The organism is uncultured Tessaracoccus sp., assembly GCF_947286155.1.
Classification (GTDB): domain Bacteria; phylum Actinomycetota; class Actinomycetes; order Propionibacteriales; family Propionibacteriaceae; genus Arachnia.
Genome location: NZ_CAMYPD010000009.1, coordinates 1 through 54,249, shown reverse-complemented (window position 1 = coordinate 54,249; position 54,249 = coordinate 1). Strand labels below are relative to the sequence as shown.

Annotated in this window: 59 protein-coding genes, 1 tRNA gene and 1 pseudogene (1 of these 61 only partly in view); 36 read left to right on the top strand and 25 right to left on the bottom strand. The window is 66.0% G+C overall.

What is annotated here, in order from left to right:
- The 9 genes from mfd to Q0X68_RS03835 form a co-directional block, all read left to right on the top strand.
- A protein-coding gene (gene mfd, locus Q0X68_RS03875; protein ID WP_297747844.1) for a transcription-repair coupling factor crosses the window boundary here: on the top strand, positions 1-1,684 show its end. It extends 1,781 nt beyond the left edge of the window; only the last 1,684 of its 3,465 coding nucleotides appear in the window; its start codon lies beyond the left edge, outside the window; it ends in the stop codon at positions 1,682-1,684.
- A gap of 53 nt (positions 1,685-1,737) precedes the next feature.
- Positions 1,738-2,244 (top strand): hypothetical protein, encoded by a 507-nt coding sequence (locus Q0X68_RS03870; RefSeq protein ID WP_297747842.1) that lies wholly within the window; start codon positions 1,738-1,740, stop codon positions 2,242-2,244.
- A 39-nt stretch (positions 2,245-2,283) separates the two neighbouring features.
- Positions 2,284-2,901, top strand: a complete 618-nt coding sequence (locus Q0X68_RS03865; RefSeq protein ID WP_297747875.1) for a MazG family protein — start codon at positions 2,284-2,286, stop codon at positions 2,899-2,901.
- 108 nt (positions 2,902-3,009) lie between these two features.
- On the top strand, positions 3,010-4,287 hold the full coding sequence (gene eno, locus Q0X68_RS03860) for a phosphopyruvate hydratase (protein WP_108870636.1): 1,278 nt from the start codon (positions 3,010-3,012) through the stop codon (positions 4,285-4,287).
- A gap of 30 nt (positions 4,288-4,317) precedes the next feature.
- Positions 4,318-4,959 carry a septum formation initiator family protein gene (locus tag Q0X68_RS03855; RefSeq protein ID WP_297747837.1) on the top strand — a complete coding sequence of 214 codons (642 nt, stop codon included), beginning with the start codon at positions 4,318-4,320 and terminating at the stop codon, positions 4,957-4,959.
- Positions 4,960-5,000: 41 nt separating this feature from the next.
- Positions 5,001-5,465 (top strand): DUF501 domain-containing protein, encoded by a 465-nt coding sequence (locus tag Q0X68_RS03850; protein WP_297747872.1) that lies wholly within the window; start codon positions 5,001-5,003, stop codon positions 5,463-5,465.
- Positions 5,462-6,376, top strand: coding sequence for a Ppx/GppA phosphatase family protein (locus tag Q0X68_RS03845; RefSeq protein WP_297747834.1), 915 nt, complete (start codon positions 5,462-5,464; stop codon positions 6,374-6,376). Before Q0X68_RS03850 ends, Q0X68_RS03845 begins: the two co-directional genes overlap by 4 nt.
- A 6-nt stretch (positions 6,377-6,382) precedes the next feature.
- Positions 6,383-6,456: transfer RNA gene (locus tag Q0X68_RS03840), tRNA-Leu, on the top strand.
- Between the two features lie 98 nt (positions 6,457-6,554).
- Positions 6,555-7,445 carry a Bax inhibitor-1/YccA family protein gene (locus Q0X68_RS03835; protein WP_297747830.1) on the top strand — a complete coding sequence of 297 codons (891 nt, stop codon included), beginning with the start codon at positions 6,555-6,557 and terminating at the stop codon, positions 7,443-7,445.
- Positions 7,446-7,515: 70 nt separating this feature from the next.
- On the opposite strand, the gene Q0X68_RS03830 is transcribed toward Q0X68_RS03835, so the two are convergent.
- A complete protein-coding gene (locus Q0X68_RS03830; RefSeq protein WP_297747827.1) occupies positions 7,516-8,202 on the bottom strand; it encodes an NUDIX hydrolase in 687 nt (228 codons plus the stop codon).
- A 103-nt stretch (positions 8,203-8,305) separates the two neighbouring features.
- Between Q0X68_RS03830 and Q0X68_RS03825 the strand changes: the two genes are divergently transcribed.
- A complete protein-coding gene (locus Q0X68_RS03825) occupies positions 8,306-9,196 on the top strand; it encodes a neutral zinc metallopeptidase (RefSeq protein ID WP_297747824.1) in 891 nt (296 codons plus the stop codon).
- Between the two features lie 44 nt (positions 9,197-9,240).
- Here the strand turns inward: Q0X68_RS03825 and Q0X68_RS03820 are convergent, their stop codons facing one another.
- Positions 9,241-10,182, bottom strand: coding sequence for a hypothetical protein (locus Q0X68_RS03820; RefSeq protein WP_297747821.1), 942 nt, complete (start codon positions 10,180-10,182; stop codon positions 9,241-9,243).
- Between the two features lie 7 nt (positions 10,183-10,189).
- Positions 10,190-10,594, bottom strand: coding sequence for an RNA-binding S4 domain-containing protein (locus Q0X68_RS03815; RefSeq protein ID WP_297747819.1), 405 nt, complete (start codon positions 10,592-10,594; stop codon positions 10,190-10,192).
- 91 nt (positions 10,595-10,685) lie between these two features.
- On the opposite strand from Q0X68_RS03815, the gene Q0X68_RS03810 reads away from it, so the two are divergent.
- From Q0X68_RS03810 to Q0X68_RS03795, 4 genes are all read left to right on the top strand, one after another.
- A complete protein-coding gene (locus tag Q0X68_RS03810; protein WP_297747816.1) occupies positions 10,686-12,524 on the top strand; it encodes a DUF2207 domain-containing protein in 1,839 nt (612 codons plus the stop codon).
- A gap of 71 nt (positions 12,525-12,595) precedes the next feature.
- On the top strand, positions 12,596-13,642 hold the full coding sequence (gene cobT, locus Q0X68_RS03805; protein ID WP_297747813.1) for a nicotinate-nucleotide--dimethylbenzimidazole phosphoribosyltransferase: 1,047 nt from the start codon (positions 12,596-12,598) through the stop codon (positions 13,640-13,642).
- Complete coding sequence (cobU, locus tag Q0X68_RS03800) at positions 13,642-14,268, top strand: bifunctional adenosylcobinamide kinase/adenosylcobinamide-phosphate guanylyltransferase (RefSeq protein WP_297747810.1); 627 nt, start codon at positions 13,642-13,644, stop codon at positions 14,266-14,268. The genes cobT and cobU overlap by 1 nt, the downstream gene beginning before the upstream one ends.
- Positions 14,265-15,038: an adenosylcobinamide-GDP ribazoletransferase gene (locus tag Q0X68_RS03795; RefSeq protein ID WP_297747807.1), complete on the top strand. Its 774-nt coding sequence runs from the start codon at positions 14,265-14,267 to the stop codon at positions 15,036-15,038. Before cobU ends, Q0X68_RS03795 begins: the two co-directional genes overlap by 4 nt.
- Here the strand turns inward: Q0X68_RS03795 and Q0X68_RS03790 are convergent.
- On the bottom strand, positions 15,023-15,601 hold the full coding sequence (locus Q0X68_RS03790; RefSeq protein WP_297747804.1) for a 2'-5' RNA ligase family protein: 579 nt from the start codon (positions 15,599-15,601) through the stop codon (positions 15,023-15,025). The genes Q0X68_RS03795 and Q0X68_RS03790 overlap by 16 nt on opposite strands.
- 125 nt (positions 15,602-15,726) lie before the next feature.
- Here Q0X68_RS03790 and Q0X68_RS03785 point away from each other — a divergent pair, with 125 nt between their 5' ends.
- Positions 15,727-17,154 (top strand): NAD(P)/FAD-dependent oxidoreductase, encoded by a 1,428-nt coding sequence (locus Q0X68_RS03785; protein WP_297747801.1) that lies wholly within the window; start codon positions 15,727-15,729, stop codon positions 17,152-17,154.
- Here Q0X68_RS03785 and Q0X68_RS03780 read toward each other — a convergent pair.
- Positions 17,138-18,094 carry a polysaccharide deacetylase family protein gene (locus Q0X68_RS03780; RefSeq protein WP_297747798.1) on the bottom strand — a complete coding sequence of 319 codons (957 nt, stop codon included), beginning with the start codon at positions 18,092-18,094 and terminating at the stop codon, positions 17,138-17,140. The two genes, Q0X68_RS03785 and Q0X68_RS03780, sit on opposite strands and share 17 nt — an antisense overlap.
- Before the next feature lie 151 nt (positions 18,095-18,245).
- Here Q0X68_RS03780 and Q0X68_RS03775 point away from each other — a divergent pair, with 151 nt between their 5' ends.
- The gene (locus tag Q0X68_RS03775; RefSeq protein ID WP_297747795.1) at positions 18,246-18,650 is read left to right on the top strand and encodes a rhodanese-like domain-containing protein; all 405 of its coding nucleotides are present in this window, start codon (positions 18,246-18,248) and stop codon (positions 18,648-18,650) included.
- Positions 18,651-18,659: 9 nt separating this feature from the next.
- On the opposite strand, the gene Q0X68_RS03770 is transcribed toward Q0X68_RS03775, so the two are convergent.
- Together Q0X68_RS03770 and Q0X68_RS03765 are read right to left on the bottom strand one after the other, a co-directional pair.
- Entirely contained in the window at positions 18,660-19,445 is a 786-nt protein-coding gene (locus Q0X68_RS03770; protein ID WP_297747793.1) for an amino acid ABC transporter ATP-binding protein, read from the bottom strand.
- A complete protein-coding gene (locus Q0X68_RS03765; RefSeq protein WP_297747790.1) occupies positions 19,442-20,899 on the bottom strand; it encodes an ABC transporter substrate-binding protein/permease in 1,458 nt (485 codons plus the stop codon). The genes Q0X68_RS03770 and Q0X68_RS03765 overlap by 4 nt, the downstream gene beginning before the upstream one ends.
- Before the next feature lie 449 nt (positions 20,900-21,348).
- Here Q0X68_RS03765 and Q0X68_RS03760 point away from each other — a divergent pair, with 449 nt between their 5' ends.
- The 5 genes from Q0X68_RS03760 (at position 21,349) to Q0X68_RS03740 (ending at position 24,246) form a co-directional block, all read left to right on the top strand.
- Positions 21,349-21,909 (top strand): GNAT family N-acetyltransferase, encoded by a 561-nt coding sequence (locus tag Q0X68_RS03760; RefSeq protein WP_297747787.1) that lies wholly within the window; start codon positions 21,349-21,351, stop codon positions 21,907-21,909.
- A gap of 175 nt (positions 21,910-22,084) precedes the next feature.
- On the top strand, positions 22,085-23,302 hold the full coding sequence (gene trpB / locus Q0X68_RS03755; protein ID WP_297747784.1) for a tryptophan synthase subunit beta: 1,218 nt from the start codon (positions 22,085-22,087) through the stop codon (positions 23,300-23,302).
- Positions 23,303-23,359: 57 nt separating this feature from the next.
- Entirely contained in the window at positions 23,360-23,608 is a 249-nt protein-coding gene (locus Q0X68_RS03750; RefSeq protein WP_297747781.1) for a hypothetical protein, read from the top strand.
- A gap of 19 nt (positions 23,609-23,627) precedes the next feature.
- Positions 23,628-24,101 (top strand): GNAT family N-acetyltransferase, encoded by a 474-nt coding sequence (locus Q0X68_RS03745; RefSeq protein WP_297747778.1) that lies wholly within the window; start codon positions 23,628-23,630, stop codon positions 24,099-24,101.
- Positions 24,082-24,246, top strand: coding sequence for a hypothetical protein (locus Q0X68_RS03740; protein WP_297747775.1), 165 nt, complete (start codon positions 24,082-24,084; stop codon positions 24,244-24,246). Before Q0X68_RS03745 ends, Q0X68_RS03740 begins: the two co-directional genes overlap by 20 nt.
- A 172-nt stretch (positions 24,247-24,418) precedes the next feature.
- Here the strand turns inward: Q0X68_RS03740 and Q0X68_RS03735 are convergent, their stop codons facing one another.
- Complete coding sequence (locus Q0X68_RS03735; protein WP_297747772.1) at positions 24,419-25,750, bottom strand: hypothetical protein; 1,332 nt, start codon at positions 25,748-25,750, stop codon at positions 24,419-24,421.
- Positions 25,751-26,044: 294 nt separating this feature from the next.
- Between Q0X68_RS03735 and Q0X68_RS03730 the strand changes: the two genes are divergently transcribed.
- Positions 26,045-27,445, top strand: coding sequence for an MATE family efflux transporter (locus tag Q0X68_RS03730; protein ID WP_297747769.1), 1,401 nt, complete (start codon positions 26,045-26,047; stop codon positions 27,443-27,445).
- A 97-nt stretch (positions 27,446-27,542) separates the two neighbouring features.
- Here Q0X68_RS03730 and Q0X68_RS03725 read toward each other — a convergent pair whose 3' ends face one another.
- On the bottom strand, positions 27,543-28,043 hold the full coding sequence (locus Q0X68_RS03725) for an NUDIX hydrolase (protein WP_297747767.1): 501 nt from the start codon (positions 28,041-28,043) through the stop codon (positions 27,543-27,545).
- A 46-nt stretch (positions 28,044-28,089) separates the two neighbouring features.
- Here Q0X68_RS03725 and Q0X68_RS03720 point away from each other — a divergent pair, with 46 nt between their 5' ends.
- The 6 genes from Q0X68_RS03720 (at position 28,090) to Q0X68_RS03695 (ending at position 30,849) form a co-directional block, all read left to right on the top strand.
- Positions 28,090-28,806, top strand: a complete 717-nt coding sequence (locus Q0X68_RS03720; protein WP_297747764.1) for a peptidase E — start codon at positions 28,090-28,092, stop codon at positions 28,804-28,806.
- A gap of 35 nt (positions 28,807-28,841) precedes the next feature.
- Positions 28,842-29,060, top strand: a complete 219-nt coding sequence (locus tag Q0X68_RS03715; protein ID WP_297747761.1) for an MATE family efflux transporter — start codon at positions 28,842-28,844, stop codon at positions 29,058-29,060.
- Between the two features lie 30 nt (positions 29,061-29,090).
- Positions 29,091-29,333 carry a hypothetical protein gene (locus tag Q0X68_RS03710; protein WP_297747758.1) on the top strand — a complete coding sequence of 81 codons (243 nt, stop codon included), beginning with the start codon at positions 29,091-29,093 and terminating at the stop codon, positions 29,331-29,333.
- Between the two features lie 49 nt (positions 29,334-29,382).
- On the top strand, positions 29,383-29,874 hold the full coding sequence (locus Q0X68_RS03705; RefSeq protein ID WP_297747755.1) for a GNAT family N-acetyltransferase: 492 nt from the start codon (positions 29,383-29,385) through the stop codon (positions 29,872-29,874).
- 307 nt (positions 29,875-30,181) lie between these two features.
- Entirely contained in the window at positions 30,182-30,490 is a 309-nt protein-coding gene (locus Q0X68_RS03700; RefSeq protein WP_297747752.1) for a nucleotidyltransferase family protein, read from the top strand.
- Positions 30,487-30,849, top strand: a complete 363-nt coding sequence (locus tag Q0X68_RS03695) for a DUF86 domain-containing protein (protein ID WP_297747749.1) — start codon at positions 30,487-30,489, stop codon at positions 30,847-30,849. The genes Q0X68_RS03700 and Q0X68_RS03695 overlap by 4 nt, the downstream gene beginning before the upstream one ends.
- Before the next feature lie 65 nt (positions 30,850-30,914).
- Here Q0X68_RS03695 and Q0X68_RS03690 read toward each other — a convergent pair whose 3' ends face one another.
- The 3 genes from Q0X68_RS03690 to Q0X68_RS03675 all read right to left on the bottom strand — a co-directional run bounded on the left by Q0X68_RS03690 (position 30,915) and on the right by Q0X68_RS03675 (position 33,538).
- Positions 30,915-31,214, bottom strand: coding sequence for a hypothetical protein (locus Q0X68_RS03690; RefSeq protein WP_297747745.1), 300 nt, complete (start codon positions 31,212-31,214; stop codon positions 30,915-30,917).
- A gap of 856 nt (positions 31,215-32,070) precedes the next feature.
- Positions 32,071-32,736, bottom strand: coding sequence for a peptide-methionine (S)-S-oxide reductase MsrA (msrA, locus tag Q0X68_RS03680; RefSeq protein WP_297747742.1), 666 nt, complete (start codon positions 32,734-32,736; stop codon positions 32,071-32,073).
- A 124-nt stretch (positions 32,737-32,860) separates the two neighbouring features.
- Positions 32,861-33,538 (bottom strand): uracil-DNA glycosylase, encoded by a 678-nt coding sequence (locus tag Q0X68_RS03675; protein WP_297747739.1) that lies wholly within the window; start codon positions 33,536-33,538, stop codon positions 32,861-32,863.
- 85 nt (positions 33,539-33,623) lie between these two features.
- Here Q0X68_RS03675 and Q0X68_RS03670 point away from each other — a divergent pair, with 85 nt between their 5' ends.
- Both Q0X68_RS03670 and Q0X68_RS03665 read left to right on the top strand, forming a co-directional pair.
- The gene (locus Q0X68_RS03670; RefSeq protein WP_297747736.1) at positions 33,624-34,424 is read left to right on the top strand and encodes a hypothetical protein; all 801 of its coding nucleotides are present in this window, start codon (positions 33,624-33,626) and stop codon (positions 34,422-34,424) included.
- Positions 34,425-34,426: 2 nt separating this feature from the next.
- Positions 34,427-34,873: a DUF2089 domain-containing protein gene (locus tag Q0X68_RS03665; protein WP_297747733.1), complete on the top strand. Its 447-nt coding sequence runs from the start codon at positions 34,427-34,429 to the stop codon at positions 34,871-34,873.
- A 156-nt stretch (positions 34,874-35,029) separates the two neighbouring features.
- Here the strand turns inward: Q0X68_RS03665 and greA are convergent, their stop codons facing one another.
- Genes greA through Q0X68_RS03650 form a run of 3 tightly spaced genes read right to left on the bottom strand, consistent with a single transcriptional unit; the run spans position 35,030 to position 36,501 of the window.
- Entirely contained in the window at positions 35,030-35,545 is a 516-nt protein-coding gene (gene greA, locus Q0X68_RS03660) for a transcription elongation factor GreA (RefSeq protein ID WP_297747730.1), read from the bottom strand.
- Positions 35,546-35,569: 24 nt separating this feature from the next.
- Positions 35,570-35,971, bottom strand: coding sequence for a DUF4307 domain-containing protein (locus tag Q0X68_RS03655; protein WP_297747728.1), 402 nt, complete (start codon positions 35,969-35,971; stop codon positions 35,570-35,572).
- Complete coding sequence (locus Q0X68_RS03650; protein ID WP_366127674.1) at positions 35,968-36,501, bottom strand: rhomboid family intramembrane serine protease; 534 nt, start codon at positions 36,499-36,501, stop codon at positions 35,968-35,970. The genes Q0X68_RS03655 and Q0X68_RS03650 overlap by 4 nt, the downstream gene beginning before the upstream one ends.
- A 124-nt stretch (positions 36,502-36,625) precedes the next feature.
- On the opposite strand from Q0X68_RS03650, the gene Q0X68_RS03645 reads away from it, so the two are divergent.
- Positions 36,626-38,635, top strand: a complete 2,010-nt coding sequence (locus Q0X68_RS03645) for a thioredoxin domain-containing protein (protein ID WP_297747722.1) — start codon at positions 36,626-36,628, stop codon at positions 38,633-38,635.
- 50 nt (positions 38,636-38,685) lie between these two features.
- Here Q0X68_RS03645 and Q0X68_RS03640 read toward each other — a convergent pair whose 3' ends face one another.
- The 3 genes from Q0X68_RS03640 to Q0X68_RS03630 form a co-directional block, all read right to left on the bottom strand.
- Positions 38,686-40,665 (bottom strand): BCCT family transporter, encoded by a 1,980-nt coding sequence (locus Q0X68_RS03640; protein WP_297747719.1) that lies wholly within the window; start codon positions 40,663-40,665, stop codon positions 38,686-38,688.
- A 97-nt stretch (positions 40,666-40,762) separates the two neighbouring features.
- Complete coding sequence (locus tag Q0X68_RS03635; RefSeq protein WP_297747716.1) at positions 40,763-42,097, bottom strand: PhoH family protein; 1,335 nt, start codon at positions 42,095-42,097, stop codon at positions 40,763-40,765.
- 315 nt (positions 42,098-42,412) lie between these two features.
- Entirely contained in the window at positions 42,413-43,096 is a 684-nt protein-coding gene (locus tag Q0X68_RS03630) for a hemolysin III family protein (RefSeq protein ID WP_297747713.1), read from the bottom strand.
- 98 nt (positions 43,097-43,194) lie between these two features.
- On the opposite strand from Q0X68_RS03630, the gene Q0X68_RS03625 reads away from it, so the two are divergent.
- Positions 43,195-43,995 carry an isoprenyl transferase gene (locus tag Q0X68_RS03625; protein ID WP_297747710.1) on the top strand — a complete coding sequence of 267 codons (801 nt, stop codon included), beginning with the start codon at positions 43,195-43,197 and terminating at the stop codon, positions 43,993-43,995.
- A gap of 25 nt (positions 43,996-44,020) precedes the next feature.
- On the top strand, positions 44,021-44,578 hold the full coding sequence (locus tag Q0X68_RS03620; protein ID WP_297747707.1) for a DUF4245 domain-containing protein: 558 nt from the start codon (positions 44,021-44,023) through the stop codon (positions 44,576-44,578).
- A 164-nt stretch (positions 44,579-44,742) separates the two neighbouring features.
- Here Q0X68_RS03620 and Q0X68_RS03615 read toward each other — a convergent pair whose 3' ends face one another.
- Genes Q0X68_RS03615 through Q0X68_RS03605 form a run of 3 tightly spaced genes read right to left on the bottom strand, consistent with a single transcriptional unit; the run spans position 44,743 to position 46,909 of the window.
- The gene (locus Q0X68_RS03615) at positions 44,743-44,955 is read right to left on the bottom strand and encodes an exodeoxyribonuclease VII small subunit (RefSeq protein ID WP_297747704.1); all 213 of its coding nucleotides are present in this window, start codon (positions 44,953-44,955) and stop codon (positions 44,743-44,745) included.
- Positions 44,948-46,171 carry an exodeoxyribonuclease VII large subunit gene (gene xseA / locus Q0X68_RS03610; RefSeq protein ID WP_297747701.1) on the bottom strand — a complete coding sequence of 408 codons (1,224 nt, stop codon included), beginning with the start codon at positions 46,169-46,171 and terminating at the stop codon, positions 44,948-44,950. The genes Q0X68_RS03615 and xseA overlap by 8 nt, the downstream gene beginning before the upstream one ends.
- Entirely contained in the window at positions 46,172-46,909 is a 738-nt protein-coding gene (locus Q0X68_RS03605; protein ID WP_297747696.1) for a hypothetical protein, read from the bottom strand. It lies immediately after the preceding gene.
- Positions 46,910-46,963: 54 nt separating this feature from the next.
- Between Q0X68_RS03605 and Q0X68_RS03600 the strand changes: the two genes are divergently transcribed.
- Positions 46,964-47,929 carry a 4-hydroxy-3-methylbut-2-enyl diphosphate reductase gene (locus tag Q0X68_RS03600; protein WP_297747693.1) on the top strand — a complete coding sequence of 322 codons (966 nt, stop codon included), beginning with the start codon at positions 46,964-46,966 and terminating at the stop codon, positions 47,927-47,929.
- Between the two features lies 1 nt (position 47,930).
- On the opposite strand, the gene Q0X68_RS03595 is transcribed toward Q0X68_RS03600, so the two are convergent.
- Both Q0X68_RS03595 and Q0X68_RS03590 read right to left on the bottom strand, forming a co-directional pair.
- A complete protein-coding gene (locus Q0X68_RS03595; protein ID WP_297747691.1) occupies positions 47,931-48,317 on the bottom strand; it encodes a PIN domain-containing protein in 387 nt (128 codons plus the stop codon).
- Positions 48,314-48,571, bottom strand: a complete 258-nt coding sequence (locus Q0X68_RS03590; RefSeq protein ID WP_297747688.1) for a hypothetical protein — start codon at positions 48,569-48,571, stop codon at positions 48,314-48,316. The genes Q0X68_RS03595 and Q0X68_RS03590 overlap by 4 nt, the downstream gene beginning before the upstream one ends.
- A 238-nt stretch (positions 48,572-48,809) precedes the next feature.
- Between Q0X68_RS03590 and Q0X68_RS03585 the strand changes: the two genes are divergently transcribed.
- Entirely contained in the window at positions 48,810-49,982 is a 1,173-nt protein-coding gene (locus tag Q0X68_RS03585) for a hypothetical protein (protein ID WP_297747685.1), read from the top strand.
- A 25-nt stretch (positions 49,983-50,007) separates the two neighbouring features.
- On the opposite strand, the gene ilvA is transcribed toward Q0X68_RS03585, so the two are convergent.
- Together ilvA and Q0X68_RS03575 are read right to left on the bottom strand one after the other, a co-directional pair.
- On the bottom strand, positions 50,008-51,276 hold the full coding sequence (gene ilvA / locus Q0X68_RS03580; protein ID WP_297747683.1) for a threonine ammonia-lyase IlvA: 1,269 nt from the start codon (positions 51,274-51,276) through the stop codon (positions 50,008-50,010).
- Between the two features lie 34 nt (positions 51,277-51,310).
- Positions 51,311-52,627: a DNA recombination protein RmuC gene (locus Q0X68_RS03575; RefSeq protein WP_297747680.1), complete on the bottom strand. Its 1,317-nt coding sequence runs from the start codon at positions 52,625-52,627 to the stop codon at positions 51,311-51,313.
- Between the two features lie 1,302 nt (positions 52,628-53,929).
- On the opposite strand from Q0X68_RS03575, the pseudogene Q0X68_RS03570 reads away from it, so the two are divergent.
- A pseudogene (locus Q0X68_RS03570) lies at positions 53,930-54,249 on the top strand (transposase); the annotation flags it as partial.

Genomic DNA, 54,249 nt, shown 5'->3' with positions numbered 1-54,249 from the left:
GTACGCGGCGAGGCAGGCCACGAAGGGGCACGCCTTCGCTCCCGACAACGATTGGCAGCGCGAACTCGAGGACGCCTTCTCCTTCGTCGAAACCCCCGACCAGCTGTCGGCCATCGAAGAAGTGAAGCACGACATGGAATCCGTCGTGCCGATGGACCGCCTGATCTGCGGCGACGTCGGCTACGGCAAGACGGAAATCGCGGTACGCGCCGCATTCAAGGCGGTGCAAGACGGCAAACAGGTGGCGGTGCTCGTGCCGACGACGCTGCTTGTCGGACAGCACTACGAGACGTTCGCGTCGCGCTTCGCAGGGTTCCCCGTCCGGGTGGCGCAGCTGTCGCGATTCCAAACCGACGCGCAGGCCAAGCGCACCCTGGAAGACCTGGCGAAGGGCAAAGTCGACGTCATCATCGGCACCCATCGCCTGCTCAGCAAAGAGGTTGAGTTCAAAGATTTGGGCCTCGTCATCATCGACGAGGAACAGCGCTTCGGCGTCGAACATAAGGAGCGCCTGAAGTCGATGCGACTGAACGTCGACGTGCTCACCATGTCGGCGACCCCCATCCCGCGCACGCTCGAAACCTCCATCACCGGCATCCGCGAGATGTCCGTCATCGCCACCCCGCCGGAAGAACGCCACCCGGTGCTCACCTTCGCCGGCCCCTACGACGACGCGCAGGTGCGGGCGGCGATTCGTCGCGAACTCGCCCGCGAAGGCCAGGTGTTCTACGTGCACAACCGCGTGAGCACCATCGAGAAAACCGCCGCCCACCTGCGCGAGATCGTCCCCGAGGCCCGCATCGTCACCGCCCACGGGCAGATGAACGAGAAGCGCCTCGAGCAGGTGATGCTCGACTTCATGGAGCGCCGCGCCGACGTGCTGCTCGCGACGACCATTGTCGAGGCCGGTCTGAACATCCAGACCGCCAACACGCTCATCATCGACCGCGCCGACAACCTCGGCCTCTCCCAGATGCACCAGCTGCGCGGGCGCGTCGGGCGATCCAGGGAGCGCGGCTACGCGTACTTCCTGTACCCGACGGACCGCCCGCTGAGCGAGACCGCGCACGAGCGGCTCGCGACGATGGCGGCGAACACCGACCTCGGCGCCGGCATGTCCATCGCCATGCGCGACCTCGAACTGCGCGGCGCCGGCAACCTGCTGGGCGAAGACCAGTCGGGCCACATCGAGGGCGTCGGGTTCGACCTCTACCTGCGCATGGTCGGCGAAGCCGTGCAGGCCTACCGCGGCGAAATGCCCGAGGCTGAGCCGCAGATGCGCATCGACATCCCCGTCGACGCGAACATCCCCGACGACTACATCAGCTCCGAGCGCCTGCGCCTCGAAATGTACAAGCAGGTGGCAGAAATCCGTTCCGACGAGGACATCGACGCCGCGCGCGCCGAGATCACCGACCGCTACGGGCCACTGCCTGCACAGGTGGAGAATCTGCTGGGCGTCGCGCACCTGCGCAACCTCGCGCGCAAGGCCGGGGTCGAGGAGATCGCGCCGGCGGGGAAAGTGGTGCGCTTCGCCCCCGTCGAGCTGCCCGAGTCACGCAAGCTGCGTCTCGAACGGCTATATCCGGGATCGAGGATCAAGCCTGGTTTCATCATGGTGCCGAAACCCGACGGCGACTACCTCCCCTGGGCGACGACGCTCGTCGAGCAAATCTTCGGCTGACCCAGGCGGCGGGAGTGAATCCCAGTTGCCCTGCGGCTGGTAGGGTACGGCACGTGAAGAAGTCTGCTTGGAAACCGCTGGTTGGTGTCGCTGCCGCGAGCCTGTTGCTCGCTGGGTGTGCACACTCCCCGAACAACGCGGCCGTGGTTGGCAACGAAGTGGTGAAGGCGGATGCCGTCACCGACGTGATGGAGCAGTGCGGCGACTACGTCGCGCAGGCGCCGGAGAGCACCATCGCCGTGTACTCGGCCTTCGGCAAGCTACTGGACCACGACGTGTTCAAGAACTCGGCTCCTCCGCGCGGCCAGATTGAACAGACCATCCAGCAGCAGCTCCCGCAATACGCATCGAACAAGGTCTGCCACGACTTCATCGTCGGCCAGATGTCGTTCGACGCCGCACTCGCCCAGCTGCAGCAGACGGTCTCACCCGACGAATTCACCGCCGCGCTGCAGACCCTCGTCGACGAGGTTGAGCTCAACCCGCGGTACGGCGATCTGAAGCTGCAAGACGGACAGATGACCATCGACAGCGGCTCGCTGTCTGTACCCGCCAAGTAAGTAGTGCCTGACGACCAGCTGCAGCGGCTGCGCCAGATCATGGAGCAGCTTCGCACGGGCTGCCCCTGGGACGCGGAGCAGACCCACGAGTCGCTGCTGAACCACCTCATCGAGGAAGCCTGCGAGGTGGTGGACGCCGTCGAGGACGGCACCGACGATGACCTGCGCGAGGAGCTCGGCGACGTGCTCCTGCAAGTGTTCTTCCACTCCCGCATCGCTGAGGAGGAAGGTCGCTTCTCCATCGACGACGTGGCTCGCGGCATCGCTGACAAGCTCGTTCGCAGGCATCCGCACGTCTTTTCCGATACCCCTGTGCCCGACGACATGTGGGCCAACTGGGAACAACGCAAGGCCCAGGAGAAGGGGCGCAAGTCGGCGCTCGACGGCATCGCCCACTCGATGAGTGCGATTGCCCGCGCGCACAAGGTGATTTCCCGCTCGCGTTCGCACGGCGTCGAGATTGCACTCCCAGCTGCTCCGATCACCGAGGACGAGGTGGGGGAGCAAATCGTCGCGCTCGTGGCGAGGGCGCAGGCTAGCGGCATCGACGCCGACGCGGCCACGCGCAAGGCGCTGCGGCGTCTCGAAGCAGACGTGCACCAGGCGGAAACTGCAAAACTCGCCAACAGTGCCGTCGAACCCGGCGAAAACGCCTAGTTTGCTCCAACTGTTGGCGAGTTTTGCAGTTTCGCTGGCCGGCTCTGGTGCCCTAGAAGAAGGGCACTAGACTGGCAGTGTTCAACGCCAACATCCGAAGGGACTTTCATGGCTTACATCGAGTTCATCCAGGCTCGCGAAATTCTCGACTCCCGCGGCAACCCCACCATCGAGGTGGAGGTTGAGCTTGACTCCGGCGCACTCGGCCGCGCGGCCGTGCCGTCGGGCGCATCTACTGGCGCCTTCGAGGCCGTCGAGCTTCGCGACGGCGACAAGGGCCGTTACCTCGGCAAGGGTGTGCAGACCGCCGTTTCCAACGTCGGCGTGATCGCCGAAGAAATCGAAGACTTCGACGCCAACGATCAGCGCGCCATCGACAACGCAATGCTTGAGCTCGACGGCACCGACAACAAGGGCAAGCTCGGCGCCAACGCCATCCTCGGCGTGTCGCTCGCCGTCGCCAAGGCTGCTGCCGACGAGGCCGGCCTGCCGCTGTACAAGTACATCGGTGGCCCCACCGCGAACGTGCTCCCCGTGCCGATGATGAACATCCTCAACGGTGGTTCGCACGCCGACTCCAACGTCGACATCCAGGAGTTCATGATCGCCCCCATCGGCGCCAACTCTTTCGCCGAAGCGCTCCGCATGGGCGCCGAGGTGTACCACGCGCTGAAGAAGGTGCTGAAGGATCGCGGCCTGTCCACCGGCCTCGGCGACGAGGGCGGCTTCGCCCCGAACCTGGAGTCGAACCGCGCTGCGCTCGACCTCATCGTCGACGCGATCAAGGATGCTGGTTTCAAGCCCGGTGAAGACATCGCCCTCGCCCTCGACGTGGCTGCATCCGAGTTCTACGAGGACGGCTCCTACAACTTCGAGGGCGCTAAGAAGACCCCTGAGGAAATGTCGGCCTACTACGCGGAGCTCGTCGACGCCTACCCGCTGGTGTCCATCGAAGACCCGCTGAACGAGGAAGATTGGGACGGCTGGAAGACCCTCACCGAGCAGATCGGCGAGAAGGTGCAGCTCGTCGGCGACGACCTGTTCGTCACCAACGTCACCCGCTTGCAGAAGGGCATCGACACCGACACCGCCAATGCGCTGCTCGTGAAGGTGAACCAGATCGGCTCGCTCACCGAGACCATCGACGCCGTCACCCTCGCGCACCGCAACGGCTACTCGACGATGATGTCCCACCGCTCCGGTGAGACGGAAGACACCACCATCGCCGACCTCGCCGTCGCGCTGGGTTGTGGCCAGATCAAGTCCGGCGCACCGGCTCGCACCGACCGCGTCGCGAAGTACAACCAGCTGCTGCGTATCGAGGAAGACCTCGACGAGGCAGCGCACTACGCAGGCCGCGCGGCATTCCCGCGTTTCCAGGCCTGATTGATTTCGCTGCACGCATAGTATTGGCGCGTGGCGAAAACTAGTCCTGCAGGTAGTGGTCCGGGTCGCGGTACTCCGCGGTCCCGGACCACTGCGCGTCAGGAGCAGCGCACGCATCGCGAGCGCTCCACATCGGCCGTAGAGAACGAGCCTGAGCGCACCGCACACCCGACGACGACCCCCGCCACCATGATGCGTGCCCGGGGTATCACCTGGCGACTGGTGGTACTCACGGCCGCGGTGTTGGGCACCATGATCTTGCTCGGGCAGAGCCTGCGCATCTACTTCATCCAAGCCGGCCAGATTGCCGAAGAACGCGAGCGCATCGCCGCGACAAAGAAGACGATCGCGCAGCAAAAGGACGAGGTCGAACGGTGGAACGACCCGGAGTACGTGCGCGCGCAGGCTCGCGTCAGGCTCGGCTGGGTGATGCCGGGGGAGACGGGCTATCGCGTGATCGGCCCGGACGGGAAACCCGTCGACGGCTCTGAGACGGTAGGGTCCCTCGTCGAAGCACCCAAAGGCCCTTGGTATGAACAGATGTGGACATCGGTGAAGGTTGCCGACGAACCCGCGGAGGATCCCGATTCGAAGCGCCCTGCCGACGACGATAAGGTGATCGGATTGGAGCCGGAGGGCGAGAGCCCGAAGCCTTCATCGACACCATCGTGAGGAAGGACGCCGTGGGAGTCACCGAAGAAGACCTCGCCATCATGGCGGCGCAGCTCGGCCGTGAACCACGCGGCTGCGTCGACGTCGCCTGGCGCTGCCCGTGCGATAAGCCCGCGGTGACGCGCACTGCGCCCCGGCTGCCGAACGGAACCCCGTTTCCCACCACGTATTACCTCACCTGTCCGCGGGCGGTGTCGATGATCGGCACGCTTGAGGCCTCCGGGCTGATGGCCGAGATGACGGAGCGCCTGCAACACGACGAAGAACTGGCCGCTAAGTACCGCGAGGCGCACGAGTCGTACCTCGCCGACCGCGAGGAACTCGGCCACGTCGAGGAGATCGACGGCAAGACCGCCGGCGGCATGCCCACTCGCGTGAAGTGCCTGCACGTGCTGGTGGCGCACGCCCTCGCCAAGGGGCCGGGCGTGAATCCGCTGGGCGACGAGGCACTGGAGCGCCTAGGCGAGTTCTGGGAGAAGCCGTGCCGCGTGGAGGCGGACCAGTGAGCGGGCGCACCGTCGCAGGCATCGACTGCGGCACCAACTCCATTCGCCTGGTCATTTTTCGCGTCGACGACGGTGAGGTCCGCGAGCTCGCGCGCGAGGTTCGGCTCGCCAGGCTCGGCCAGGGCGTCGACGCCACCGGCGAGTTCCACCCTGATGCACTGGCGAGAACCTTCGCCATTTTCGACGAGTTCCGCGCGCTGATCGACGCGCAAGGCGGGGCCGAGCTGCGCGTGGTTGCCACCTCGGCGGCCCGCGACGTCACCAACCGCGACGAATTCGAGCGCGGCGCCCGCGAACGGCTGGGCGTGGACGTCGAGATCATCTCCGGCGAGGACGAGGCGCGGCTGTCGTCGCAAGGCGTGCTGTCGGGCGTCGAGGCCGAATCGCCGGCGCTCGTGATCGACATCGGCGGCGGCTCCACCGAACTCGTCCTCCTCCACAGCCGCGAGGTGACCCACGCGGTCAGCCTCAACGTCGGCGCGGTCCGCATCCATGAGCGCTTCTTCCGCGCCGATCCTCCAACTCCCGACGAGGTCCGCGCAGCGCGCGCTTGGGTGGGCGAGCAGATCGACAACGCCGGCATCAACTTCACCGAGGTCGCCACGGCGATCGGCGTGGCGGGCACGGTCACCAGCTTCGCCGCGCGCAAGCTCGGGCTGCTGCGCTACGAGCGCAGCCAGATCCACGAAACGCTCCTCACCCGCGACGATATCGTCGCCTGCAGCGACCACTGGCTCGCCACCAGCACCGACGACATCGCGCTCGAGCCGTGCATGCACCCGCTGCGCGCGCAGGTGATCGGAGCCGGTGCCATCATTCTTGACGAGCTCTCCCGCCGGGTGCCGGGTGGCTCGATCCTCGTCAGCGAGACCGATATTCTCGACGGTGTAGCGCTCAGCATGCTCCACTAGAGAAACGCCCTCGTAGCCCAACTGGCAGAGGCAGGCGGCTTAAACCCGCCCCAGTGCGGGTTCGAATCCCGTCGAGGGCACCGATGCGCCAATGCTGTATTGAGTGTCAAACAACACTCGAGATTGCTTGGCTGTGCCGTTACCATGGTTATGGACGCACTCCGAAGGAAGAGAGCCAATGGCAAATCCCATTTTTGGTCGCGGCGAAGGGTTCACGAAGTACCAGCAGCCGCAGCACTACCCCCAGCAGGGGTACGGTCAGCCCGTCGGATACGCCCAGCCAGGCGGTCACCCGCAGCAAGGCTACGGGCAGTACCCGCAGCAAGGGGCGTCGTACGACCCGTACACCCAGCAGCCGTTCCAACAGCAGCAGTACCAGCAGGCTCCGGCCGGTGGAGTGATGACGTACGACGACGTCATCGCCAAGACGGGTATCTCGCTGGGTGCTGTGTTCCTCGTCGCCGCTGTCGCATACTTGTTCACGCCGCCAGAACTGACGTTGGGGCTGTGGATCGTCGGTGGCCTGGGCGGTTTCATCACCGCACTAGTCGTCGCGTTCAAGCGCAACATCGGGCCGGTCTCGCTGGGCATCTACGCCCTGTTCGAGGGTCTGTTCGTCGGCGCTATTTCGAAGTTCTTCGACACGATGTGGCCAGGCATCGTCATGATGGCGGTGCTCGCAACGTTCGTGACTGCTGGTGTGACGCTCGCCGTGATGAAGTTCGCCAACATTCGCCTGGGCGCGAAGTTTAAGCAGATGGTGGTCGTCGCCACCTTCGCCATCGCCGGCGTGATGCTGCTGAACCTGGTGCTCTACCTCTTCGGCGTCGACCTCGGCCTGCGCCAGGTTGGCCCCGGCGCCGGGGCGCTCGCCATCGGCTTCTCGCTGCTGGCCGTGCTGCTGGCGGTGTTCAACCTGGTGATGGATTTCGACGCGGTCCGCGTCGGCGTCGAGAGCGGTGCTCCTGCCAGCGAATCCTGGCGCGCGGCCTTCGGCATCACCGTCACCATGGTGTGGCTGTACGTCGAGATCCTGCGGATCGCCTCGTACTTCGCATCGTCTGATTAATCTGTTCGACGAGTCGACGCCGCTGCCAGCACCCGCGCTGGTGGCGGCGTCGTCGTTGTTGGGGGGGCTGTTACGCCCACACCCACAGCTTGCGCGCGTATTGCGCGAGCAGCGTGTGGGAGCTGTTCGTCCAGTGGTGCTGTCGCCAGGCCCGCAGCGGCACCCACTCAGCTATCTCGGTGGACCCTCCGACGTCGTGCACGACGGGATCGGTGGGGTGCTCGCAGCGCCCTCCGTAGATGAAGCGCAGCGCGTGAAAATCCTCCAGGCGCCCGCTCAGCGAACGCCCGATCCAGTGCTCAGATTCGAGGGCGAGGAGCCGGTCGATGATGATCGATTGCCCCGTCTCCTCGTAGATCTCGCGCAGCAACCCATCCGACGGTGACTCGCCCGGGTTGATGCCCCCGCCAGGCAGCGCCCAAACCCCGGCCGCGTGCGACTGCGCGGAGTTCACGGTGCCGAGCAGCCCCCGTTCCGAAAGAATGAGCGCATACGCCGCCTGGCGCTGCACGGGTACGAGCGTGTCTTCGTTCGGGTCGACGTGCACCCGGAAGCGTGACTGTGGCCGGTTGTCGGCGGGCACCACCTCACGCACGAGCGCCTTGTAGACGATCTCGTCGTCGATCAGCTCGGCGGATAGGGGGCGTAGCTGCACATAGCCGAGATCGAAGAGCGTCACCGCGGGGTGGGCACCGTGCTCGACGTGAAAGTCGACGACGGGGCCACCCACCGGGGTAGTCACTCCAACGACACGCATTCTTCAACCCTAGCTCTACCCCCAAGTGCCACAGGTGGCGTTGTGTGCGGCGAATGCGGCTGGGAACTGGGTAGCATGAGTGCACATTGATCGGAGGGTTGGCATGGAGTTCAAAGACAGCGCGAGCATCGACCAGTCGCGTGTGCGTTACGGCGGGTCGGGCCGCGGGAGAGGCGGACGGCGCGGCGTCGCCGTCGGTGGTGGCGCAGGCGGGATCCTGCTCCTGCTCCTGATCTTCCTCGGCCCGCAGCTGGGCATCGACCCCAGCGCTGTGCTTGGTGGCGGAGAGCCTCAACAGCGCGGGGGCGCGTCGGGACAGGTGGCGAACAAGCCCGAATGCAAGACGGGTGCCGACGTCGACCGCGACCCCGAGTGCCGCTGGCCCGCGTATGTGACGGCCATCGACGGATTCTGGGAAACCCAGGTGCAGGGCTATCGTCGCTCCGAAACGCAGTTGTTCAGCGGGCGCGTTGAGACGGCGTGCGGCGTTGCCAGCTCGCAGGTGGGCCCGTTCTACTGCCCCGGCGACAGCACGGTGTACATCGACACCGACTACATGGGCAAGCTGCTCGACCAGCTTGGCGCCCAGGGCGGCTACGCGGCCGAGGCGTACATCATCGCCCACGAGTACGGACACCACGTGCAAAACCTCACCGGCGCGCTCGCGAAGAGTCGCCAGGGCGCGCAGAAGGGCGCCAAATCGGGCTCGGTACGCGCGGAACTGCAGGCCGACTGCTACGCGGGCGTGTGGTTCCACCACACGATGCGCGACAAGAACTCGCTCATTCAGAACGTCACCCAAGACGACCTCAACCGCATCCTCGACGCGGCCCGCGCCGTCGGCGACGACCACATCCAGGAGCAGTCGATGGGGCAGGTCATTCAAAATGAGTGGACGCACGGCTCATCCGAGCAGCGTCAGCGTTGGCTGCACGCAGGCTTCCAGTCGGGCGACGTGAACGCCTGCGACACCTTCAACACCGACAACCTCTAAGCACTCCTGCCACCCGGTGACCCCGGGGCGCTCACCGGGCGGGGTCAGTTGTCGGTGAGTGCTTCGTCGATGTTGTTCCCGGCGAGGTCGGTGTGCACGGTGCGGGTGCCGCAGCGGATCGTCATGATGGGCTCGAGACGTTCCGGGGGCTGCGCGACGGTGAGCTCGCACGCCTCCTGGGAACTCTTGCGGGCGTTCGACACTGCCAGCACGGCTGATACCGGGTCGATGAGCGACGCCTTGAAGCGCAGCTCCTCGGTGGTGCCGTCCTTGCGGGTTTCGAAGGTGGGCACGTGGTCTTTACGGATTCGGGTGACGATCTCGTCGCCATCGGTGGTGAAGGCCCAATAGCCGCGCTCCTTGCTGAAGCCGAATTGGGTGATGTATTGGTCGCCGGCGGTGACGGCGGCCAGGCCCGCCGCGACGTCGCTCGGTAATGTCACTCCGATGGCGGGGACGGGGGTGGCGTCGCTTTGGAAAAAGACGGTGACCGTCTCGGGGCGTGACGAGATGGATTGTGTGATGGCGGCGCGGCCGTACTCCTGGATTTGGTAGACGAGCTCACCCTTCACGCCGAGCTGTTCGGCGTGAAGGAACATCGTGCCGAGCTTGTCGAGCGGGAAATCGGCGGGGGAGAAGGTGTTTTGCTGAAGGTATTGGAAGTCGATGGTGGCCGTGTCGAGTGCGTCGTTCGCCCACTGGTACGCGATGGGTTTATCGTCGGCGCCCAGGGCGATGAGCGTGGCGGATTCGGGGGTGACGTCGAGCTTCAGCGCCGGACGGTGGTGCGCGAGCTCGTCGAGGGCCTGCACTACGCGCATCGCGTTGTCACCGTCGGTGAGCTTCCCCGTGATCGCCAGTGGGCGAGGGAGCGTCGACGGGTCGACGGACTGGGCGGGGGAGGGCGGTTCGCTGGGGGATGTGGGCGTGAGTTGGCATCCGGCGAGCAGGAGCGCTGCGACGGCGACTACGAGCGGACGGGACATCACCGGGTCAGTCTAACTCCGTGCGGGTTCCCCAACCGGAACGCTGCTGGGGGTCACGGCCGCGCAGTCGATCGATCTGGCGGCGGTCGCGTTTCGTCGGTCGCCCAGCGCCGCGGTCTCGTCGCGCCTGCGGAACGCTCAGGTATGCCGGGCGTGGCGGAGAGTGGTCGATGTAGCAGGTAACGGCGATCGGGGCGCCCACCCGCTTGGTGATGACCTTCGTCACCTCGAAGCGACGCTCCCAGCCGGGCTCGCGGATGGTCACGATGTCGCCGGGTTTCACCGAGTGCGCCGGTTTCACACTCTCGCCGTTGAGGCGCACGTGTCCGCCAGTAACGGCCTTGTTCGCGAGCGACCTCGTCTTAGCGAGCCGCACGCTCCACAACCACACGTCGAGTCTTCCACCCGTCATGCGCGCAGAGTCTACCTGCACGCCGAGGGCTCGTCGGGGCTAGCCCGGCGCCGGTAGCGCAACGGTGTACGGGTCAATATCCTCAGGGGGCATGAGAGAGCTTCGGGCCGTGCGGCCGACCGTGAGAATCGTCTTGACCCTGCTGCTGGCGACGCTGATCGCAGGCTTGGCGCAGCCGGCGCAGGCTGCAGACGAGCGGATCGAGTCGCTGGACGTGGAGTACGCCATCCAACCCGATGGCACCGTGCGCGTCACCACCACCATCGATTGGAACTTCGGAAAGTTGGGCATGCATGGCATCGACTGGGCATTCCTCACCCGCGAGGAGTGGAGCGGTGACGACGACAAGGTCGTGCTGTCGCCGGTGAAGAACATCAAAGTGTCCAGCCCGACGGGTGCCCCGGCGACGTTCAGGGTTCGCACCGAGGAGAAGGGATGGCAGGAGTGGGCCAGGGTCATCGTGAACGAGGATGGGCCGACACTCGATAAGTCGCGCCACACCTACGTCATCCAGCACACACAGAAGGGTGCGCTGCGCACATTCGACGGCAAACCGGAGCTCCATTGGGACGTCACCGGGGTTGACCTACCGCCCATCGTGCAAGCGACGGTAAAGGTCACGGCACCCGGTGGGGTCACGGAGGCGATCTGCCATCCGCCCTCGGGCGTAGACTGCAGCGTCGACGCCAAGGATGGGGCTACGACGTTCAGTGCGCAGGCAGTGAGCGGCATTCTGACCATCTACGCCGGGCTCGTGCCTGGCCAGGTGGCGAACGCACAGCCCATCTTGGAACCGAAACCGAACCTGGCAGACAACCCGGTCTTCAAATTTGTGCGCTCCTCTGTGGACTCCTTTGTGCACTCTCACCCCACGCCCTCCGGGCTGATCCTGGCTGCCCTGGGGGTCGTGATCTCGGCGTGGGAGTCGGTCAAACTACGGTTTAGCGAACGCCCGAAGGACAAGCGCTACCTCAACGCTCCGCCAGGCGACATCGTCGATGGCGGCTCCGTCAGCACGACGCCGCTCGCCGGCGTCATTCCCGTGCGATTCGTCCCGCCTGAAGCCACGCTGGTCGAGGCCGGTAAGGCCCTCAACCGACGCCTCACGGGGTCGACCCTGGCGGCAACCATCGTCGCCGCGGTGCTGGATGGTGCCGTGAGCATCACGACGAATCCCCGCAGCGTGCGAAAAAAGGACGTGGAGAAAGCGACGGGGGACGCCAGCGTTATCTTCAGCAACGCCGACTCCGCCTCTTCCCAGAAACGCACCGCACGCCGCGCGTACCAGAGGATGATGGACGACCTGCGTCTCCGAGGACGCCGCGTGCTCGACCCACAACCGAAACCAGTCGTGAAAAACGGCCCCAAGAATGGCATCGGACTCGCGGTCATTGCTTGCGCCGCTGCCGCGATGCTCCACTGGCTGGAGGTCCCCCGCATCTACGTCGTGTTGGTTGGCGTGTTCGCCGCTGGGTTGCTGCTGGGCTGCATCATCTTCTGGATCATGGTGCCCAAATTCATCGTCCCTCGCACCGCACTTGGCACTGCTATTTACGAGCAAACGGAAGGGTTCCGGCAATACATTGCGAAGGCGGAATCCCACCAGCTGAACTTCGAAGCCGACCGCGACATCTACACCCGCTACCTGCCGTGGGCCGTGCTGTTCGGGCTCACCAATCGCTGGACGAAGTTCTGCAAGCAGCTCGCCCTCGATGGGAAGATCGACGAGCCTGATCTCGGTTCCACGCTCGACAATGGCGCGCTGCGTGACCTTGAGCGCACGTCGCGCCGCTTGGATAGGCGCGACCGCGACAGTCGACGGAGATACCAGGAGATGCCCATCAACACCGGATCCGGTTCGGCGAGCAGCTCTGGCCGCCGCGGCTCGAGCGGCAGCGGCGGCGGAGGCGTCAGCGGAGGAAGCCACTAGTCAGCAGGCACCTCAGGGCGTCGATGGTGCAAGCGCTTTGTAGGATTGCTTCGACTGACTGAAGGAGAACCATGCTGCGCGAGACCATCGACGCCATTCGCCCTACCTCCGACGAGCACCTCGCGGCCGCCCGTGAGCGGCAAGACCAGCTCACCAAACCCGCGGGTAGCCTCGGTGTGCTCGAGGATGTGGGCAACCGACTTGCTGCCATCACACGCCAATGCCCGCCGCCTGTGCCGCGACGCGCCGTCGTCGGCGTATTCGCCGGTGACCACGGGATATGCGCGCAGTCCGTTACGCCTTGGCCGCAAGAAGTGACCGTCCAGATGCTGCTCAACATGGCCTCGGGCGGCGCGGCCATCTCCGTGCTCTCCGACGAACTCGGCGCCTCGACGATGCTCACCGACGTTGGCGTCATGGGCGACTACCCCGAGCATCCCGGCATCCGCAACCGCAACGTCGCCAAGGGCACGGCCGACATGAGCGTCGAGCCCGCGATGACGCGCGCACAGGCCGAACAGGCCCTCGAAGCGGGCATCCAAACCGCACTGGAAGCCATCGACGGCGGCGCTGACATCCTGCTCACCGGCGACATGGGCATCGGAAACACGACGGCGTCCAGCGCGCTGATTGCGGTGTTCACCGGCTCCACCGTCGCCGACGTGACGGGGCGAGGCACCGGCATCGACGACGCCATGCTCGCCCACAAGACGGACGTGATCGAGCGCTCCATCGCCCTCCACGGAGCCAGTCGTGACGACGCCCTCGGCGCGCTCGCGGCCGTCGGAGGCCTCGAGCACGCGGCCATCGCCGGCTACATCCTGGGTGCGGCGTCGCGCGGGGTGCCCGTCGTGCTCGACGGTGTGATCGCCTGCTCGTCGGCGCTCGTGGCCGTCGCGTTGTGTGATGCGGCGCGCGGGTACCTCATCGCCGGGCATGCGGGGCTTGAGCCCGGCATCTACGCCGCGCTGAACACGCTCGGTCTTACCCCGCTGGTCGACCTCGGCCTCCGACTCGGGGAAGGCACCGGCGCCGTGCTCGCGTTGCCGCTGGTGCGCTCCGCCGCACGTGTCCTCGGCGACATGGCCACCTTCGCCGACGCCGGTGTGTCGCACTGATGGCCGACTACCGGGTCCACATCGACGACGCCGACGACCTCGCCCGCCAGCTCCTCGACGCACTCGCGGCGAGGGGCGCCGTCGAACCTCTGGGCGGAGCCTCCGGGCGCGTGCTCGTCGTGGGCGGGGCGCGTTCGGGGAAGTCAGCGTGGGCGGAGGCGCAGTACGCCAACCGCGAGTGCGACTACGTCGCCACCTCCGCCACGCCCGACGATGACGCCGAGTGGGCGGAGCGAGTGCGCATCCACCGCGAGCGTCGCCCAAGCACCTGGAACACGGTGGAAACCCTCGACGTGGCCGGCGTCCTCGCAACCCCCGGCCCGCCCACGCTCGTCGACTGCCTGGCCGTGTGGACCACCCGCCAGCTCGACGAAGCAGGCGCCTGGGAAGACGAACCCGGCTGGCGCGAGAAGCTCGCCGCCGAGCGTTCCCGGCTCATCGACGCGGTGCGCGCCACGCAGCGCGAGGTCATTCTCGTGAGCAACGAGGTGGGCTCGGGTGTGGTACCCGCCACCTTCTCCGGGCGGGTCTTTCGCGACGAACTTGGACGGGTGAACGCCACCGTTGGGGCGGTGTGCGACCAGGTGTGGCTGGTCACCGCGGGCATCGCGAGGCGGCTCAAGTGAGGCCCATCACCGCGCTCGGTCTGTTCAGCCTCATTCCCGTCCCGCCCAAGGACATCGACCGCAAGGCCGCTTCCGGAGCCATGGCCGCCATGCCGTTCGTGGGGCTGCTGCTCGGTGCCCTGGCCGGAGCGGTGGTTTGGGCCGGCGCCGCCGTCGGTACCGCGTGGGTGGGGGCGCTCGGCGGGCTCGCGGTGCTCGCCGCGCTCACCGGGGGGCTCCACCTCGACGGGGTCGCCGACACCGCCGACGGCCTCGGCTCCCGCAAGCCCGCCGCCGAAGCGCTGGCCATCATGAAGCAGTCCGACATCGGCCCTATGGGAGTCATCACCATGGTGCTCGTGCTGTTGCTGCAGGCAGGCGCCATCATCGATCTGACAACGGCATATGCGCCCCTTCAGGCCGGCGCTGCGGTGACGCTGGCGACGGCGGTGGGGCGCACCGGGTGCCTCTTCGCCTCGCGCGGCCCATCCGCCCGGCCAGGTGGCTTCGGTGCGCTCATCGCGGGCACTCCTAGCCGGTTCGCCGTGGCGGCCAACGCCGTCGGGGTGCTCCTGCTCGCGGGAGCGCTCGGCTGGTGGGTATGCGACGCTGTGGGCGCCGCCGCGCTCGCGGGCGCCGTGGCGTGCGCGTACGCGGTGGGGTACGGCTGGGCGCGGCACGTCATCCGTCGGTTGGGCGGTAGCACCGGCGACGTGTTCGGCTCCGTGATCGAAATCACCCAGACCGCCGCGCTCGTGGGGTTGGCCGTCGCCGGTCACGCACTGGCGTAGTGGCCGGTGCTGAGGTCGAGGCGCCCCACCATCGTGAGCGGCCCTGCGATGTCATGCGTGTCGTAGCGCAGCAGCTCCAAGGCCTCCACCTCGAACGGCTCGGGTAGCGGCACCGTCGCCATCCGGGCGGCGGGTTCGTCGAACGGCACCGCAACCGAGTAGAACCCGATGGTGACGTGCGGTCGGTACGGCCGCAGAATCCGGTAGGGGAGCCCCTCGCTCAGCGCGTCGTGGGCCTCGTGCACCCAGGGTGAGCGCAGTTCGAGCATGGGCGAGGGAGGAAATGAGGCCCAGCGCCACGGCGTGATCGGCACCGGACCGCGGCACAGCGGGCGCAGGCGTCGGAGGTCGTCGTTGCGCTGCTTCGGAGTGAACTCCGTGCCCTCGAGTCCACAGTAGGCCACCGTGACGTGCGGGTCGCGTTCGTAGCGGGGGAGGATGAGCCCATCGAGCGCCGCGCGTGCGGGGCGGATGTCTGTGCGGGTGCGGAACCCCCAAAGATAGGCGTGCGGGATGCCGCGGTGCCACTGATAGAAATCGCGGTCCTCACAAGGCATCGTCATGCGGGCACTGTATCGACGTATGCTCGACTGAGCGCACTCCAGAAGGCGATGTTCGCCCTCTGGGGCCCGTTTTTCGCATCTGGAGTGCGCTCAGTCGACTTTCTCCGAGTAGAGGCAGGCGCGAGGTGGGAACAACTGAGGGGCAGCGCGTGGCCGTGGTGGGCGCCGGCCCGAACGGGCTCACCGCCGCGGCGCTGCTCGCCCGTGCCGGCTTCCAGGTAGACGTGTTCGAGCAGGCCGACGACGTGGGCGGCGCCTGCGCCTCCGCTGAGCGATTCCCCGGATCGACGGTGGACCTGGGCGCAGCCGCGCACCCATTTGGCGTAACCAGCCCGGTGTTCCAGGCCCTGGAGCTCGAACGATTCGGTCTCACCTGGCGACACCCCGACATCCCGCTCGCGCACCCGCTCGACGATGCCCCCGCCGCCTTGCTGCACCGAAACCTGGAAGCCACCGCCAGCGGCCTCAGCCGCGACGAGCGCGCCTGGCTGCGGCTCCACCGCCACCTGGTAGAACACATCGACGCCCACCTCGCCAACGTGCTCGGCCCGATGCTGCGCATCCCGCCCCACCCCGTGACGCTGGCGCGCTTCGGGCTTCCCGCGATGTGCCCGGCGCGAACGCTGGGCCACGCGCTGTTCCGCGAAGAAGCAGCCCGCGCGCTCCTGGCCGGCTCCGCGGCGCACGTGAGCGTGCCACTGTCGAAGCCACTCACCGCGTCGTTCGGGCTCCTGCTCAACGCGCTCGGCATGACGAGCGGGTGGCCCGTCGCCGAGGGCGGCTCCGGCGCCATCACCCGAGCGCTCGCGGCGGCAGTGGAAGCGCACGGCGGGCGCATCCACCTGGGCCAGCGCGTCACGAGCCTGCGCCAGCTCCCAGCCCGCACAGTGGTGCTGAGCTTGACGCCGCGCCAGGTGCTGGAGCTCGACGTCGAACTGCCGCAGCGCACCCGACGTCGGCTCGCCCGCTGGCGCTACGGCGCCGGTTCGTACAAGATCGACTACCTGCTCGACGCACCCATCCCGTGGGCCGACCCGGCGGTGAGCGGCGCGGGCACGGTCCACGTCGGTGGCACGCTCGACGAGATCGACCGCGCGGAGGCGAGAGTCGCCGCCGGTGCCATGCCGAGACGTCCGTTCGTGCTGGTGTGTCAGCAGCAGGTGGCGGACCCGTCGCGGGCCAAGTCCGGGCACGTGGCGTGGGCGTACACGCACGTCCCTCGCGGATATGAGGAGCCCGAGCCCGGATACGTGCAGCACCTTGTCACCGCGCAGATCGAGCGGTTCGCGCCCGGGTTTGCGAGCCGCATCGTCGACGCACACCGCACCACCGCGTCGGAGTTAGAACGATGGAATCCCAACCTCGTGGGCGGCGACATCGCAGGCGGCAGCATGGCCGGGCTCCAGGCGCTGCTACGCCCCGGGCTGAGCCTTACGCCCTACACGCTGAGCTCATGTCGCCTCTACCTGGCATCGGCGGCTACGCCACCTGGTGCCGGGGTGCACGGCATGGCGGGGGCGTGGGTCGCCCGAGCCGTTATCCGAGATGCGTGAACACCTGCCCCGGCTTGGGGTGTTCCGAGGCGAGGAGGTCGTCGACGGTCACCAGCGTGTAGCCCTCGTCGCGGAGGTACTTCACGATGGCAGGCACAGCGGCGACGGTGGGCTTGTGGATGTCGTGCATCAAGACGATGGCGCCCGGACGGGCCTCCTTCTTCACCGATGCAATGGTCTTTGCCGTGCTGCGGGTCTTCCAGTCGAGGGTGTCGACGCTCCACAGGATGATCTCTCCGCTCGGGAATTTCGCGAGCGTACTCCGCGTCGACTTGTTGAAGTCGCCGTAGGGTGGGCGCACCGTCTTGGTGCCGTGCCCGGTGATCTTCTTGACTTCCGCCGAGGTGCGCTCTACTTCGCTCAGCACCTTCTTCGACGACAGGCGCGAGAGCTGTGGGTGATTCCAGGAGTGGTTGCCGATCTGGTGCCCCTCCTTGTCCATCCGCTTGATGAGCTCCGGCTGTGAGGCCACATTCGGCCCGAGCACGAAGAACGTGGCCTTCGAACCGGTCTTCGCGAGGGTATCGAGCAGCTGCTTGGTGTGCGGGCCGGGGCCGTCGTCGAAGGTGAGCGCGATGCAGCGCAGCTTTGTGCAGTCGGGGCGATCGCCCGGTGCGGCGGTGTTGACGTCGGTGGGTTGCTGGGTTTTCTCGGGCTCCGAGGGCACCTTGGTTTCCTCGGGCTCCGACGCCTCCTCCGACGGCGTTGACGGCGCCTCCGACGACGGTGTCGCCGTCGGCGCGGGGGCTGGGGTGGAAGGCGTTGGGCTGGCGGAGCGCTCCGGGGTTGCTGTGGGCGTCGGCGTCGCGGCTGGCGCGGAGGAGCTCGGGGGCGCAGTAGAGGTCTCCCCGCTCGCTACCATCGTCGGCGCAGGTGCGCACGCGGAGGCCACCAGCACACCGCAGACGATGCCGCTCATTACCACAGATTTCCAACGCATGGCTTCATTCCACACCCGCGGGCGGGGTTTTCCAAGTTGTGGGAGCACTTCCGGGCATTCCCTGAAAAAACCGGGCACTTGCAACGCCTGCCGTCTAGCATGTGCGCATGATCGTCCGAGCACCGCACGCACCAGGCAGGAGAGCCGACGCATGACGCGTCAACCAGGCGAGCCACTGCGCCGCAGCGCGGCCCAACTCGTCGAGGAAGCCGACCAGAAGGTCACCGCAATCCCCGTCGACGACGCCTTCGCGCTGCTGGACCACCCCGACTGGCTCGTCGTCGACATCCGAGACCCCCGCGAGATCGCCAAGTTGGGCACCATCCCTGGGGCGTTTCGGGCGCCGCGGGGGATGCTCGAGTTCTGGGTCGACCCACTCAGCCCCTACTACAAACCGGCGCTCGATGATGGGCGTCGGCTCCTGCTGTACTGCGGCTCCGGCTGGCGCTCCGCACTGGCCGCGGCGGCGCTGCAGGACATGGGGCGTGACGACGTGGCCCACCTGGCAGGCGGGTTTACCGCCTGGCAGGAGGCCGGGTACGCCGTCGAGCAGTAGCGGCCGGGCTCAGTCCTCGTCGATGCTCGCGAGGAATTCCTTCGCGCGGTCGGTCTGCGGGTTGTCGAGGAACTGCTCGGGCGTGCCTTGCTCGGCGATGCCCTTGTCAGCCACCATGACGATGCGGTCGGCGACGCGCCTGGCGAAGCGCATCTCGTGGGTGACGCACAGCATGGTCATGCCGTCGTTCGCCAGGTCGCGCATGACGGAGAGCACCTCGCCCACCAGCTCCGGGTCGAGCGCGGAGGTGGGTTCGTCGAACAGCATCATGGCCGGGTCCATCGCTAGCGCGCGGGCGATCGCCACGCGCTGCTTTTGGCCGCCCGAAAGGCTGCCTGGGAAGGCATCTTCCTTATGCGACATGCCCACCTGCTCCAGCATCTCTCGCGCCTTCTCGACGGACTCGTCTAACGAGCGCCCGAGCACGTCGCGCTGTGCGACGGTGATGTTGTCCAGCACCTTCATGTGTGGGAACAGGTTGAACTGCTGGAATACCATGCCCACCCGCGAACGAATCTTGTTGAGGTGGCTCTCGCCGTACCGAAGCTCTTCGCCCGCAACGTGGATGGTGCCGCTGCTGATGGTCTCGAGTCCGTTCACGCAACGCAGGAGCGTGGACTTACCGGCGCCAGAGGGGCCGACGAGCACGACGACCTCGCTCTTCTCGATATCAAGATCGATGTCTTTGAATACGAGCGTCTTGCCGAAGTACTTGGTGACGTTGCGCATTTCGACGACGTTGGCATCGTCGGCGGAGGTTTCAAAGAAATCCTGATCGGTGGTTTCGGCGCTCATGCCTTCGCCTCCTTCTTATCGGGGTTCATCTTGCGTTCGAGCAGCGTGACCAAGCCAGTCAGTACCAGCACGATGACCAGGTAGTAGACGGATACCACGAGGTACGCATTGAGCGGCGAGTACGACGACGCCGCGATGTTCTGCGCGGTCCGGAACAGCTCGCCCATACCGATGAACGCCACGAGCGACGAGTCCTTCACCGCGATGATGAACTGGCTGCCGAGCACCGGCAGGATCGCGCGGGTCGCGAGCGGGATCTGCACTCGTCGGAGGGCCTGGAACCGGCTCATGCCGAGCGAGCGGGAAGCCTCGACGAGGCCACCGGGCACCGACTGGAAGCCCGAGCGCACGATCTCCGCAATGTAGGCGGAGTTGTGGATGGCAAGAGCGATGGCGCCAGCCCAGAAGTCGCTGAGTTTGACGTACTGGGTGAGGCCGAAATACAGCAGGAACAGCTGAGCGATCAGCGGAGTACCACGAATCAACCCGATGTAGCCCGCCGCCAACCAGCGCAGCGGCAGGAAGCGCGACATGTTCATCCACGCAATCACCGAGCCGAGCACAACGGCGATGAGCAGCGCCACCGCAGTCACCTGCAGCGTGAGCAGCGCGGCCTTCAAGAAGGTGTCGGCGTGCTCCACGAAGAGCTCACCGAAGCTCGGCGGGCCGTCGGACGCCTCCGAATTCTCCATGATCTGCTTCACCGGCTCGTTGTCGATGTTGCCGGAGATGTCTTCGCCGAAGTACTTCTTCGAGATTTCGCCGTAGGTGCCGTTGTCGATGATGGTTTCGAGCGCTTTGTTCACCTCGCCGAGCAGCGGGTTGCCCTTCGCCACGGCGGGGGCCTGCGTCTCGAGGTAGAGCGGCTCGCCGCACAGCTGAAGGTTCAGGCCGGCCTTCTCGATCTGGAACTGGCCGACCAGACGGTCCGTGAGGGCACCGTCGAGGCGCCCCGTCTCCGCATCTTGCAGTGCGGTGATGTCGGACTCGAAGGTCTTCACCTGCTTGGTGATGCCCTCGTCGGCCAGGTATTTCTCGTAGCTGGTGCCGCTGGCGACGCCAACCGTCGGGTCCTTGGTATCGGTGATGCTCTTGCACTGCTCGCCCTTGCGCACGAAATATTGCGCACCCGACGAGTAGTAGCCGTTGGCGAAATCCACCACCTTTGCGCGTTCTTCCGTGGCGGAGGTGGATGCGACGAGCATGTCGTAGCGCCCCTGCGCGGTGCCCTCCACCAGTGTGGAGAAGCCGGCGGTCTTCGTGACGAGCTTGAGGCCCATCTCGTCGGCGAGCGCCTTGGCGATGTCGTAGTCGAATCCGGTGAGCTGTTCTCCCTCCCAATAGCTGAAGGGGCGGAACTCGCCACTCATGGCGACGACGATTTCTCCGTCCTTGATCAGCTTGGGTTCGCCGTCTTGTTGGCTCTGGTCTCCGCCCGCGCATGCCGTCAACATGAGCGTGAGGAGAGCCAGCACTATGGCGCACGGGGCGAATCTCGTCCGTGTCTTCATGATTTGCCCTTCGGTTGGCTTGTCGATACCACCGAACGCGTCGGCCTCGAAACACGCCTGAAATCGTTATCGACGTGCACCGTGACCACCATCGCTCAGCGGTGGTGTCTTTGTCGACAATACTGGGTTCCGGGTCACCTTTGGGTGGGTATCACTATGTGACAAGCCCATGTGCTCTCCGCCGAGCGCGTATGTCGTCGCTGCTTGGGCATGGGATGGAACGTCTCCTCGCTCGGTATCTGCGTGGATGACCATGGCGTATAGTGTTGTGCCATATCATGCGGTTCCGCATGCGCGTAGACGACGGCTCGGAAGTGACCATGCTCACTGGGATCTCGAGGTCGCCGCTTGGTTGGCAGACGCCAACGTTCAGGGTTCACGACAGGATGGCGATGGCAAGTACGTTCAGTGACGAAACGATCGCGGCGTTCGGGATTACGCTGCGCCCGTTCGTTGAGGCCGATATTCCCCGGATCGTCGAGGCCTGCTCCGACCCCCTCACGCAAACCTGGCTGCCGCTGCCTTCCCCCTACACCCACGAGTCTGCGCGATCCTACGCTTTCGATGCGGCCGCCGAGGCGCTCGGCACGGGAGCGGGGATCGAGCGGGCCATCGATATCGACGGTGAGTTCATGGGCGTTATTGGCCTGAAGGCGACGGATTGGCGGGCGAAGAGTACTGAGGCGGGCTACTGGCTCGGTCCGTGGGCGCGCGGTTGCGGAATCATGGTGCGCGCACTCTGCGCGATAACCGACTGGGCGTTGGATGCTCAGGGTCTCGGACGAGTACAGGTCCTCGTCGCTCCTGACAACATCGCGTCGATGGCTACAGCCCAGCGTGCAGGTTTCGTCCGCGAGGGCATTCTGCGTCGCGCCGGTGTCACCCACGCCGGCCACGTTGATCTCGTCTCTTGGAGTCGTCTAGTTGACGATCCCAGGCCCAGAATTGACTAAACGCCTCGTCGCTCGCATCTCGCCAGTCTTATGGCGTGCTAAGCTCATCGCCGTGAACGTGAACCGGATGTGGTGGACCGCCTAGGGCGGTTCATTGGTTTGCGCGAAGCTAGCAAGATCGCCCCGTAAGGAGGCGATCTTTTCGCGTCTTTGGGGCCAATATCGAAGGAGAAACATGGCTGATCCAGCAGTTGAACAGGGCCACTACCGGGCTAACGCTGAAGGGTTCTTTGGCGAGTACGGAGGCGCCCACCTGCCACCGCACCTTGTGGCCCCCATCGCCGAGGTGCGCGACGCGTACGCTGAGGCTAGGCAAGATCCGGAGTTTATGGACGAGTACCAGCGCTTGTTGCGCACCTACGTCGGGCGCCCGTCGCTGCTGTACTTCGCCGAGAACCTCACCCGCGAACTCGGTGGGGCGAAGGTGTACTTGAAGCGGGAAGACCTCAACCACAGCGGCGCGCACAAGATCAACCACACGCTCGGCGAGGCGCTGCTCGCCAAACGTATGGGCAAGAAGACGCTCATCGCCGAGACGGGCGCCGGCCAGCACGGCGTCGCGCTCGCCACGGCTGCTGCGCTCATGGGGCTCGAGTGTGAGATCCACATGGGGCGAATCGACATCGAGAAGCAGCACCCCAACGTGCTGCGCATGCACCTGCTCGGCGCGAAGGTCGTCCCCGTCGATGAGGGGGGCGCGTCGCTGAAGGAGGCCGTCGATTCCGCATTCGCCACGTACGCAGAGCACTACGAAGACATGTTCTTCGGTATCGGTTCCGTCGTCGGGCCCGACCCGTACCCGTCGATGGTGCGCGACTTCCAGTCGGTCGTCGGCCGCGAGGCTCGCGCCCAGATCTTGGAGCAGGAGGGCAGACTCCCCGACGCCATCGTCGCGTGCGTGGGCGGCGGCTCCAACGCGATGGGTCTGTTCGACGCGTTCCTCGGCGACGACGATGTCCAGATCTACGGCGTCGAGCCGCAAGGAAAGGGCCTCGAGACCGGGCAACACGCTGCCACCATGGCGACGGGCTCACCCGGCATGCTGCACGGCATGCACACGCTCGTGATCCAGGACGCCGACGGGTCTCCGTCGCCGGTGCACTCCATCGCATCCGGCCTCGATTACCCCGGTGTCGGCCCCCAGCATGTGTACCTGAAGGAAGCAGGCCGCGTGAACTACGTCGGGGTCACCGACGAAGAAACCCTGGATGCCTTCCAGCGGCTGTGCCGGCTGGAGGGCATCATTCCGGCGCTGGAGTCGTCGCATGCGGTTGCTGAGGCAATCAAGCTGGCGCCGACGATGGCGTCGGATCAAGTGGTCATCGTCAACCTCTCTGGCCGTGGTGACAAGGACATCGACTACGTCGACGAGGTGCTCTCGGCCCGCGACTGAGGCCCATGTCAGCGAAGGTGACGCCAGGATGACCTATTGGCAAGTAGGTTCGTGGACATGCAGTACGTCTCCTTCGCGGACACGCCACTTTCCGTAGACGAGCTCAATTCTCACACCTGCGTGCTCACGCTCGACGCACCCGTCACCCCCGGTGACACCGCCCGGCTCGGCCGCATGCTGGGTGAGGCGGCGCCCTCGGGCGTCAACCTGCTGGTGTGGGATGAGACCGAAGACGACCCCCGGGCCGCCATCGCGCAGGCCGGGGGGTTGGCACCGATACGCCAGCAAGGCGTTCGTCGACGGTGACCTGGGACGGGTGCCGCCGGTGTCGATCCCCGATGGCTGGCGGTTGGAGACCCTCGCCGATCTCGGCGAGGAGGAATTCTCGAGGCGCATGCTCACCGCATCCGAGGGAGACCCGTTCAGCCCATCCACTGCCCAGACGGCGTTGGCGGATCTGCGAGACCTCATCGCGTTCGCGGAGGGCGCCTTCAAACCGGAGGGATGGTTTGCCGTCTCCGACGGCGAACCCGTCGGTGCGCTGCTGCCGCAGGTCTATCCCGACGACCCTCTGGAGGGCACGATCTTCTACGTCGGGGTCGTGCCGGAGCGCCGTGGGCAGGGGTTCGGGTCTCGGCTGCACCAGCTGGGGCTAGCGATGCTGCGTGAGCGCGGGGCGGTGCGCTACGTCGGCTCCACGGATGAGCGCAACCTGCCGATGCTGAAGGTGTTCGAGAAGGCCGGAGTGCGGGCGGTGCGGCGACAGACGTTCTATCACCGTGCGCCGCACACGCGCTGACCCGTTCGACCCATCTGCGGCGTCTGCCTGGCTGCGAGGCGACGACTTCGAGACCGGCCGCAGGTACTGCGTGAGCATCTCGGTGCTGGGGCTCCACGACAAGCGCGGCGCCACCGAGACGAGGCCGGAGCTATCCGCACGGTAGTACTTGCTCTGCGGCTGATAGTCCAGTTGTAGGAGAGGCGCCTGTCGGTCCAGTGCTTTGCACGCGCGATGACGAGGTCGCGGCGAATCGGGGCCCCGACGGTGTGCGGCGTCCAGGCATTCACGCCGCCAGGCGCGGGGGCCGTCCCACCGGAGAAGGATGCGCAGGGATGTCAGTCGATGGCGCCGACGACCAACCGTGCCAGCCGTTGGACATCGTCGAGAGCCTCGCTCGTCTCGCTGCTCGCGACGACGTCCGCCGCCTGGCAACGCTCGGCCAGGGTGACGAGGTGGTCGGCGTCGGTGACTCCACGTTGCACCACTTCGGAAGCACGTGGCAGGAGGTTGGCGAGGTCGTCGTCCTGGCCGGTCACCATCATCTGCCAGGTGGTGAGGACAGTCGTCGGGATCTTCATGAGCTCGGCGAGCTCGGTGGCCTCACGCGCCACCTGGGAGGCCAGCTCGTGGTGCTGTCGAAGGCTCGCCGTCGCTTCCTCGACGCCCTGACGCAGCGCGCGGGCGAGGTCGGTAATCGCCGGACGGGCGTCGGAGGAGTCATCGTCGATCAACTCGCAGACGAACTGCGCCATCGACTCCGAGTGCAGCGCAGAGAGCGCGATGCCGAAGCGTGTCGTGGCAGTGAGCTCGCGGAGCTGATCGAGGCGCTCGGCCAGGGGCGTGAGGAGGCTCGTGACCTCGGGCATCATCTGAGTCCACATCGAAAGGACGCCGGCGAGTGGGGAGAATCCTTCGCGGCGCTTCAGAATGTCGTCGAACTCTGCAGCTGCGCGGTCACCGTCGTCCGCGGCGCGATGCACGTCCTCGGTGCCGGCGATGAGGTCATCGGTGAGCTGCTGCAGCTGACCGAGCTGGGACACCCAGTTGGAGACTGCGGCGTGGAGTCGATGCGTTGCCCCCAGGAGCTCCCCGAGTGGACCGCCAGCGGCTGGGCGCTGGGGGAGGGCTCCGGCACGCCCCAACACCTCGGCAGGTAGGGCAGTCTGGATGAACGCGTCGTAGCTCGGGATCCCTGCGTCGACGAGCAGCTCAGCGAGTCGCTCGAGTCCGGCCACGGCGGCGGCGTGGGCGCTCGCTCCCTCCTCGCGACGCTGCAACTCCAGCGGGCGTGTCGCCTGGTACAACGATCGGGCTGCGTCGAGCAGAGCAGTCTGCGATGGCGGAATGCGGACCGACAGGTAGTCGTCACCCAGCGGTGTGATGGTGGCAAAGACGGTGTAGCGCGAACCGTCGGCGGCCAGGTTGTCGACGTAGGCGCAGAACGGCTTGCCAGCCTTCAGTGTCTCCCACATCAGCAGGAAGGCGCCGCCTGGCATGGAAGGATGACGAATGATGTTGTGCGGTGCGCCCATGAGCTCGTGCAGGGGGTAGCGCGACAGCCGGACGAACACGCTGTTTGCCTGTTTGATCACTCCACGTGCATCGGTGATGGAGAAGAAGAGATCTTGCGGCGCGACGTCCTGCGTTGCTCCTGTTGGATACACCATGCGAACCTCCGTTGGTGGGCTAGGGGGATGCTACCGGCGAGGGTGAGGACATGCTACTCTCGCGCGCACGGGCGTCGGGCGATTTCGCGATGCGGACCAACCTGTTGCCGGCTTGGTCTGTTTTAGTTGATGGCTATACAATAGTAGGCGTCGTTCACGACCGCCATCGGAGACGTTCGTCGTCGCGCCGATGCTACTGGGCGCCGCGTCGAGCCCCTCCACCAAACCACACGTCACGCCCGGCCCCCTTCCCCAGCCCCCGGGGCCTTGTCGTTGCTTGCAGAAGAGTCGCTCATGGCCAAGAACCTCACTGTCGGATCACCGCTTCGGCTCATCGTCGTATTCACGCTGCCCCTGCTCATTGGCAACCTGTTTCAACAGGTGTACGCCATCACCGACACCATCGTCGTCGGCCGAATGATCAGCGTCGAAGCGCTCGCCGCCGTCGGCGCGTCGGGAAGCCTGCAGTTCCTGCTGTTCGGGTTCGCGATGGGCGCGTCGGCCGGTCTGGCCATCCCCGTGTCCCGCGCGTACGGGGCCGGGGACACCGCCGGAATGCGCAAGGCCGTCACCACCGGTGCGTGGATCAGCCTCGCCATCGCCGTGGCGATCACCCTCATCGGGGTGCTCGGATCGAGCTTCTTGCTGAGGCTGCTGGGCACGCCCGAAGAGCTCATGGCGCAGTCGACGGAGTTCCTCGCCGTGTTCTTCGCAGGGTCGGTGGCCACCGTCGGCTACAACTACCTCACCTCAGTCATCAGGGCGCTGGGCGACAGCCGCACACCGCTGCTGTTCCTCATCCTGGCATGCGTGCTGAACGTCATTCTCGTGATCGTGTTCGTCGGCCCGGCCCACATGGGCGTGGGTGGTGCGGCGCTCGCGACGGTGCTCGCCCAGCTCGTCTCGGCGCTGATGTGTCTGCTGCTGATCTGGCGACGCATGCCCCTGCTGCACGTCGGGCGCTCTGACTGGCACATCGATGTCGCCCGCGTCAGGGAATCGTCGAACCTGGGGCTGACGCTGGGCTTCCAGATGTCCATCATCGCCATAGGCGCCGCGCTACTGCAGTACGGCGTGAACGGCCTCGGTACCGACGCCGTCGCCGCCTTCACAGCCGCCTTGCGCGTGGACCAAGTGGCCGTCGTGCCGCTCGCCAGCGTCGGCATGGCGATGACCACCTTCGTCGCGCAGAACGCCGGAGCCCGGCAGCCTGAGCGAATCCTGCGGGGCGTGCGCCAGACGACCTTCCTCGCCATCGGGCTCGCGCTGCTGCTGGGCCTTGCCATTTTCTTCGGCGGCACGGCGATGGTGCGGGTGTTCGTCGGCGACGGGTCTTCCGCCGTCGTGACGATGGCGCACAACTATCTCGTGTTCAACGCGGCCTTGTACTGGGCGCTCGCGGTGCTGTTCGTGATTCGCAACGTGCTGCAGGGGCTCGGCTCGACGTTGGCTCCGACGATGTCCGGCGTCGCTGAGCTCATCGCGCGTGCCATTATTGGGCTGCTCGTGATCGAGCATGTGGGATTCATCGGGGTCATCTTTGCCGCGCCAGCGGCGTGGTTCGCGGCGCTCATCCCGCTGCTCGGTGCCTGGTACTTCCAGCGCCGACGCCTCGTCGCGCAGGCCCGCGAGGAGTCAGAGGCTGTCGTCGAGACGGAGGACGCAGGCTGTCTGCAACCCTGCCACGCGGCCTGAGCGGCCGGGCGGGCCGCGCAACGCGTGTCCAGATCCGCAAGCCGCGCCATGATCGTGCTCTCATGGAATCCGGACGCGCGTTGGGAAGCCTTGAGGATCAGCTGGGCGTCCGTGTCGCGATGAGCTTGGGAGCGGAGGGCAGCTCGGCCAACTCCGTGCCGAAGAACTCCGGGTACATGCGGCCACTCGCCCCGAACTCCGCGATCGGCACCCACTCACAGCGCTCCGGGAGGCCACTCGTGGTGAGGCTGTCGTCGCGGATCTCCTGGCCGTCGTAGCGCATGAGGAAGTAGAAAGCCACCTCGTGACACTCGCGCCCGGCGAGCTCGGGCGTCGTGGCGTCGGAGAAGTGGTGGTCGTGGATGAACACCAGGCGGTCGATCTCGAGGTCGAGGCCCGTCTCCTCGAGGCACTCCCGCCGGACCGCGTCCTCGACGGTCTCCCCGTGTCGGACGCCTCCGCCGATCGAGTAGTGGTACGGGTCCTGCTCGTTGCCCATCATGAGCACCGCGCCGTCGTGGATGAGCACGGCGCAGGCCCGCAGCCGGAACCAGCGGCCGTCCTCGTCGAACGTGCAGTCGCGGGGCTCGTGGTGCATGTTGACTCCTTGGAAGTGGCCGGGCGCGCCCTGGCAGACTGTACCAATGACGACGATCGTGACCCTCGGCGGCGGCGGATTCTCAATGTCCGACGACGGCCGCACATTGAGCCCGATCGACGAGTATCTGCTCGAACTCACGGGCAAGCGCCATCCGCGCGTGTGCTTCGTCGGCACAGCCTCGGGAGACTCCGACGACTACCGCGCCAGATTCCTCCACGCCTTCGCGGGACGCGCGGAGTGCTCGGCGCTGACGTTGTTCGGCAAGCCCGAGTACGTCCATCCGGCGATACTGCGCGAACAGGATCTCATCTACGTCGGCGGCGGCTCGACGGTGAACCTCTTGGCGATCTGGAGGCTTCACCAGGTACCCGAACACCTCGCGGCTGCGGCCCATTCCGGTGCGATCCTCGCAGGCATCAGCGCTGGCATGAACTGCTGGTTCGAGGCAAGCTCAACGGACTCATTCGGCGCACCGGCGCCGCTGCACGACGGGCTCGGTTGGCTGCCCGGCACGGCGTGTCCCCACTACCTCGGCGAGCCGCACCGACGCGATACGCTGCACCGTTGGGTGGCTGCTGGAGAGTTGCCCGACGCCTGGGCTGTCGACGACGGCGTCGCGATCTGCTGGCGAGACGGTTCGGTGTCGGAGGTAGTCACGGAGAGTCCAGGCAGGACGGCCTATCGGGTCAGCAGGGAGGACGACGCTGCACACGAAGCGGCGTTGCAGGCGAGAGAGCTGCGCAACGGCCTCTTCGGCTGACTGCCGGTCCGCCGCCAGGCCAGCCGGCCATCGTCGTGCCACTCATGGGCATGGGCGTCTCCATGACCAGCTACGCGGCCCAGAACGCGGGCGCGCACCAGCCCCGGCGGATTCTCGTCGGGGTGCGGGACACCCTGCTGCTCGCCATCGGCTTCTGCGTCGCGCTCGGCGTCGGCATCGTGCTCGCCGGACCCGGCTTGGTGTCGATCTTCGTCGGCGACGGTGCGCCGGACGTCGTGCGGATGGCGCACTAGTACCTCGTCATCAACGCGGCGCTCTACAGCGTGCTGGCGCTGCTCGTGGTCGTTCGGAGCGCGATCCAGGGGCTGAGCGTGACGCTCGCGCCCACCGTCTCCGGGGTGTGCCAGCTGGCGGCCCGCGGCTCGATTGGCCTGTGGATGGTGGACAAGGTGGGGTTCATCGGCGTGATCTTGGCCGGGCCGTTCGCGTGGGCGGCCCGGGCTCATCCCCGTCCTGTGGTCGTGGTTCTTCCAGCGACGGCAGCTCGCACTCGAGGCGCGGGGTGAGTAGCGTGAACGCGTCTTACCATCACGCACACGCCGAAGGAGATGGACCGTGACTGAGCAGGATACGACGCTGCGGCCGATCAGCCCCGACGAGGGGCCGCTCCTTGAGCGCGCTACCCTCGGCACGATGAATTGGTGCGGGGAGCGATTCACGATAGACGAGATCCGCTCGCGCCCGGAGTTCCGGCACTACACGCGTCTCGACGAAACCCGCGGCGACTTCGGGGTCGTCGCCGAGACTGATGGTCGTCCCGTGGGCGTTGTCTGGGCGCTGTCGCTGCCCGACGACGACCGCGGCTACGGCTTCGTCGACGAGTCCACGCCCGAGGTGAGCTTGTGGGTGGACGAGGCCGCGCGCGGACGGGGCTTGGGCCGCGCATTGCTGCGGGCGGTCGTCGCGGAGGCGGAAGCGCGCGGGCTGCGGCAGGTGAGCCTGTCCGTCGAGGCCGACAATTTCGCCGTGCGCCTGTACGAGGCGGAGGGTTTCGTCGCAGTGCCGGGGCGGGAGACCGACGGGGTCATGCTGCGCCGGATCCGCTGACCGGCGGCGTCGCACGTCCGACGGGGCAGTGGGCGGCGCCGGAACAGCCACCGCGGCTGATCGGACGCCTCGGCTTCACAACTCGTCGCCAGATCCTGTAATCGCGCCATGATCGCGCTCTCATGAAATCTGGATGCGCGTTTTGGAGTGTCGGGGCGCGCAGGCGCAGGCCCGTGGCTGGCGCGAGTTGCGGCACTGCCGGGGCGTCAGTCCTCGCCCGGTCCGCACTCCGCCCGGATGGGCGAGTCGGGACTGCGCAAGTGATGATCGTCCTCGGCCGTTGGGACGATCTCGTTACCATGGAGACATGTCCGTCACACCAGCCTCCGGCTTCGCGCTGTTGCGGGAGCGGCGCGAGGAGATTCGTGATGCCGTGGCGCGCCGTCGTGGCACGGGCGTGGTGCGCGTCTTCGGTTCGGTGGCTCGTGGTGACGACGCCGAGGGCTCCGACATCGACCTCCTCGTCGAGTTCGAGAAGGGCGCGTCGCTGTTCGATCAGGCCGGTCTGGAGATCGACTTGGAAGAGCTTCTGGGACGCCGTGTCGATGTGATGTCTTTGCATGCGCAGGGCCGGGCCGCTGACCGGGCCCGCGAGACCGCCCGGGATTTCCTGTGACCAAGGCGGAGCACAGACTCCCAGAGCTGTTGCAAGGCTGCGCCGCGCTGCGAGCCCAAGCCGCGTACCTGACGGGCCTCGGCGAGGCCGAATTCTGCTCGTCGGGTGTGGCGGGTCAGGTGTCGCGTCTCGCTGCTGCCCAACTCATCATCCAGGTGCAGGCTCTCGTGGAAGACCTGCCCGATGTAGCGGTCGAACGACTCCCATCGATGACGTTGCGCGAGATACGCGGTATGCGAAACAGACTGGCCTACGGCTATGGAGATATTGACGTGGCGATGATGTGGGACACCATCAGCCGCGACGTGCCTGAATTCCTCGGCAGGTATGACAGCAGTCATGCGCGAGAGTTCCCCTGAAATGGAGCGCAATGAGGTTGAGCGGCCGCTCAGTTGCGGAGTGTCCACGGTGCGGGCTAGCGTCGTCAGTGGGAGGTCCGTTTCCAGCTGATGTTCCCGTCTGCTGCTTCCACGAGCTCGAGGGTCACGGCGTCCTCGTCATCTCCGTACCACCCGATGAGCTGTTCTTGGAGGTGAACCTCGGCGAGTGACTCATCCTCCGGGGCGAGTTGAGCCACGTATCTCTTGTAGAGTTCGCTGTCTGGGATGAGCACGGTGATCTTCGGGTCCGTAGACAGGCGAACGCTTCGGATGGCTATGTGCTCACGTGAGAGCACTCGCAGGAGAGTGCGTGCCGCGGCGTCGTTGAATACCTGATGATGCATGGCCGTGCCTACCTTGAGTGGAGCTTCGATGAAGAGCGTGACGCGAAGTCAGGACTCGGGCCCGCACTTCACACCCGTGGCGTGCACGGGGCAGTAGCCGTCGGGGTTCCCCAACAGTTATGAAAGCAGTCATGGTCTACGAGGGCATTGGTGGCGTCGGCTGGTCGGTAGTCGTTCGTGGGAGAGGCAGTTGCACAGATGCATTGAGAAGTTCGATTCCTAAGATCACTCCAGCCGCATTGAAGGTGACTACAGCCTCTACCTCGCCCGCTGGTCCGAAGATGGGATAATCGGTGGTTGGGGCAGCTACCTGAGAATCCTCGAAGGTTACCATCGCGGCGTTGCAGCTACGGTCGTAGTCGACTCGGGCAGCAAGTTGATATCGGATCATAGCAGTTCAGGAGCCACCGGGATACCCCAAGAGCCGGCCCCTCCGCCTCCTGACCCCGTTGGCCACCAGGCAGTAACGACGACGCCCTGAGCGTTCATAACGACAGCAGGTCGTTTTGGAGACTGAAAGGAACTTCCTTGGTAAATCCAAGTCTTCTGGGTGGGCTGCCATCTACCGCGTGAGCAGTTGACCCTGACTGAAGCTTCGACTTCGCTCTTGCTGATATCGCGGGTCGACATCTGCAGTTGTGCATGGATGGTGTATCCCGTGACTTTACAGGGCCCAGCTGCGCTTGCTTCCGTTGGGAAAGTGGCGGCCAGAGCCGCGAGTGCAAGCGTAAGGAGTGTCATCAGGGCGACGCGAGTTCTCGTCAGGGTGCTTGTAGCCCCACTTGTGTGCTTCATGTCCGAAGCGTATATCAGTGAATGTTCGGGCATGCGGCGAAAGTGCAATCTGGGACCAGGGTCATACGTCATTTGGTGAGCATGAGACTCCAGTCCGATGGTCGCACGCGTACCCCGCTGGATTCTTGTGGAGGTACTGCTGGTGCTCCAGCTCGGCGTAGTAGAACCGCTGGCCGGGCGTGATCTCCGTCGTGATCTCGCCGTAGCCAGCCTCCGTCAGCGCAGCCTGGAATCGTCGCTTCGACGCCTCTGCCGCGGCGTGTTGTTCCTCGTCGACCGGGAAGATCGCGGAGCGGTACTGGGTGCCGATGTCGTTGCCCTGGCGGTTGAGCTGGGTCGGGTCGTGCGCTTCCCAGAAGATGCGCAGCAAGTCGTCGTAGGTGACGCGCGACGGGTCGAAGACCACCTGCACCGTCTCAGTGTGGCCGGTCTGGCCGGTGCATGACTCCTGATACGTGGGGTTGGGGGTGAAGCCGCCCATGAATCCGACGGCGGTATTCACCACGCCGTCGGTGTTCCAGAACATGCGCTCCTCGCCCCAGTAACAACCGAGTGCGAAGTACGCCATCTGACAGCCGGCGGGAACCTCGTCGAGGGGGATGCCGAATACCTCATGGCGGGGGATGGGGTTCAGCACCGGCTCATCGCGGCCGGGGAGGGCCTCGTCGGGGGAGACCATCGTCGGTTTCCAGTTGCGCTGCAGCCAGCCCATCACATCAATGTCCATGGGGCCAGTGTGGCACTTCGCGCAAGTGGATACCCGGCGCAGAACTGCAAAACTCGCCAACAGCGGCTCACAAGTGCCCGAATATCGGGGGAGGCGACGCACTGTTGGCGAGTTTTGCAGTTTGCTATGCCGGGATGCGCCAATCGATCGGCTGCGCCCCCTGCGCCTCGAGCGCCTGGTTCACCCGCGAGAACGGGCGGGAGCCGAAGAACCCGTTGTGGGCAGACAGCGGCGACGGGTGCGGCGACTTGATCACCGGCACGCCGGGCAAGAGGCGCTCGGCTTGCTGCGCGTCGCGGCCCCACAGCAGCGCGACGAGCGGCCCGCCGCGGTCGGCCAGCGCCTGGACGGCGCGCGTCGTCACCGCCTCCCAGCCTTTGCCGCGATGCGACGCCGGCGCCCCTGGCCGTACGGTGAGCGAGCGGTTCAGCAGGAGCACGCCCTGCTCGAACCAGTGCGTGAGGTCGCCGTGCGGAGCCGGGGGAATGCCCAGGTCGTCGTAAAGCTCCTTGTAAATGTTGATGAGCGACTTCGGAATGGGGCGCACGTCGGGAGCGACCGAGAAGCACAGCCCGACGGCGTGCCCCGGCGTCGGGTAGGGGTCTTGCCCGATAATCAGCACGCGTACGTCGGCCAGCGGCAGCGTGAAGGCGCGCAGCACGTCGGGGCCGGCAGGGAGGTATCCGCGGCCGGCGGCGAGCTCGTCGCGAAGGAATTGACCCATCTGGTGGATCTGCGGCTCGACGTCGGCGAGTGCTTCTGCCCAGTCGGGGGCGATGAGTTCAGACAGTGGCGCGGGCATGCCCAACACTCTGCCACGCCGCGCTCTCCCCGTCGAAACCGCCACAACCTTCCAGAATGGAAAGTTCACCTTTACAATATGCAATATGGCGAAGCTGAATTTTGAACCCATCCTGAACGACTTGGCCGAGGGCAAGATCACCGCCGACGAGGCCCGTCGCCGCATTGAAGAGCTCAAGCAGGTAGCGAAAGCTGCGGAAGACGTATCGGAACCCGCGTCGGAACAGTCGTCGGCGGAGGGCGCGCAGGCCCGGAACGGCGGGTTGGAGCGCGTGCAGATTCAGGCCACGGGCCGGCGGGTGCGCATCGAGGGCGACTCGCAGGTGGCGACGCTGAGCGTCGAAGGTGAGCACGTGCTGCGGCGCACGGGCACTGTGATGGAGATCAACGCCACGGGCGAGCTCGGGCCACGATTCGACGGGTTCTCGCTCATCCGTCCCCCGCGCACGCGGGAGCACCTGAGCGATATCGCGCTCGGCAAGGAGCTGCTCGTAAAGGTGAACCCGAAGCTCATGGTCGACGTGGAGATCACGACGGGCGGCCTCAAGGTGCGCAATCTGCCGCGCCTGGGTCGGGTGCGAGTCACGGGCGCCAACTGCTCGATCGAGGACGCGGTCGAAGTGCAGGATCTGCTCGCCCAGGCCGGAGGCGTCACCGTCGAGGGGCCCATCAGCCAGGGGCGCTCGAAGCTCCGCGTGGAATCGGGCGCCATGACTGTGGTGCTGACGCCGGGCGCGAATGTGTCGGTGACGGGGGAGACGAAGCTCGGGCGCATCAACTGGCCGAGTGAGTCGGCGGATGTCGATGAGTACGTCGTCGGCAATGGCGCCGCCAGGCTGAAGATGAGCGTCGTGATGGGCATGGCCACGCTGAAGGTGGAGGAGTGAGCATGGCGAAGACCTACCACGCGCCCTCGGACTGCCCGGTGTGCGGCGACGAACTCATCATCATCAGCAAGGGATGCCGGCAGTGCGGCACTGAGCTGCACGGTGAGTTCTCCGGCACGGAGTTCGACGCCCTCGACGAGGCCGAACTCGACCTGCTCCGCGTGTTCCTCGCGTCGCGCGGCAACCTGCGCGAGGTGGAGAAGCACCTCGGCGTCTCCTACCCGACGGCGCGCTCCCGCTACGACGGGGTGCTCGCCAAGCTCGGCCTTACCCCGCGCGTCGACGACGAACTTCGCGGCCCGATGCCGCAACGGGCGGAGGAGTGGAGCGAGGAAGACGCCGACAGCGAGTACGGCACTCCCGTCGCGGAGCAGGACGACCTGCTCGCGCGCGTCGCGGCCGGCGACGTCTCAGCCGCTCAGGCGGCGAAGCTGCTGGCAGACGAATGACAATGTGCGACTGAGCGCACGCCAGATGCCGAAAATGGGCTGCAGAGAGCGTTTTTTCGCATCTGGAGTGCGCCCAGTCGCGCGAAGGCAGACATACGAAGGGGCCGCGCCGGGATGATCTTCGGCGCGGCCCCTCGATGCCCTACTTCGTGCGGGTTAGAGGTTTTCCACCTTGAGGATGGTGACGTGGATGGTGTTGCCGTTGGGAGCCTGGTAGCTGACCTCGTCGCCCACCTTCGCGCCGGTGACCGCTGCACCGAGCGGCGCCTGTGGTGAGTACACGGCATAGTCGACGGAGTCGTCGACACCCAGTACCTCGCGCGAGCCGAGGAGGAACGTGTCGGTGTCGTCCTCGTCGCCGTCGAAGGCGATGGTGATGAGCTTGCCGGGCGCGACCTCGTCTGGGTGGCCGGCTGCCTCGCCTACCTCGGCGCGGCGCAGCAGGTCTTCAAGCTGGGCGATGCGGGCCTCCATCTGGCCCTGCTCTTCGCGGGCGGCGTGGTAGCCGCCATTCTCGCTCAGGTCGCCTTCTTCACGGGCGGCGGCGATGCGCGCGCTCACCTCGGGGCGACCGACGGTCTTCAACTCGTTGAGCTCGGATTCGAGCTTGTCGTAGGCCTCTTGGGTGAGCCACACGACGTCGGTTGCTGTTGCCTCAGTGTTTTCGGACATTCCGCAAGCTTATCACCTGCGGCACTACCCACCGGCGATCGTGCACCCGCGTTGGTCGACTGCGACGGGCTCCTTCACCGTCGCCACCGTGAAGGTGTAGGCCTTGAGCTTGTTGGCGTCGGCGGGGACGTCCACCGTCGTTTCCCCGACTTCTTCGTACGAGTCGGCTTGCGCGACGAGCTTGCACTGGGCCGGCTTGGATGGGTCGGGGCGCTGCACCACTAACTCGACGGTGACCTGCGAGGGGGAGTCGACGTTGAAGCTGCGCACCATCGCTTCCACCGGCGGGGTGGAGTGGCGCCATGCGGAGATCACCGTGAGCACCATCGCGACCCCAATACCGACGGCGAGCCCGCCGTAGATGAGGTAGTCACCCACGGATCGCTTGGGATAGCGCCGCGCGATACGTTCCTCGTCGGCGGTCATCGCTGAGCCCCCGTGCTGCGGGCTGGTTGCGTGTTTTCGCCGTGCATGAGCCACGCGGACAGCACGCCGCCCCCGGCGCCGCCCAGGTGGGCTTGCCAGGACACGCCCGCCGTCGTCGGCAGCACGCCCCACAGCACGCTGCCGTACAGCGCGAACACCACGACGGCGATGAGGATCTGTTTCCAATCTTTCGTGAACAGCCCCCGCACAAGCAGGTAGCTGAGGAACCCGAACACGATGCCGGACGCGCCTGCGGTGTTCGACCACGCCGGAGAAATCAGCCACACGGTGAGACCGGAGGCGAGGATGGTGACCACCAACGTGGTGATGTACTGGAAGCGTCCGGAGAGGTAAATCAGGATGCCGAGCACTAGGAACGGCACTGAGTTGCTGATGAGGTGCCCCCAGCCGAAGTGCAGCCAGGGCGCGAGGAACACGTCGCCCAGCTCGGAGAAGCGGCGGGGCGTGATGCCGAACTTGTCGAGGCTGTTCGCGGTGATGGTGTCGATGGCTTCGAGAATCCACATCATCGCGACGAGGCCGCCGTTGACGACGGAGGCGCGGACGATCGAGTGCTGTTCCTGCGGCTGCGAGGGGCTCATGGCTCCATTGTCCCATGTGCCCCAATCGCGCCTCGCAGCTAGCCTTGGCGGCATGGTCAACCAACTCGCCAACGCAGCCAGCGATTACCTGCGCATGCACTCCACGCAACCCGTCGACTGGTGGGAATGGGGCGACGAAGCCCTCGCCGAGGCGGCACGTCGCGACGTGCCCATCCTGCTGTCCATCGGATACGCGTCGTGCCACTGGTGCCACGTGATGAGCGAAGAATCGTTCGACGACGTGGAGACTGCGAAGATCATCAACCACCATTTCGTGCCGGTGAAGGTCGATAGGCAGCAGCTCCCCGACGTCGATGCCGTGTTCATGACGGTCACCCAAGCCATGAACGGCGGCGCGGGCGGGTGGCCCATGACGCTGTTCCTCACCCCCGAGGGGCTCCCGTTCTTCGCCGGCACCTATTTCCCGGCGGAACCCGCGCCTGGCCAGCCGTCGTTCACGCAGGTGCTGACCGCGATGGTGCAGAGCTGGAAGGCGCAGCGCGACCAGCTCACGTCGACGGGCGAGTACGTCGCGAAGCAACTGGAGCGCATCACCGTCGAGGTAGCCGACGAGGCCCCGGACCTCCGCGAGGCCATCGACGCCGTCGAGGGGGCGTTCGATCACGTCCATGGCGGCTTCGGCGGGGCGCCGAAGTTCCCCGCGCCCACCCTCGTCGATGCGTTGCTGGTCAAGGGGGATCGACGATCGCTCGAGCTCGCGCAGCGCACCCTGGAAGCCATGGCTCGAGGCGGCATCCACGACCAGGTGGGCGGTGGCTTCCACCGCTACTCCGTCGACGCCGGATGGGTGGTGCCGCACTTCGAGAAAATGCTGTACGACAACGCGCTGCTGCTGGGCGCCTACGTGCGCGGCTGGCGTCGCACCGCCGATCACGATGCGGGCCTGCGCGCGCTGCTCGAGCGCACCGCGTACGGCATCGTCGAGTTCCTCGCCCGCGAGATGACCACCGACGATGGCGCCTTCGTCGCGGGGCTCGACGCCGACTCGTCGGACATCCGCAGCTCGGTGCACGAGGGCATCTTCTATCTCTGGAACCCGGATCTGCTCGTCGACGCGCTCGGTGAGGAGGATGGCAACTGGGCCGCCGACGTGTTCCACGTCACCACGCAGGGCACGTTCGAGCACGGGCTTTCGACGTTGCAGCTGCGCGGGCGTCCGCAGTTTGATCGGCTGCAGAAGGTGTGCGACGCGCTGCTCGTCGAGCGTGAACAGCGCTTCAGGCCCGCCACCGACCACCTCATCGTCGCGTCCTGGAATGGGTGGACGATCTCGTCGCTCATCTGGGCGGCGCTGGTATTCAACGAGCCCGAGTGGCTGCAGCTGGCGCGCCGGGCGGCGGAGTATCTGGCGCGGGTGCACCTCGTCGACGGTGGGCTCAGAAGGTCGTCGTACGCCGGGGAAGCGTCGGCCTCAGATGGCGGCGCCGAAGACTACGGCGTGGTGGCCGAGGCGTTCTCGATGCTTGCCGGAGCGACGGGGGAGCGCGCATGGTTGGACCACGCGGTGCAGCTGCTGGAGGCCGGACTGGAGCGTTTCTCCGCCGACGACGGCGGCTTCTACGACGCGGCGGACGCCGGGCTGTTTCGTCGCGCCCGGTCGGTGACCGACAACGTCACCCCATCGGGCACGAGCGCGATGATCGCGGCGCTGCGCCACGTCGGGTTGCTCGCGGAGCGCCCTGACTTCGTCGAACGCGCTAATCTCGCCGCCCGCACCACGTGGGGCACCGTCGCCGAGAACCCCGCCTTCGCCGGCGCCGCGCTCCAAGACCTCCTCATCTCCGACGAGGCCCGTCGCGGTTTGAAGCCTGCCGTGGCGGTCGTCGTGAGCGACGATCCGTTCGACGAACTCGCCCGCGCCGCGTGGCGACTGGCACCCGCCGGGTCAGCGGTGCTGACGGCTCCGTCGGGTACCCCTGGTTGGGGGAGCCACCTCGAAGGGCGTAGCGAGCGCGGGGTCTGGGTGTGCCGGGGCACGCAGTGCTTCGACCCGGTCGACGACTACCGCGAGCTCAAGACGCCGCTGTGGAGCCGAGTCTGAGCTGCCCAGCAGGCGGAAGGGCTCACCGTTGCCCGGGCTGAACAGATCGCTCACGCGTCGGTCTTATCCTCGGGAGGCGGAGGATCGTCGGGGTAGGTGCCGGTCTCGTAGTCGTAGGCGACGGGGTTGCCGTCCTCGTCGGTGCGGGCGTACCAGTCCGTGACCTCCTCCGCGGTGGAGTCAAAGCCTGCGCCCACTGCGCGCTCGCTGTTCGCCGGGACGGGCGCGACGGTGATCTCGAAGTTATCGCCGTGTTCCTCGATGCCGTGGCGGACGGCCTTCTCTACGGCCGCCCGCTCGTAGCCGCGACGGATCACCAGTGGATCCATGCGCATTTCCTTCACGAGCGCGATGGCCATGAGTACCAACACGACGGCGAAGGGCAGTGCGGTGATGGTGATGAGGTTTTGCAGGCCCTGCAACGCATCGCGACCGCCCATGAGCAGCATCACGATGGCGATCCCGGCCATGCAGAGGGCCCAGAAGGCGGTGATGAGCTTGTTCGGGTGCGGGTTGCCGCCCTGGGAGAGCTGCGAGTTGACCAGCGAGGCTGAATCGGAGGTGGTGATGAAGAACACCGCGAGCATCACCATCACCAGCGGAATGATGATGCTGCCGCCGTCGATCTCGCCCAGCACTTTGAAGAAGACCTCCTCTGGAGCGGGGATGTTGGCGGGGTCGTTGCCCGGGGCGAGGGTGCCGTGAGCACGCTGCAACCAAATGGTGGTGCCACCCAGGATCGTGAACGCGAGCACGATGATGCTCGAAGGAATCAGCAACACACCCAGGATGAACTGCCGTACGGTCCGGCCTCGGGAGATCTTCGCTGTGAAGACGCCGACGAACGGTGCCCAGCTCACCCACCACGCCCAGTAGAACGTGGTCCAGCTCGAAAGAAACGTGCGCACTTCCTCGCTGTCGGCGGTGGTGGCGGCGAGCATGTCGGGCATCGTGCCGAAGTACTGCACGATCACGCCCGGGATGATGTTCAGCAGGAACACCGTCGGGCCGACCACGAAGAAGAAGATGGCGAGCCCGACGGCCAGGACGAGGTTGATGTTGGACAGCCAGCGGATACCCTTCGCCACGCCGGAGACCGCCGAGATGATGGTGCCGATAGTGAGCAGCACGATGATGCCGAGCGCGAGTGCGTTGCCCGCAGGCGACCAACCGGTGACGAGCTCGAAACCGCCAGCGATCTGCAGGGCGCCAATGCCGAGGCTCGCGGCAGTGCCGAACAGCGTCGCGATGATTGCCAGCCCGTCAATGATCCGCGCACCCGGCCCCTTGGAATCCCCGCCCCACAAGGGGGTGAGGATGGAGCTCATCAGTGGGACACGGCCCTTGCGGTAGGAGACGTAGGCGACGGCGAGCCCGACGATCGCGTAGATCGCCCATGCGTTGAGGCCCCAGTGCAGTGCCGCTTGTGCGAGCGCCCCCTTCACGGCCTCGACGGTGGCCGGCTCGTAGAGGCCGGGCAGCGGTGAGAGGTAGTAGGTGAGGGGTTCGAGCGGGCCGAAGAAGATGATGCCGATGCCGATGCCTGCGCCGAAGAGCATCGCCGCCCAAGAGATGGTGGAATACTCGGCCGGTTCGCCGTCGAGGCCGAGTGGGATCCTGCCGAAGCGCGAGAAGGCGATGGCCAGCAGGAAGATCACCATGCCGATCGCGAGGCTGTTGAAGATCCAGCCCAGGTTCGTCATGATCCAACTGAGCCCGGCGGTGGAGGTGGCGAGCACATTCTCCGGGGCGATGACGCCCCACGAGACGAACGCGGCGATCGCGACGCCCACGACGACGAGGATCACCTTGTCAATGCCGTAGCGCACCTTCTGATCCTCGATACTCACCCCCGGCACGAGCGCGGGATGGATCCCGTGCGGGTAGCCCATCTCCTTGAACACCTGCCCTGCGCGACGAGCGGTGGCGCGGGCGGCTGCGGCGGCGGTGCGACGTGGGGGCGCGGCTGGTCGGGTAGCGGAGGCCGAGCGGTCGTCGTCGGAGGAAGGAGCGTCTGGGTTGGTTGCCATGCGGACCAGGTCCTTGTGTCGTGGGGGTTTCGCTGTCACCTTATCGAATGGCTTGTGCGGGCAGCGGCGCGTCCGACACCGACCGTGGTGCGAGCGCTCACCCGTCGAGCATGTCGGCGACGAGCCCGGCGATCTCCGAGCGCTCGGAGCGTTGCAGCGCCACGTGTGCGAAGAGAGGATTGCCCTTCAGCTTCTCGACCACGGCGACGATGCCGTCGTAGCGGCCGACGCGGAGGTTGTCGCGCTGCGCGATGTCGTGGGTGAGTACGACGCGCGAGTTCTGGCCGATGCGGCTCAGCACCGTGAGCAGCACGTTGCGCTGGAGCGACTGGGCTTCGTCGACGATCACGAAGCAGTCGTGTAGCGAGCGCCCGCGGATGTGGGTGAGCGGCAGCACTTCGATCATCTCTTGCTCGATGATCTCGTCGATGACGTACCGGTTGGTGACCGACGAGAGCGTGTCGAACACCGCCTGGCCCCAGGGTTGCATCTTCTCCTCAGCGGAGCCGGGTAGGTAGCCGAGCTCTTGACCACCGACGGGGTAGAGGGGCCTGAAGACCATCACCTTGTTGTATTTGCGCTGCTCAAGGGTTTGTTCCAGGCCGGCGGCGAGTGCCAGCGCCGACTTGCCGGTGCCGGCGCGGCCGCCGAGGGAAACGATGCCGATGGACTCGTCCATCAGGAGATCGAGCGCCACGCGCTGCTCGGCAGACCTTCCCCGAATGCCGAACACCTCGCGGTCTTGCTTAATCTCGCGCACCTTGCCGTCGGCCGTCACGCGGCCGAGCACCTTCGACGATGGCCCGTGCAGCTGCACGCCGCAGTGCACGGGGAGGCCTATGGCCGCTTCGACGTCGGCGGCGAACTCGTCGTAGACGGCGCTGACTTCGTCGTCGGTCACGTCGAGCTGGGCCATACCGTTGTAGCCGGCCTCGAGGGGGAGTTCGTTGCGGTACTCCTCGGCGGCGAGCCCGACCGCGGCAGCTTTCACCCTGAGTGGGAGGTCTTTGGAGACCAGTACGACGTCGTGGCCCTCGTTCGCGTAGTTGAGCGCGACGGCGAGGATGCGGGTGTCGTTGTCGCCCAGGCGGAAGCCGACCGGGAGCGTGGACTCGTCGGTGTGGTTGAGCTCGACGCGGAGGTTGCCGCCCTCGTCGTTGATGGGGACGGGGGCGTCGAGGCGGCCGTGCTCGATGCGCAGCTCGTCGAGGAGGCGCAGCGCCTGGCGGGCGAAGTAGCCGAGCTCCATGTGGTGGCGCTTGGCTTCGAGTTCGGTGATGACGACGATCGGCAGCACCACGTTGTGCTCAGCGAAACGCAGTACGGCCTTCGGGTCGGATAGGAGGACGGAGGTGTCGATCACGTAGGTGCGGATGGCCTGGTCAGGGGCGGTGGGCTGGCCTACGGGTTCGTGGGCGGTGACGTCGAGCACTGCTTGCTCCCTTCGCGGGGGCGGGCTCGTCCCATACCCCCGTGGTGGTCAGGGGTTGGGTTTCATCAACCTGGAGGCTCTCTCCATGTCTTGAACAGTAGCCGCTGGCGGTGCCCAGCCGCGGTGACACACCCGCGTCGTTACCCACTGTTCATCTGGGGCCGGGCAGGGGCAACCTGTGCGGCTCAGTTGCGGCATACGTGTCACTTGCCTAGCGGCGACGAGGCGTCGTCGGGAGGCAGGTGACACTTGATCCGCTCAGTTGCCGCACAGGTTACAGGTGCCTGGCGGCGAGCAGGACGCCGAGCAGGGTGCCTAGGCGAAGACGGCGAGCCAGATGGCGACGTTGTGGCAGATGGCGGCGAGGATCGTCGCGGAGTGGAACACCTCGTGGAAGCCGAACCACTTGGGGCTGATTTTGGGGCGCTTGGTGCCGTAGGCGACTGCGCCGAGCGAGTACACCACTCCGCCGACGATGATGAGAATCACGACGGCGGGTCCGCCCGCTGCCCACAGTTGCGGAAGCCATCCGACGGCGGCCCAGCCCATCGCGACGTACAAGATGGTGTAGAGCGCGCGCGGGGCGCCGAGCCAGAGCATGCGGAACGCGACGCCCGCTATCGCGAGCCCCCAGATGAGCGCGAGGAGACTCAGCCGGGCCGTGCCGTCGAGGAGCGCAACCGCGAGGGGCGTGTACGTTCCGGCGATGAAGATGAAGATGTTGGAGTGATCCATCCGGCGAAACACCGCCAGTGTTTTCTGTTTCCAGTTGCCGCGGTGGTAGGCGGCGCTGGTGCCGAAGAGCTGCACTGCGGTGAGTGTGTAGAGCGCGCAGCCCAGCCGCACGTCGAGCGCTGGTGCGAGCGCGGTGAGCGTCAGGCCGCAAATGAGAATGAGGGGCGTCATGCCGAGGTGCAGCCATCCGCGCATCACGGGCTTCGGCAAGGGCATGTCGGTGGGAGCGTCGAGCTGAGTTGCGTGGGAATCAGTCATAGTCATATGCGCTACCTACGGGATCGTAACTTACGTATCCGTAGGTTACTCCGGTATCGCCGATCTGCCAAGTGTTCGCTGCGAAGCGCAGTATCATCGCGTACATGTCCCGACTTCGTCGCCTTCTCGGACGATGCCGGCCGCCGAAGTGGCTCTACGCCACGTATGAAAATCAGATGCTGGGCCGGCTCGACCGCAGCCGCCTGCCCAAGCACGTCGCCGTGCTGGCCGACGGTAACCGTCGCTGGGCGCGAGCCAACGCGCCGGGGGAGCCGCTCGTCGCGGGCTATCGCGCGGGAGCCGAGAAGCTCAAGGAATTCGTCGAATGGTGCGACGAGGCCGGTATCGAGGTCGTCACCCTGTGGGTGCTCAGCACCGACAATCTGCAGCGCTCCAACGACGAGGAGCTCGGCCCGCTGCTCGACGTGATCCGCCAGCTCGTCGAAGATCTTGCGGCCACGAAGCGCTGGCCTGTGCAGGCCGTCGGCGCACTCGACCTCCTGCCCGACGACATCGCTGAATCGCTTCGCAAAGCCGACGCCGACACCGACGGGATCGACGGCATGCACGTCAACGTCGCGTGCTCGTACGGTGGACGCCACGAGCTTCGCGACGCGGTTCGCTCACTGCTGCGTAGTAAAGCGGCGCAGGGGGAGACGCTCGAAACGGTGGCCGACACGCTCGACATCAACGAGATTTCTGGGCACCTCTACACCAAGGGGCAGCCCGACCCTGACCTCATCATCCGCACTTCGGGCGAGCAGCGGCTCTCCGGGTTCTTGCTGTGGCAGTCCGCGCACAGTGAGTTTTATTTCTGCGAAGCGCTGTGGCCGGATTTCCGGCGCACCGACTTCGTGCGTGCCCTGCGCTCCTTCACGCAACGCGAGCGACGATTCGGCCGCTGACTGCAGACATGGGAAGATGGCGCCCATGGCCCGCCCGAATCCGAAGTCACGCGCGAAAGACATGTTCCTCTCCATGGGCGTGTTGCTCGTTCCGTTGGTGCTTGTCATCGCGTTTTTCACCATGAACCCCGACGAGAACGTGGCGGCCATCGATATCGCGCCCGACTTGCAGCGCGCCGAAGCGGAAGCTCCCTATCCGGTGCTGCGTGCCGAGCACTTGCCTGAAGGCTGGAAGCCCGTGCGATCTGCGTGGGCGAAGGACGGCGCGAAGTGGATTGATAACAAGCCGGCCGACGGTAGCACCTGGATGGCGGGCTACATGGGGCCAGACGGGGTGTACTACGGCATTGAGCAGCGCGACCGAGGCGTCGAGAACGTCGTCAGGCGCGTCACCCGAGAGGGCCGAGAGACCGGGCACACCGTCGACGCCGCCGGGATGCAGTGGCAATCCTATGAATCCGCCGACGGACGCACGACCAGCCTCGTCGCCAAGCGCGACGGCTGGGTAGCCGTCATCGCCGCCGATACGGACCTCGACGCCATCAGCGCGTTCGCGACGACGCTCGCCCCGGTGGTTGAGTAGTCGCCGGGCGGCCCCCTCCCCGGTGGTTGAGTAGCGCCGGAGGCGCGTATCGAAACCACTCCCGCTGGAGGGTTTCGACTCGGCCCTTCGGGCCGGCTCAACCGTCGGGCTGGGGTGCGCCCGCGGCTCAATCATCGAGCCGGCTCAACCATCAAGGGCCGCCGCTACTCGTCGCTCGACTGCTCCGCGGCCCGCGCCTTCTCCACCTGCTGGCGGGCTCCGTCGAGAAACCCTTGGCAGAGCTTCGCGAGCTCCTCGCCGCGTTGCCACAGCGCCATGGAGTCGGCCAACGACTCGCCGCCCGACTCCAGTTTCTTCACCACTTCGACGAGCTCCTCGCGGGCCTGCTCGTAGGTGAGCTGGGGCTGATCAGTCATTGCGGTTCCTCTCGGTGACTTCGTCGATGTTGAGGCCGAGCTCGCCGTCGGCCAGGTAGGCGTGGATCTGCTCGCCGACGGTGGCGTCGGCGATGGAAGAGATGGCGCCGTCGCCGCCGACGAGCACCGCATAGCCGCGCTCGAGCGTACGCTTCGGCGACGTGGCCCTCACCGTCGCGAGGAGCCTGCCCAACTCGGACGCTTCGTCTCGGATTCGGCGATCGATGCTGCCGCGCAGCTGGTGGCGCAGGAGGGCGAGGCGCTCGTCGTGAATGGCGAATGCCCTGGTGGGATCGGTGATGACGGGCCGCGAGCGGAGCTCGTCGAGGCGACGCTGTTCGATGTCGATGCGCCCGGCCACGGCAGCTCGGATGCGGGCGCGGGCATCGTCGAGGCCGGCGAGCTCCTGCACCACGTCGGGTACGACGCGCTTCGCGGCGTCGGTGGGGGTGGATGTGCGGAGGTCGGCGACGAGGTCGAGGATGGGGGTGTCTCGCTCGTGCCCGATGGCCGAAATCACGGGGGTGCGGGCCTTGGCGACCGCCCGGACGACCCCTTCGTCGGAGAACGGCAGCAAATCCTCCAGCGACCCACCGCCGCGGGCGATGATGATGACGTCGACGGCGGGGTCGTCGTCGAGGATTGCCAGAGCCTGCATCACGGACGCGGCGGCCTGCGCGCCCTGTACGAGCGCATGCTCAACGCGGAACCTCGCGCCCGGCCAGCGCAGCTCCACGTTGCGCAGCACGTCGCGTTCCGCGTCGGAATCTCGGCCCGTGACAAGGCCGATCATCGACGGCAGGAACGGAACGGGGCGTTTGCGGCTGACGTCGAAGAGCCCCTCGGCCTGGAGTTTGCGTTTGCGCTGCTCCAGTTCGAGGAGCAGCCGCCCTTCGCCCGCGACCTGGATTTCCAGCACGGTGAACGAGAACCTCGACGTGGGCGTGTACAGGCGGGGCTTCACCCGCGCCACGACGCGCGACCCCTCGGGCAACGGGCCTGCCGCATCGAGCACCGCAGCCGTGGCGGTGGCGCTGCAGGAGAAATCGGCGTCGACGTCGCGCAACGTGAGGAACTGGATCTGCGCCGCCCGACGCCGCAGCTCGACGATCTGCGCCTCCACCCAGACCTCACCCAGGCGGCCGACCCAATCGCCGACCGCTTCGACGATCCGCCCCAGCGGCTGCGGGGCCTCGCGGGAACTCGTGAGCGCCATCTACGCCTCGTCCCACAATCCCGACGAGCCCGTCAGCGAGAACGTGCCCAGCACGACGTTGCCCGGCTCGAGGTCGTAGTGAGCCGGCAGCGCGAACGCCAACCGCAGCTTGGACAGACCCACCCCGTACCAAAACTCCTTGCCAGTGAGCTCATTGGTGCGCTTCCAAGCGCTCTCGACCGTGAAGCCGACGAATGCCCGCGGCGACAGCTCACCGTCGGAAAGGATGCCCTCGGCAGCCACCGACGGGGATGCCAGCGAGCGCGACGACCAGACGCGGTCGTCGTCGGGGCGGCGCGCGAGGAACTCCTCCTCGTTGGCGTACACGTCGGCTCGCAGCCCGATGGCTCCGAGGCGGAACGCCTGAATGATGGTGAACGAGTTCGAATCTCGGGCATTTCGCTCGGGATATTGCGTTGGGTCGTCTACGGCGACGATGGCATCTAGGATTTCTTCGTCGTCGAGGAAGAACGACGCGTGCGCGAGCTGATCGCGTACGCGGTACACAGCCGCCCGATGCGCCTCCGACGAGGCAAGCGCCGGGGTGGCGACGACGTCGTGGCCCTTGCGGCGAACGAGCGAAAGCCTGGCGCCCGATGGGTCGGTGAATGCCCCGATCAGGTCGAAGCCTGGCACCTTCTGCAGCCCGCGCACATGCCCCGTCGCGACGGCGTCGGTGAGGAGCTTCGTCGGGTTATTGGTGGCGAATCCGAGCGTGGTGAGTTCCTGCGCTTGCATACCCACCACCCTAGCCGTGGGGTCTGACAGAAATATGCACCTAGACTGTGCGGCATGGCTAATGAGAAGCGAGTGGTGGTGGCCGCGCCGCGTGGATACTGCGCGGGGGTTGACAGGGCTGTGATCACCGTCGAGAAGTCCCTTGACCTGTACGAACAGCCCATCTACGTGCGTAAAGAGATCGTGCATAACAAGCACGTCGTCGAAAACCTCGAGAGTCGCGGGGCGATTTTCGTCGATGAGCTCGACGAAGTGCCCGAGGGGTCGACTGTCGTGTTCTCGGCGCACGGGGTGTCGCCGCTGGTGCGCGAGGAGGCCGGCAAGCGGCAGCTGAAGACCGTCGACGCGACCTGCCCGCTGGTGACGAAGGTGCATCACGAAGCGAAGCGCTTCGCGAAGGACGGCATGACGATTCTCCTCATCGGCCACGACGGCCACGAGGAAGTCGAGGGCACCATGGGGGAGGCGCCCGAGAACACCATCCTCGTCGAGTCGCCCGACGACGTCGACAAGGTGGAGCTCCCCGACGGGGCCAACGTCGCGTGGTTGTCGCAGACCACACTCTCAGTGGATGAGACGATGGAGATCGTGCGTCGACTGCGCGAGAAGTTTCCGCAGCTGCAGGACCCGCCGTCGGATGACATTTGCTACGCCACGCAGAACCGCCAGATGGCGGTAAAGCAGATCGCATCCAAGGGTTGCGACCTCATGATCGTCGTGGGCTCAGACAACTCGTCCAACACGAAACGCCTTGTCGAAGTGGCATTGGAGGCCGGCGCGAAAGCCTCGTACCGCGTGGATAACCACACGGAGATCAAGGACGAGTGGCTCGAAGGAGCTGACGTGGTGGGGGTCACCTCCGGCGCGTCAGTGCCCGAGCGGTTGGTCCAGGGTGTCCTCGAATATCTGGAGTCAAAGGGGTATCCGCGCGGTGTTGAGGAAACCCTCACAGAAGAAACGCTGCACTTCGCATTGCCGCCTGAGCTCAGGAAAGACCTCCGCAAGAAGGTGCAGCACTGAGTTAGTCGAAGAACTCTGGCGTCGTGACGCCATTGTCCTTCGCGACGCGGGCAAGATGCGCATCGAAGGTGGCCAGGCTCGCTCTGTGATGGAGCGCTGCCGCGAGCACGCAGGCATCTGGCATGCGCAGGCTGGTAGTCGCTCGAATCCGCGCGATGCGGGACGGCTCGTCGGGCGTCACCGGTAGCTGCATGATGCCTAGAGCGTCGAGCGCCTTGTGGATGGTGCGCTCGACGCCCACCTTCGCAGGGTGGACGAGTATTTCTGCCAGGGTGAGGAAGTGCAGTGCGAGCTCTTCCTCGGTGTCCAGAATCTCCAGCGCACTGCTGGCGTGGGCGTCTCCTGGCGTGAAGTGGGCAATCAGTGCGCTCGCGTCGAGAATGATCACTCGGGCCACTCCGCTCGAAGCTCCGCCAGATACGCGGGCGGGTACGCGAGGATTCCCTGCGTCGCGATAGCGGCGGAGCGCTGCGCCTCGGCGCGCTCGTCTCGTCGGTGCTGAATAGCTGCCGCGCCCTCGCGGAACAGGTGCGTGACCAGCTCCGGGCGTGGAGCACCCGGCCACTCTGCGGCGGCAATGGCCAGCGCGTCGGCGATCTCGCTCGTCTGGGTGACTTGGAAACGCGGCAGTGCGGTTGGCATGACCACGAGTGTACCACCGGGGACTTGGGTGCAACACCTGTCTCTGGACTTCAAAATCCGTACGCAGATTCGTCTAACCCCCTCAAAACAGGGGGTTTGGTCAATCTGCGTACGGATTTTGAAGTTTTTCTGCCGTAGCCCGGCGTCGAGGTTGCCTGCTCACCGTTCACGTAACCTTCGCATGCCGTTCACCTGGGTTAGCCAAGCTGGAACCCCCAACGTTGACTCAGGAGTTCCCATGCACATCGCCCGCCGCGCGCTCGTCGGCATCATCTCGCTCGTCCTTGCCGTCAGCACCGTGATGGCGCCATCGGCGCACGCAGACGACGACCAGCTCGACGTCCTCGTCGCCACGAATGAACCGTACGGTTCCTACCACATCAAGCAGATGGTGGACTACGTCAACGAGCAAGGCGGGCACATCGCGCTCGTCTCGCCTGACCTCGAGCACAAAGCCGACGACGGCGTCGAGGTCATCACTCTGGACCAGGCCGACGAGTGGGGCGCCGACCTCCTCGTCGTGAACGGTGCGACCGAGTGGCCGGCCACCGTCGTGGAAGCGCTGCCGAACGTCCCGGTGGTGGCCAGCTCGCTCGCCTACCTCAACCCGGAGCGCGCCGAGTTCGCCGACGCCATCCGCCCGCGGCTCGTGGGTGCCACCGCGCAGTCCAGCGACGAAGCCAAGGTGTTCGCAACCCACTTCGGGCTGAACGCCGAGGACATCGAGGTTGTTGGCAACATGGGCCTCGACGACGTCGGCGCCTACAACCCGACGAAGGGCACCGTGCTCATTGCCACCTCGGTCACCCGCAGCGACGAAACGGGCGGCGCCGCGCCCGGCACGCAGCTCCTCCTCGACACCGCCGCTGCGCTCGCAGCTGAGGGCTACCACATCCGCGTCGGCCTGCACCCCCGTGAGAACCGGAGCCTGTGGGAGCAGTACGAGATCGCCGACGAAGGCACCATCGCGGCGGCATCGTCGGCGGAAGTAGTGGTGGGTATCCCTGGTTCGGTATTCCCGCCCATCGCTGCCATCGGCGCCCCGCTCGTTGGTATCACCGACCCGGCGCTGACCGTGCCGGATTATCTGTTGAAGCTGTCGGCGAAGGCTGGCTCCGTCGATGAGGCTGTGGCTGCGGTGAAGGCCGCGTGGAAGCCGAATCCCAGCGAACTCGAGGCCGTGGTCGGCCCGGTGGGCGGCGCGAAGCAACGCCTGTGGGCCTACTGGCTCTCGGCAGTGCAGCAGGGTGAGACCGACGAGGGTGAGACGCCGTCGGAAGATGCCCCTGACGCGGAGGAGTCGGAGAACGACACGGATTCCTCCGAGCGCGACGACAGCGAGCCCGAGACCCCGGATACTGCGCCGGGCCTGCCGTCGACGGGTGTGTCCGACCTCCGTTTGGCTGCCTGACCAGGGGCGTCGTTGTTCGGGTTCATTACACGAGGAACCTGAACAGCGGGGATCCGTAGGTGATGAGCTCCACTTCCATGCCAACCTCGGCGATGCGCTGCATCAGGAACGGGTAGTCGCCGGGGTTCCCGAGCTCGATGCCCACCATGGCCGGGCCCGTCTCGCGCGAGCTGCGCTTCACGTACTCGAAGTGGGCGATGTCGTCGTCGGGGCCGAGCACCTCGTCGAGGAATCGCCGCAGCGCGCCCGGCTGCTGCGGGAAACTCACCAGGAAGTAGCGCTTCCGGCCCTCGTGGATGAGGGAACGCTCCACCACCTCGGCGTAGCGCGCGACGTCGTTGTTACCGCCGGAGATGAGGGACAGCACCTTCGAGTCGCCCGGAATCTGCACTCGGGTGCCCACTCCGCCGGTGGGGAGCGCCGACGATGCCAGGGCGCCGGCGGGCTCCGCGATGATGCCGTCGATTTGGTACATATCCAGCATCTCGCTGCAGACCTGGCCTTCGGGAACGCGGACGAGTTCGGGTTTCGCCTCGCGGATGATCTCGAACGTCACGTCTCCCACGCGTGAGACCGCGGCACCGTCGACGAAGGTGTCGATGTCGTTGAGCTCCATCGGCCGGCCTGCCGAGAGCGCGGCGGCCACGCACGGCGCGCCCTCCGGCTCAACCCCGACGATGCGCACTTCCGGGTGGTGGGTGCGCAGCCACGCCGCCGCCCCAGAGAGCAGCCCGCCACCGCCCACGGGCAGCACCACCACGTCGGGTACGAAGTCGAGCTGCTCGAATGCCTCCGCGACGGCGGTGGCCTGCCCGGCAATCGTTCGCGGATCGTCGAACGCCGGCACGAGCACCTTGCCCTCGGCCTTGGCGAACTCCTTCGACGCGTTACTCGCCTGGTCGTAGGTCGAGCCAGCCATCACCAACTCGACGTGACCCCCGCCCAGCGCGGTGATGCGCTCACGCTTCTGCCGTGGGGTGGTGTGGGGCACGAAAATCGTCGCGTGGATGCCGAGCTGGGAGGCGCTGAACGCCACGCCTTGGGCGTGGTTGCCGGCCGACGCGCAGACCACGCCGGCGCGTTGCTCGTCGCTGGAGAGTTGGGCGATGAGGTTGTAGGCGCCGCGCAACTTATAGGAGCGGACGGGCTGGAGATCTTCTCGCTTGAGCCACACCTCGCTGCCGGTGAGCGTCGAGAGCCGCGCGTTGCGCTGGACTGGCGTCAGTTCGGCGACGCCGTTGATGCGCTCCAGCGCAGGTGAGATGAGTTCGGCAAGTTCAGCGACGGAAGTCATAGGTGCCATTCTTGCGCAGAACTGTGTACTGAGCTCACTGTGACTCGCTACCCGGGACTGCGTCTGGCAAGGCCGCGGGTTGATCGTCGGCGAGCTCCGGTGCCGACGGCCAAGCCGGTGTGGCAGCGACAGGGGCGAGCTCGTCGAGCCCGGCTTTCGTGACGTCGAGGTCTGTGAATCTGCGTGCGGATACCAGCACGCGAGACTCCAGACTGGCGATGGCCTTGTTGTAGTTCACGACGGCCTGGTTGAGCCCGCGGCTGGCGGCGGCGAAGTGCCCACCCATGGTGGCGAGGCGGGCGTGGAGGCTTCGTCCGAGCTCCACCACCTCTTTCGCAGATTCTGCGAGCGACGCCTGCGACCACCCGTGCGCGACGATGTGGAGCATCGGAATGAGGATGCCTGGAGAAGCCAGCATGACGTTGCGTCGGGCTGCGTAGTCGTGGAGATCCGGCATGCGCTCCTGCGCCAGGCGGTAGAACTCGTCGGAGCCCAAATACAGCACGACGAACTCCGGCGAGGCGAGGCTCAAATCCCAATACTGCTTGCCAGAGAGGTCGTCGATGTGGGTGCGCACGTGGCGCGCGAACCGGTCGAGGTGCTGCACCTGCGCGGCCTCGTCGTCGGTGTTGTACGCCTCGAGCACGGCAGCCAGCGGCACCTTTGAATCGACGAAGATCTCCTTGCCGCCCGCCAGATGGATGCGCATGTCAGGGCGACGAAGCGAGCCGTCGTCGGCGGTGGTGGAGGTTTGCTCGTCGAAGTCGACGCGCGAGGTGAGGCCGGAGACCTCCACCATGCGTCGCAGGCTCTGCTCGCCCCACGAACCGCGCACCTGCGGGGTGCGCAGAGCGTTGGCCAGCCCGAGCGTCTCTTTGCGCAGGGCGTCGCCGGATGCCTGCATGGCTGAAATTTGCGTGCGCAGCTCCGCGTTCATTGCTGCGCGTTCTTGCTCCACTGCCTGAATGCGCTGCGTGAGTAGTTTCAGCCCCTCGCTCACTGGCTCCACGAGCTGCTTTGTGGTGTGCTCACTTTGCCGCGCCAGCTGCTCCGAGGTGATGGCTTTGAAGCGTTCTTCGAGCGACGCTCGGTCTGCTGCTACCTCGCGGGCACGGGTGACGGCGGCGTCGCGCTCTGCCTGCAGCCCCGCCACCTTCGCCTCCGCGGCGGCGGCTTTGCCCTGCGCCTGCGCGATGCTGCCCTGCAGCTCAGCCACCGTGGCGTCGCGGTCGGCGACGTCAACCCGGAGGCTAGCGACCTGCAGCCTGGTGCGCGCGTGCGTAAACCACCAGCCAGCCAGCACGCCGACCGCCACCGCGAGAATCAGCGTCGGAACAATCCAAGTTTCCATGCTCATACTTTTGCAGGGACCTCTGACAGTTTTCGAAGCTGCCGGTGGTGAACGGAACGAGGGGCTTGTTCCCGAGCGTGGTTTCGTCGTGCGCTTTCCGAATTGCTTGTGGATAACTGGGGTGATGCGGCCCGTAGCGACCTCTTCGCCTGGTTCACTGTGGCACCTGGAGGAATCATGGTTGATCTAGAAACCAGTACGCGACGGCGTCGTCGTTGTGGTCTGATGGTGCTGGCAAGTCTTGGGATGCTCGGTTGTGGTGCCTGTCAGCCAGGCGAGCCTGCCCTTGAACCTAGTGTGCATGCTGCTGCGAGTCCGACTGGGGGGCGCCAGCCCTCCTAGCAGTAGTTCGGTAACCCCCGTCACCGTCTGCGGCTGCATCGTCCCCGTCCCCATCCCTGTCGGCTAGTGAGTGGGAGTCGTTTCCCCCTGCCGAGCCTGGGGAGTCGCCGGAGGTTACTGCTATCCGGGAGGCGTGGGAAGCCTGCGAGACGCAATATGACCGGTTCGCGAAGGATTCCAGTCTTATTAACCTCAACGAGCTGACCATCCTTGCTACCGGCGATGAAGTATTCTCCACCGTCCATTCCCTGGGCCGACTCCTCGACGAAGGACTCGTCTGGACTGGGAATCTTCGCTTTACCGATGTGAAGATTTCGGAGCCATCCACCAATGCTGATGGGGCGAGAGTCGCAACTGTATCCGCGTGTAAAGATCTCACTGGTATTCAAGTTCTTGACGAAAAGACTGGAAAACCTCCCACGGGCTATCCGGATAACTACTTCGCGTCAACGCTCGCGACAGTAACCACGTTTGAGCAGATGCCGAACGGTACCTGGCAGCCAGCGGCGGCAGTGGAGCAGAAGGATGCTAAGAAAAAACGCACTGTTAGCATGCACAATGCTGCTCGTCATATTCGGAATTCTCCCTGGGCATGCAGCTCCGCAAGAGTGCGTGTTAAGGGATAAGAGAAGCGCTATATGCCTTCGGTATGGGGATGGTGATTCTGCTCCTGGGAAAGATGCGTCTCCCGGAAGCGTAGGGGTTCGGGCGAACGGGTCTGTGAGCATGCGGGCACACCGGTTCCTTGCACCACTGATTTGGGTACCTGGGTTCAGCATCGGCAAATGTGGTGCAAGCCAGTCTCCTCCCAGCCGCCGAAGACGGATCCTATCTGGGCCGGGCACACCACTGGTGTCATTCAGACTTGTACTCGTCCTTCCGACATGTGGGTCTGCTGAAGGTTTGATTGAGTCCAAGACCGCATGGCTTTGGATGGGTCGTGTTGAAAGGATGGTGATCGTGCCAAGGATCTATTCGGATGGGTTCAAGTGTGACGCGGTCGCGCTGGTGAACAGCGGCTTGTCGCACAAGCAAGTGTGTAGAGACCTTGGAGTCTCGAAGTTCGCGTTGCGGATGTGGGTCAAGGACGACCGGTTCCGGGCTCTCGGGTTCACGCCGACCACTGACGTCGAGGAACGCCGCGAGATGACGGCCGCGATGCAGCGGATCCGCGAGTTAGAGATGGAAAACCAGGTGCTGCGTCGCGCGGCGGCGTATCTCTGGCAGGCGAATCTGCGGACCCCAAAATGATGTACCCGCTCGTGCGCGAGATGGCCGCC

Excerpts from the sequence above, each read along its gene's own strand:
- Q0X68_RS03825 (WP_297747824.1), top strand. The coding sequence starts at position 8,306 with ATGGAGTTCAAAGACAGCGCGAGCATCGACCAGTCGCGTGTGCGTTAC.
- Q0X68_RS03830 (WP_297747827.1), bottom strand. The coding sequence starts at position 8,202 with ATGCGTGTCGTTGGAGTGACTACCCCGGTGGGTGGCCCCGTCGTCGAC.
- Q0X68_RS03650 (WP_366127674.1), bottom strand. The coding sequence starts at position 36,501 with ATGATGTGGATTCTCGAAGCCATCGACACCATCACCGCGAACAGCCTC.
- Q0X68_RS03760 (WP_297747787.1), top strand. The coding sequence starts at position 21,349 with ATGGCAAGTACGTTCAGTGACGAAACGATCGCGGCGTTCGGGATTACG.
- eno (WP_108870636.1), top strand. The coding sequence starts at position 3,010 with ATGGCTTACATCGAGTTCATCCAGGCTCGCGAAATTCTCGACTCCCGC.
- Q0X68_RS03790 (WP_297747804.1), bottom strand. The coding sequence starts at position 15,601 with ATGACGATGCCTTGTGAGGACCGCGATTTCTATCAGTGGCACCGCGGC.
- Q0X68_RS03835 (WP_297747830.1), top strand. The coding sequence starts at position 6,555 with ATGGCAAATCCCATTTTTGGTCGCGGCGAAGGGTTCACGAAGTACCAG.
- Q0X68_RS03850 (WP_297747872.1), top strand. The coding sequence starts at position 5,001 with ATGGCGGCGCAGCTCGGCCGTGAACCACGCGGCTGCGTCGACGTCGCC.
- msrA (WP_297747742.1), bottom strand. The coding sequence starts at position 32,736 with ATGGACATTGATGTGATGGGCTGGCTGCAGCGCAACTGGAAACCGACG.
- Q0X68_RS03630 (WP_297747713.1), bottom strand. The coding sequence starts at position 43,096 with ATGACTATGACTGATTCCCACGCAACTCAGCTCGACGCTCCCACCGAC.
- Q0X68_RS03765 (WP_297747790.1), bottom strand. The coding sequence starts at position 20,899 with ATGTTGACGGCATGCGCGGGCGGAGACCAGAGCCAACAAGACGGCGAA.
- Q0X68_RS03725 (WP_297747767.1), bottom strand. The coding sequence starts at position 28,043 with ATGCACCACGAGCCCCGCGACTGCACGTTCGACGAGGACGGCCGCTGG.
- Q0X68_RS03810 (WP_297747816.1), top strand. The coding sequence starts at position 10,686 with ATGAGAGAGCTTCGGGCCGTGCGGCCGACCGTGAGAATCGTCTTGACC.
- Q0X68_RS03655 (WP_297747728.1), bottom strand. The coding sequence starts at position 35,971 with ATGACCGCCGACGAGGAACGTATCGCGCGGCGCTATCCCAAGCGATCC.
- Q0X68_RS03625 (WP_297747710.1), top strand. The coding sequence starts at position 43,195 with ATGTCCCGACTTCGTCGCCTTCTCGGACGATGCCGGCCGCCGAAGTGG.
- cobT (WP_297747813.1), top strand. The coding sequence starts at position 12,596 with ATGCTGCGCGAGACCATCGACGCCATTCGCCCTACCTCCGACGAGCAC.
- Q0X68_RS03605 (WP_297747696.1), bottom strand. The coding sequence starts at position 46,909 with ATGCAAGCGCAGGAACTCACCACGCTCGGATTCGCCACCAATAACCCG.
- Q0X68_RS03770 (WP_297747793.1), bottom strand. The coding sequence starts at position 19,445 with ATGAGCGCCGAAACCACCGATCAGGATTTCTTTGAAACCTCCGCCGAC.
- Q0X68_RS03645 (WP_297747722.1), top strand. The coding sequence starts at position 36,626 with ATGGTCAACCAACTCGCCAACGCAGCCAGCGATTACCTGCGCATGCAC.
- Q0X68_RS03675 (WP_297747739.1), bottom strand. The coding sequence starts at position 33,538 with ATGCCCGCGCCACTGTCTGAACTCATCGCCCCCGACTGGGCAGAAGCA.
- Q0X68_RS03815 (WP_297747819.1), bottom strand. The coding sequence starts at position 10,594 with ATGACGGGTGGAAGACTCGACGTGTGGTTGTGGAGCGTGCGGCTCGCT.
- Q0X68_RS03600 (WP_297747693.1), top strand. The coding sequence starts at position 46,964 with ATGGCTAATGAGAAGCGAGTGGTGGTGGCCGCGCCGCGTGGATACTGC.
- Q0X68_RS03735 (WP_297747772.1), bottom strand. The coding sequence starts at position 25,750 with ATGGTGTATCCAACAGGAGCAACGCAGGACGTCGCGCCGCAAGATCTC.
- Q0X68_RS03775 (WP_297747795.1), top strand. The coding sequence starts at position 18,246 with ATGACGCGTCAACCAGGCGAGCCACTGCGCCGCAGCGCGGCCCAACTC.
- Q0X68_RS03575 (WP_297747680.1), bottom strand. The coding sequence starts at position 52,627 with ATGGAAACTTGGATTGTTCCGACGCTGATTCTCGCGGTGGCGGTCGGC.
- Q0X68_RS03720 (WP_297747764.1), top strand. The coding sequence starts at position 28,090 with ATGACGACGATCGTGACCCTCGGCGGCGGCGGATTCTCAATGTCCGAC.
- ilvA (WP_297747683.1), bottom strand. The coding sequence starts at position 51,276 with ATGACTTCCGTCGCTGAACTTGCCGAACTCATCTCACCTGCGCTGGAG.
- Q0X68_RS03780 (WP_297747798.1), bottom strand. The coding sequence starts at position 18,094 with ATGCGTTGGAAATCTGTGGTAATGAGCGGCATCGTCTGCGGTGTGCTG.
- Q0X68_RS03665 (WP_297747733.1), top strand. The coding sequence starts at position 34,427 with ATGGCGAAGACCTACCACGCGCCCTCGGACTGCCCGGTGTGCGGCGAC.
- Q0X68_RS03700 (WP_297747752.1), top strand. The coding sequence starts at position 30,182 with ATGTCCGTCACACCAGCCTCCGGCTTCGCGCTGTTGCGGGAGCGGCGC.
- Q0X68_RS03670 (WP_297747736.1), top strand. The coding sequence starts at position 33,624 with ATGGCGAAGCTGAATTTTGAACCCATCCTGAACGACTTGGCCGAGGGC.
- trpB (WP_297747784.1), top strand. The coding sequence starts at position 22,085 with ATGGCTGATCCAGCAGTTGAACAGGGCCACTACCGGGCTAACGCTGAA.
- Q0X68_RS03820 (WP_297747821.1), bottom strand. The coding sequence starts at position 10,182 with ATGTCCCGTCCGCTCGTAGTCGCCGTCGCAGCGCTCCTGCTCGCCGGA.
- Q0X68_RS03585 (WP_297747685.1), top strand. The coding sequence starts at position 48,810 with ATGCACATCGCCCGCCGCGCGCTCGTCGGCATCATCTCGCTCGTCCTT.
- Q0X68_RS03640 (WP_297747719.1), bottom strand. The coding sequence starts at position 40,665 with ATGGCAACCAACCCAGACGCTCCTTCCTCCGACGACGACCGCTCGGCC.
- Q0X68_RS03750 (WP_297747781.1), top strand. The coding sequence starts at position 23,360 with ATGCAGTACGTCTCCTTCGCGGACACGCCACTTTCCGTAGACGAGCTC.
- cobU (WP_297747810.1), top strand. The coding sequence starts at position 13,642 with ATGGCCGACTACCGGGTCCACATCGACGACGCCGACGACCTCGCCCGC.
- Q0X68_RS03730 (WP_297747769.1), top strand. The coding sequence starts at position 26,045 with ATGGCCAAGAACCTCACTGTCGGATCACCGCTTCGGCTCATCGTCGTA.
- Q0X68_RS03615 (WP_297747704.1), bottom strand. The coding sequence starts at position 44,955 with ATGACTGATCAGCCCCAGCTCACCTACGAGCAGGCCCGCGAGGAGCTC.
- Q0X68_RS03620 (WP_297747707.1), top strand. The coding sequence starts at position 44,021 with ATGGCCCGCCCGAATCCGAAGTCACGCGCGAAAGACATGTTCCTCTCC.
- Q0X68_RS03590 (WP_297747688.1), bottom strand. The coding sequence starts at position 48,571 with ATGCCAACCGCACTGCCGCGTTTCCAAGTCACCCAGACGAGCGAGATC.
- greA (WP_297747730.1), bottom strand. The coding sequence starts at position 35,545 with ATGTCCGAAAACACTGAGGCAACAGCAACCGACGTCGTGTGGCTCACC.
- xseA (WP_297747701.1), bottom strand. The coding sequence starts at position 46,171 with ATGGCGCTCACGAGTTCCCGCGAGGCCCCGCAGCCGCTGGGGCGGATC.
- Q0X68_RS03865 (WP_297747875.1), top strand. The coding sequence starts at position 2,284 with ATGGAGCAGCTTCGCACGGGCTGCCCCTGGGACGCGGAGCAGACCCAC.
- Q0X68_RS03690 (WP_297747745.1), bottom strand. The coding sequence starts at position 31,214 with ATGCATCATCAGGTATTCAACGACGCCGCGGCACGCACTCTCCTGCGA.